Annotated in this window: 47 protein-coding genes and 1 pseudogene (1 of these 48 running past the window's edge); 25 read left to right on the top strand and 23 right to left on the bottom strand. The window is 42.1% G+C overall.

Annotation, left to right across the window (positions count from 1 at the left end):
- Positions 1-67 carry the beginning of an aromatic amino acid transport family protein gene (locus EYW48_RS09445; RefSeq protein ID WP_171980287.1) on the bottom strand. It extends 1,187 nt beyond the left edge of the window, so 67 of the gene's 1,254 nt are visible here — the first part of the coding sequence; it begins with the start codon at positions 65-67; its stop codon lies off the left edge, out of view.
- Positions 68-354: 287 nt separating this feature from the next.
- Positions 355-960 carry a CoA pyrophosphatase gene (locus EYW48_RS09440; RefSeq protein ID WP_171375430.1) on the bottom strand — a complete coding sequence of 202 codons (606 nt, stop codon included), beginning with the start codon at positions 958-960 and terminating at the stop codon, positions 355-357.
- 171 nt (positions 961-1,131) lie between these two features.
- Between EYW48_RS09440 and EYW48_RS09435 the strand changes: the two genes are divergently transcribed.
- Both EYW48_RS09435 and EYW48_RS09430 read left to right on the top strand, forming a co-directional pair.
- Positions 1,132-1,671, top strand: a complete 540-nt coding sequence (locus tag EYW48_RS09435; RefSeq protein ID WP_277432315.1) for a heme NO-binding domain-containing protein — start codon at positions 1,132-1,134, stop codon at positions 1,669-1,671.
- Positions 1,672-1,678: 7 nt separating this feature from the next.
- Positions 1,679-3,379: an ATP-binding protein gene (locus EYW48_RS09430; protein WP_277432314.1), complete on the top strand. Its 1,701-nt coding sequence runs from the start codon at positions 1,679-1,681 to the stop codon at positions 3,377-3,379.
- Between the two features lie 14 nt (positions 3,380-3,393).
- Here EYW48_RS09430 and pabB read toward each other — a convergent pair whose 3' ends face one another.
- Positions 3,394-4,776, bottom strand: a complete 1,383-nt coding sequence (gene pabB / locus EYW48_RS09425) for an aminodeoxychorismate synthase component 1 (protein WP_053312299.1) — start codon at positions 4,774-4,776, stop codon at positions 3,394-3,396.
- Between the two features lie 175 nt (positions 4,777-4,951).
- On the opposite strand from pabB, the gene EYW48_RS09420 reads away from it, so the two are divergent.
- The 8 genes from EYW48_RS09420 to EYW48_RS09385 all read left to right on the top strand — a co-directional run bounded on the left by EYW48_RS09420 (position 4,952) and on the right by EYW48_RS09385 (position 12,670).
- Complete coding sequence (locus tag EYW48_RS09420) at positions 4,952-6,472, top strand: fumarate hydratase (protein WP_053312298.1); 1,521 nt, start codon at positions 4,952-4,954, stop codon at positions 6,470-6,472.
- Positions 6,473-6,573: 101 nt separating this feature from the next.
- Positions 6,574-6,759, top strand: coding sequence for a hypothetical protein (locus EYW48_RS09415; RefSeq protein ID WP_168522055.1), 186 nt, complete (start codon positions 6,574-6,576; stop codon positions 6,757-6,759).
- Positions 6,760-6,950: 191 nt separating this feature from the next.
- Positions 6,951-8,330, top strand: coding sequence for a YcjX family protein (locus tag EYW48_RS09410; RefSeq protein ID WP_053312296.1), 1,380 nt, complete (start codon positions 6,951-6,953; stop codon positions 8,328-8,330).
- A complete protein-coding gene (locus tag EYW48_RS09405; protein WP_176313498.1) occupies positions 8,327-9,352 on the top strand; it encodes a TIGR01620 family protein in 1,026 nt (341 codons plus the stop codon). The genes EYW48_RS09410 and EYW48_RS09405 overlap by 4 nt, the downstream gene beginning before the upstream one ends.
- A 122-nt stretch (positions 9,353-9,474) precedes the next feature.
- Entirely contained in the window at positions 9,475-11,019 is a 1,545-nt protein-coding gene (tyrR, locus tag EYW48_RS09400) for a transcriptional regulator TyrR (RefSeq protein WP_261917715.1), read from the top strand.
- On the top strand, positions 11,019-11,597 hold the full coding sequence (gene rimJ, locus EYW48_RS09395) for a ribosomal protein S5-alanine N-acetyltransferase (RefSeq protein ID WP_274681722.1): 579 nt from the start codon (positions 11,019-11,021) through the stop codon (positions 11,595-11,597). Before tyrR ends, rimJ begins: the two co-directional genes overlap by 1 nt.
- Positions 11,597-12,187, top strand: a complete 591-nt coding sequence (locus EYW48_RS09390; RefSeq protein WP_277432313.1) for an HD domain-containing protein — start codon at positions 11,597-11,599, stop codon at positions 12,185-12,187. The genes rimJ and EYW48_RS09390 overlap by 1 nt, the downstream gene beginning before the upstream one ends.
- A 9-nt stretch (positions 12,188-12,196) precedes the next feature.
- Entirely contained in the window at positions 12,197-12,670 is a 474-nt protein-coding gene (locus EYW48_RS09385) for a DUF2947 domain-containing protein (protein WP_274695261.1), read from the top strand.
- Positions 12,671-12,716: 46 nt separating this feature from the next.
- Here the strand turns inward: EYW48_RS09385 and EYW48_RS09380 are convergent, their stop codons facing one another.
- The 3 genes from EYW48_RS09380 to EYW48_RS09370 form a co-directional block, all read right to left on the bottom strand.
- Positions 12,717-13,568 (bottom strand): DMT family transporter, encoded by an 852-nt coding sequence (locus EYW48_RS09380; protein WP_274681723.1) that lies wholly within the window; start codon positions 13,566-13,568, stop codon positions 12,717-12,719.
- Between the two features lie 145 nt (positions 13,569-13,713).
- On the bottom strand, positions 13,714-14,937 hold the full coding sequence (gene alr, locus EYW48_RS09375; RefSeq protein ID WP_277432312.1) for an alanine racemase: 1,224 nt from the start codon (positions 14,935-14,937) through the stop codon (positions 13,714-13,716).
- 67 nt (positions 14,938-15,004) lie between these two features.
- Positions 15,005-16,636 (bottom strand): methyl-accepting chemotaxis protein, encoded by a 1,632-nt coding sequence (locus EYW48_RS09370; RefSeq protein ID WP_261917719.1) that lies wholly within the window; start codon positions 16,634-16,636, stop codon positions 15,005-15,007.
- Positions 16,637-17,048: 412 nt separating this feature from the next.
- Here EYW48_RS09370 and EYW48_RS09365 point away from each other — a divergent pair, with 412 nt between their 5' ends.
- The 3 genes from EYW48_RS09365 to EYW48_RS09355 are packed head-to-tail and all read left to right on the top strand — an operon-like array spanning position 17,049 to position 20,275.
- Positions 17,049-18,470: an SLC13 family permease gene (locus tag EYW48_RS09365; RefSeq protein ID WP_053312289.1), complete on the top strand. Its 1,422-nt coding sequence runs from the start codon at positions 17,049-17,051 to the stop codon at positions 18,468-18,470.
- Positions 18,471-18,477: 7 nt separating this feature from the next.
- A complete protein-coding gene (locus tag EYW48_RS09360; RefSeq protein WP_274699399.1) occupies positions 18,478-19,815 on the top strand; it encodes an ATP-binding protein in 1,338 nt (445 codons plus the stop codon).
- Positions 19,802-20,275: a response regulator gene (locus tag EYW48_RS09355; protein WP_176313493.1), complete on the top strand. Its 474-nt coding sequence runs from the start codon at positions 19,802-19,804 to the stop codon at positions 20,273-20,275. The genes EYW48_RS09360 and EYW48_RS09355 overlap by 14 nt, the downstream gene beginning before the upstream one ends.
- 536 nt (positions 20,276-20,811) lie before the next feature.
- Here the strand turns inward: EYW48_RS09355 and EYW48_RS09350 are convergent.
- On the bottom strand, positions 20,812-21,024 hold the full coding sequence (locus tag EYW48_RS09350; RefSeq protein WP_010317961.1) for a cold-shock protein: 213 nt from the start codon (positions 21,022-21,024) through the stop codon (positions 20,812-20,814).
- Positions 21,025-21,538: 514 nt separating this feature from the next.
- Between EYW48_RS09350 and EYW48_RS09345 the strand changes: the two genes are divergently transcribed.
- Positions 21,539-22,633 carry a NapC/NirT family cytochrome c gene (locus EYW48_RS09345; protein ID WP_053312286.1) on the top strand — a complete coding sequence of 365 codons (1,095 nt, stop codon included), beginning with the start codon at positions 21,539-21,541 and terminating at the stop codon, positions 22,631-22,633.
- 22 nt (positions 22,634-22,655) lie between these two features.
- Positions 22,656-25,103: a trimethylamine-N-oxide reductase 2 gene (locus EYW48_RS09340; RefSeq protein ID WP_277432311.1), complete on the top strand. Its 2,448-nt coding sequence runs from the start codon at positions 22,656-22,658 to the stop codon at positions 25,101-25,103.
- 128 nt (positions 25,104-25,231) lie between these two features.
- Here EYW48_RS09340 and EYW48_RS09335 read toward each other — a convergent pair whose 3' ends face one another.
- Complete coding sequence (locus EYW48_RS09335) at positions 25,232-26,608, bottom strand: DEAD/DEAH box helicase (RefSeq protein ID WP_261927752.1); 1,377 nt, start codon at positions 26,606-26,608, stop codon at positions 25,232-25,234.
- Positions 26,609-26,890: 282 nt separating this feature from the next.
- On the opposite strand from EYW48_RS09335, the gene EYW48_RS09330 reads away from it, so the two are divergent.
- From EYW48_RS09330 to EYW48_RS09315, 4 genes are all read left to right on the top strand, one after another.
- Complete coding sequence (locus EYW48_RS09330; RefSeq protein ID WP_277432310.1) at positions 26,891-28,327, top strand: 6-phospho-beta-glucosidase; 1,437 nt, start codon at positions 26,891-26,893, stop codon at positions 28,325-28,327.
- A gap of 36 nt (positions 28,328-28,363) precedes the next feature.
- A complete protein-coding gene (locus EYW48_RS09325; protein ID WP_176246578.1) occupies positions 28,364-29,374 on the top strand; it encodes a LacI family DNA-binding transcriptional regulator in 1,011 nt (336 codons plus the stop codon).
- A 108-nt stretch (positions 29,375-29,482) separates the two neighbouring features.
- Positions 29,483-29,704, top strand: a complete 222-nt coding sequence (locus EYW48_RS09320; RefSeq protein WP_053312281.1) for a hypothetical protein — start codon at positions 29,483-29,485, stop codon at positions 29,702-29,704.
- Between the two features lie 257 nt (positions 29,705-29,961).
- Entirely contained in the window at positions 29,962-30,300 is a 339-nt protein-coding gene (locus EYW48_RS09315; RefSeq protein WP_053312373.1) for a 50S ribosome-binding protein YggL, read from the top strand.
- 74 nt (positions 30,301-30,374) lie between these two features.
- Here the strand turns inward: EYW48_RS09315 and EYW48_RS09310 are convergent, their stop codons facing one another.
- The 4 genes from EYW48_RS09310 to EYW48_RS09295 form a co-directional block, all read right to left on the bottom strand.
- Complete coding sequence (locus EYW48_RS09310) at positions 30,375-30,923, bottom strand: hypothetical protein (protein ID WP_168522078.1); 549 nt, start codon at positions 30,921-30,923, stop codon at positions 30,375-30,377.
- A 407-nt stretch (positions 30,924-31,330) separates the two neighbouring features.
- A complete protein-coding gene (locus EYW48_RS09305; protein ID WP_277432309.1) occupies positions 31,331-34,141 on the bottom strand; it encodes an Hsp70 family protein in 2,811 nt (936 codons plus the stop codon).
- Positions 34,142-34,192: 51 nt separating this feature from the next.
- On the bottom strand, positions 34,193-36,076 hold the full coding sequence (locus EYW48_RS09300; protein WP_277432308.1) for an Hsp70 family protein: 1,884 nt from the start codon (positions 36,074-36,076) through the stop codon (positions 34,193-34,195).
- The gene (locus tag EYW48_RS09295) at positions 36,076-36,708 is read right to left on the bottom strand and encodes a DUF2760 domain-containing protein (RefSeq protein WP_274682917.1); all 633 of its coding nucleotides are present in this window, start codon (positions 36,706-36,708) and stop codon (positions 36,076-36,078) included. The genes EYW48_RS09300 and EYW48_RS09295 overlap by 1 nt, the downstream gene beginning before the upstream one ends.
- 290 nt (positions 36,709-36,998) lie before the next feature.
- Here EYW48_RS09295 and EYW48_RS09290 point away from each other — a divergent pair, with 290 nt between their 5' ends.
- Positions 36,999-37,529 (top strand): 3'-5' exonuclease, encoded by a 531-nt coding sequence (locus EYW48_RS09290; protein WP_171980972.1) that lies wholly within the window; start codon positions 36,999-37,001, stop codon positions 37,527-37,529.
- A 17-nt stretch (positions 37,530-37,546) separates the two neighbouring features.
- Here the strand turns inward: EYW48_RS09290 and EYW48_RS09285 are convergent, their stop codons facing one another.
- The 6 genes from EYW48_RS09285 to EYW48_RS09260 all read right to left on the bottom strand — a co-directional run bounded on the left by EYW48_RS09285 (position 37,547) and on the right by EYW48_RS09260 (position 42,935).
- Positions 37,547-38,152: a CDP-alcohol phosphatidyltransferase family protein gene (locus tag EYW48_RS09285; protein WP_176313489.1), complete on the bottom strand. Its 606-nt coding sequence runs from the start codon at positions 38,150-38,152 to the stop codon at positions 37,547-37,549.
- Positions 38,145-38,792 carry an ATP-binding cassette domain-containing protein gene (locus EYW48_RS09280; protein WP_261917727.1) on the bottom strand — a complete coding sequence of 216 codons (648 nt, stop codon included), beginning with the start codon at positions 38,790-38,792 and terminating at the stop codon, positions 38,145-38,147. The genes EYW48_RS09285 and EYW48_RS09280 overlap by 8 nt, the downstream gene beginning before the upstream one ends.
- A complete protein-coding gene (locus EYW48_RS09275; RefSeq protein ID WP_261927755.1) occupies positions 38,758-40,467 on the bottom strand; it encodes a thiamine ABC transporter permease in 1,710 nt (569 codons plus the stop codon). Before EYW48_RS09275 ends, EYW48_RS09280 begins: the two co-directional genes overlap by 35 nt.
- 5 nt (positions 40,468-40,472) lie before the next feature.
- Positions 40,473-41,618, bottom strand: coding sequence for an ABC transporter substrate-binding protein (locus EYW48_RS09270; RefSeq protein WP_274671753.1), 1,146 nt, complete (start codon positions 41,616-41,618; stop codon positions 40,473-40,475).
- Between the two features lie 368 nt (positions 41,619-41,986).
- Entirely contained in the window at positions 41,987-42,439 is a 453-nt protein-coding gene (locus tag EYW48_RS09265; protein WP_261927757.1) for a TerB family tellurite resistance protein, read from the bottom strand.
- Positions 42,440-42,563: 124 nt separating this feature from the next.
- Positions 42,564-42,935: a hypothetical protein gene (locus EYW48_RS09260; protein ID WP_261927758.1), complete on the bottom strand. Its 372-nt coding sequence runs from the start codon at positions 42,933-42,935 to the stop codon at positions 42,564-42,566.
- A gap of 124 nt (positions 42,936-43,059) precedes the next feature.
- Between EYW48_RS09260 and EYW48_RS09255 the strand changes: the two genes are divergently transcribed.
- Positions 43,060-44,370, top strand: a complete 1,311-nt coding sequence (locus EYW48_RS09255) for a MipA/OmpV family protein (protein WP_277432328.1) — start codon at positions 43,060-43,062, stop codon at positions 44,368-44,370.
- A gap of 97 nt (positions 44,371-44,467) precedes the next feature.
- Here the strand turns inward: EYW48_RS09255 and EYW48_RS09250 are convergent, their stop codons facing one another.
- The gene (locus tag EYW48_RS09250; RefSeq protein ID WP_168522103.1) at positions 44,468-45,055 is read right to left on the bottom strand and encodes an FMN-dependent NADH-azoreductase; all 588 of its coding nucleotides are present in this window, start codon (positions 45,053-45,055) and stop codon (positions 44,468-44,470) included.
- A 183-nt stretch (positions 45,056-45,238) separates the two neighbouring features.
- On the opposite strand from EYW48_RS09250, the gene hrpA reads away from it, so the two are divergent.
- Positions 45,239-49,174 carry an ATP-dependent RNA helicase HrpA gene (gene hrpA / locus EYW48_RS09245; protein ID WP_274671755.1) on the top strand — a complete coding sequence of 1,312 codons (3,936 nt, stop codon included), beginning with the start codon at positions 45,239-45,241 and terminating at the stop codon, positions 49,172-49,174.
- Between the two features lie 103 nt (positions 49,175-49,277).
- Complete coding sequence (locus EYW48_RS09240; RefSeq protein ID WP_053312264.1) at positions 49,278-49,763, top strand: outer membrane beta-barrel protein; 486 nt, start codon at positions 49,278-49,280, stop codon at positions 49,761-49,763.
- A 173-nt stretch (positions 49,764-49,936) separates the two neighbouring features.
- Here the strand turns inward: EYW48_RS09240 and EYW48_RS09235 are convergent, their stop codons facing one another.
- The 3 genes and pseudogenes from EYW48_RS09235 to EYW48_RS09225 all read right to left on the bottom strand — a co-directional run.
- Complete coding sequence (locus EYW48_RS09235; protein WP_141652932.1) at positions 49,937-50,131, bottom strand: hypothetical protein; 195 nt, start codon at positions 50,129-50,131, stop codon at positions 49,937-49,939.
- A 132-nt stretch (positions 50,132-50,263) separates the two neighbouring features.
- The gene (locus EYW48_RS09230; RefSeq protein ID WP_277432307.1) at positions 50,264-51,787 is read right to left on the bottom strand and encodes a diguanylate cyclase; all 1,524 of its coding nucleotides are present in this window, start codon (positions 51,785-51,787) and stop codon (positions 50,264-50,266) included.
- Between the two features lie 408 nt (positions 51,788-52,195).
- A pseudogene (locus tag EYW48_RS09225) lies at positions 52,196-52,453 on the bottom strand (carboxypeptidase M32); the annotation flags it as partial.
- A gap of 161 nt (positions 52,454-52,614) precedes the next feature.
- Between EYW48_RS09225 and EYW48_RS09220 the strand changes: the two are divergent.
- Positions 52,615-54,960, top strand: coding sequence for a DEAD/DEAH box helicase (locus EYW48_RS09220; protein ID WP_277432306.1), 2,346 nt, complete (start codon positions 52,615-52,617; stop codon positions 54,958-54,960).
- Positions 54,957-55,568: a Fic family protein gene (locus EYW48_RS09215; RefSeq protein ID WP_277432305.1), complete on the top strand. Its 612-nt coding sequence runs from the start codon at positions 54,957-54,959 to the stop codon at positions 55,566-55,568. The genes EYW48_RS09220 and EYW48_RS09215 overlap by 4 nt, the downstream gene beginning before the upstream one ends.
- A gap of 309 nt (positions 55,569-55,877) precedes the next feature.
- Here EYW48_RS09215 and EYW48_RS09210 read toward each other — a convergent pair whose 3' ends face one another.
- Positions 55,878-57,359, bottom strand: a complete 1,482-nt coding sequence (locus EYW48_RS09210; protein ID WP_277432304.1) for a carboxypeptidase M32 — start codon at positions 57,357-57,359, stop codon at positions 55,878-55,880.
- Between the last annotated feature and the right edge of the window lie 312 nt (positions 57,360-57,671).

Raw genomic sequence — 57,671 nt, 5'->3', positions numbered from 1 at the left:
TGAAATCTTTGTAAGTCCACTTGCTAGACGATTGTGCGGCAGAAGTTGCCGTAGTTGTGTTATTCATTTTGTGTTACTCATTTTTGGGAACAGGAAATAAGTCGCGGGCATTTTGCATAATTTTCTCATAAGAAAAATAGATCTAAATCATGTAACGCTCGAGCTTATTGAATGATATATCAAAAACCAATTTTTGATCACGAAAATGGCGTGCTACATGTGAGGATTGTTAATGGAATGGATTAGTAAAAGTTATCGGAAATGATGTTTGATTAACATTTTTCACGCTAGAAGATTACTAGTATGCTAATCGGTAAAGACAATGTGATTGTTTGGGTAAACTAATGAGTGAGATTAAGTGGGTGAAATGATATGAGTTTGTAACGCTTGGATAATTTGCGCGGTCATACCCCATATGAAATGTTGTTGGTATGGGATGGCAAACACACGGTGTGCTTGGTTTTTCACTTGAAACAGTCCACTGTATAATTTTGTGCGATCGAATAAATAATTAGCTGGCACTTCAAACAACTCTTCGACCTCGTTATCGTCTAATTTGGCTTGATAATCTGGTTGGATAAACGCCACGACAGGTGTGACAGAAAATTTGCTGACGGTAACCAGTTCTGGCAAATGCCCCAAAATTTCGATCTGACTGGCTTTTATACCCGTTTCTTCTTCTGCTTCTCGTATCGCGGTTTGGTATAACGAGTGATCCCATTCTTCATATTTGCCTCCTGGGAAACTGATTTGGCCAGGATGATGTTTTAAATGAGCTGCGCGTTTTGTTAACACCACATATAACCCTGCTTCACGCTCAACAAAACCAACCAGTACGGATGCGCGTCGTAGAGATGATGAGGAGAGGTGAGCCACTCTTTGTAGTGATTCAGCATGGTATCCCACAGGTCGATTAAGTTGAAAGCTTTGAATGAAATCGATTTTAGTTAGCTTGAACACAATTTCTCCCTTGCAAGCGATAGTAGATGACATGCACCTAAGCATAGTTATTAACACTACAATTAATCATAGGATAAAAGAGTTAGCCTGTTGATAATTTAGAATATCTGTTATTTGAAATTACGTATTTTATAGCTCATGCTTTAATTAGATTAACCCAAGGATATCGCAATGAAAGGAATTATTTTTACTGAATTTATGGAATTAGTGGAAACGAAATTTGGCCTCGAAGTATTAGATGAAGTGCTGGAACGTTCTGATGATTCGGGGATATATACATCAGTGGGTAGCTATGATCACCGTGCGTTAGTCAAATTAATTATTGAGCTGAGTAAAATGACAGGTGTATCTGCAGAAGAGTTACAACGCGTCTTTGGCGAGTATGTTTTCAAAAATTTATATGCTTCACTTCCATCGAATGCAAGCTTGTTTCAATGTGATACTTGCTTTCAGTTCATTCGTCATGTTGAAGATTATATCCATATTGAGGTAAAAAAACTCTATCCTGAAGCAAAACCACCTAAATTTGAATTTATGAATGAAAGCCAAACAGAGCTGATTTTCGACTATAAAAGTGCTCGTTGTATGGCGCATGTGTGCTTAGGGCTAATTGAAGGGTGTGCAGATTACTTTAATCAAAGCGTTGTAATCGAAATGCAATCGCAAAATACTGATAGCAGTCATGTTCGTTTTACTGTGATGTTGAGTTGATGGCATTATGAGCACCGATGGCCCATTAGAACGTAAATTATTGAGAGAAATTGCTGCTCGCAAAGAAGCTGAAAAGCTGCTTGAGCAGAAAAGTTACGACTTGTATCAATTGAACCAACGGCTTGATTTGGCGCTTAAACAACTCGAGATTAAATCATTGCGTGATTTGCGGAAATTTGAATTTGAGGAGCAGATCGACGAAACCTTGATTTATTTTGGGCGAGCCTTCTTAAGTCGAACGTTGGATGACACGCTGCTAGCCATGTTCATCAAGCGACTTAGTGAAAGCTCAGTGATTGAATCGACCTATTTGCAATTTTCACATTCAATCTTACCTACTTTAAGTTGTCTTGAACTTGGCAACGATCAGTTAAAAACCATTGATTCTGAGCAGCACGACATTAGCTGGCAACAAGATAATCTTTATGTGCCAATTATTGTTGAGCGACAGTATGTCGGTCGATTAATTTTCGAAGTGAAATTCGACAGTGTGGAAAGAGACTTCATTATTAACCAAATGGCGTTAGTGGGTGAATTACTGTGCAGTGCAATCAGTCGGCAACTGATCATGACGCGCCATATAGAATCTCGTAAGCGTGCCGAAGAATCAGAAAAATCGACCAAAGAATTTGTAGCAATGATAAACCATGAATTGCGTACCCCACTTAATGGTTTACTAGGTAGTGCAGAGTTATTAGCCGATACACCATTGAACCGAGAGCAGTGTGATTACTTAGCCAATTTAAAGCATTCAGGCGATATGCTGCGGATCATTATCAATGACTTACTTGATTTTAGTAAAATGAATGCTGGTATGATGCAACTGATCCCAACGCAGTTTCATTGGAATGTTTTTGAGCAAGCGCTGGTGGGTATATTAATGCCTAAAGCGCAAGAAAAACGACTCTCTTTTGTAATCGAAAAGCAAAGTGATTTTCCACAGTGGTGGGTTGGTGATGTGGAAAGACTTAAACAGGTTCTGGTCAATTTAATTGGTAATGCAATCAAGTTTACCCACCAAGGTGAGGTACGATTAACGCTTAAATGGGTTAATAAGCAATTAAATATCATAGTCAGTGACACGGGAGTTGGTATTCCAAAGTCGGCTCATGCCAATTTATTTGATCCTTTTATGCAAGCAGATCGTTCAAGTAAACGTAATTTCGAAGGTACTGGGCTAGGACTTGCTATTTGCAAAAGCTTGGTTGAACTGATGGAAGGGGAACTTTGGTTCGAAAGTGAACAAGGTGAAGGAAGCCAGTTTTTTATTACATTACCTTTGCAAACCTGCAGTGGCCAAATGTTACTTGAGTCTGTGACGCAAGCGAGTGAGCATGCAATACCGCTAAGTTCTCGATCTATTTTAGTGGTGGATGATATCCGAATGAATCAAATCATCATCAATCAAATGTTAAAAATGCTGAACATTCAACCTGATATTACTACCAATGGGGTTGAGGCTGTAGACGCGGCACAGCGTAATACCTATGACCTGATTTTTATGGATTGTCGAATGCCAGAAATGGATGGATTTGAAGCCACTCAATTGTTACGAGAAAAGGGATATTCTATACCGATTATTGCATTGACGGCAGGAACGACGTTAGAAGAGCGCGAGCGTTGTTTACAATGCGGAATGGACGATATTCTGACTAAACCATACACAGCCAACGATCTTGAACGAATGCTGATCAAATGGCTGTGCTAATGGACGAGCAAACTTTAAGTAAGGATGGGTAAGATGCGACTGAGTTTATCCAATGTTTCTTGATATTCCGCTTCCCATTGGCTATCTGCAACAATGCCACCGCCAGCCCAGACATATAGCTGGTTATTTTCTGCCACAAGAGTACGAATGGTGATGCTTGTATCCATTTGCCCATGGCGACTGATATAACCAATACTACCGCAATAAGCGCTACGGCGATGAGGCTCTAACTCTTCAATAATCTCCATTGCGCGCACTTTAGGTGCGCCAGTGATAGAACCACCGGGGAAACTGGCCCTTAATAAATCAGCCGCTGAATATTGGTTTGCGAGCTCTGCTCTAATGGTGCTAACTAAATGATGAACCGCAGGAAAGCTCTCTATATCAAATAATTTTGGCACATGCACACTTCCAGGCTTTGCGACTCGCCCGACATCATTGCGCAGCAAGTCAACGATCATCAGATTCTCTGCCTGATCTTTCTCTGCACAAGCCAGTTCGCTGGCATTTTCTGCATCTATTTTAGGGTCATGATTGCGGGGACGTGTGCCTTTAATTGGCTTGGTCTCGATGACGCCTTGTTTGACTTGCATAAATCGTTCTGGGGAAACACTAATAATGGCACATTCGGCAAGACGGATGAATGCCGAAAAAGGTGCTGAATTAACCGCCTCCAGTTTTTGGTAAGCATGCCATTCATTGCCTTGGTAAGTTGCTTGAAAACGTTGCGCGAGATTAATTTGATAGCAGTCGCCATCTAATAAATAGCGTTGAATTTGCTCAAACTTACCTTGGTATTGTTGCTTGTTCATATTTGAGCACCATGGTGAGGTTAGCTCAAAATGGTCGGTATTTAGTGAAGGTTGGTGGTTTAACCAATGCCAAGCGTTTTCAACATCAACACCAACAACGTAAGCACTTTGCTTTTGATGATCAACAATGACCGCCCATTGATACAGTCCAACCGCCATATCCGGTGCCGATAAATCATGTTCTGCAATGGTTGGAAGTTGTTCAACTCGTCTGCCCAAGTCATAAGCAAAATAGCCTAATACACCACCAACAAAGGGCAAGTCTTCAGTAATTTCAATATCGGGTAAGTACTGATTCTGCAATTGGCTGAGTAGCTTAAAGGGATCAAGTTGCGAATGATACTGGTATTCTGGCTCACATATCGTAGTGCGATGACCATGAGTTGTCAGCGTAACAATCGGTTGCGCTACTAGAATATCAAAGCGGCTATCGATGTGAGATGTTGAACCGGAGCGTAATAGCATTGCCCATGGGAGTTGTTCGATCTTAGAAAACAATTGATGAGCGAGATCGACATGGTAAGTCAGTGATTTGACATTAATCTTATTTATTTCGTTGTTATTCATTTGTGTAATTTGTGACAAAGAGACCGATCACTACATGGCGTGTTGAGGAAAGCAAGAGTATCATAAAAAGCGAATTAAAAGCTGCTACTTGATTGAATCACCTCAATAAGTCGAATTGCGCCACTAGGCTTACTGCTTATTGACTGAGGATCAGGCAACAGTCAAAGGAAGCATAACAATAACGAGGCATGCAATGACGGTAATTCGCAAGCAGGACGTGATCAGCAGTGTCGCTGATGCACTTCAATATATCTCTTACTACCACCCCCTAGATTTTGTTCAAGCCCTAGAAAAAGCTTACCACCGAGAAGAAAGCCAAGCCGCAAAAGATGCGATTGCGCAAATACTGATTAACTCTCGCATGTCGGCTGAGGGGCATCGCCCAATTTGCCAAGATACTGGCATTGTTACCTGTTTTGTTAATATCGGTATGAATGTTCAGTGGGACTCTGACCTTACTGTGCAAGAAATGGTTGATGAAGGTGTGCGTCAGGCTTATACGAACCCGGATAATCCATTGCGTGCTTCTGTTTTGATGGATCCTGCTGGTAAACGTATTAATACAAAAGACAATACGCCAGCGGTTGTTCATATCAATATGGTGCCTGGTGATAAAGTAGATATTCAAATCGCAGCCAAAGGTGGCGGTAGTGAAAATAAAACCAAAATGGTCATGCTCAACCCGTCAGACGACATTGCTGAGTGGGTAGAGAAAACCTTACCGCTGATGGGCGCTGGCTGGTGTCCACCGGGTATGCTTGGGATTGGCATTGGCGGAACCGCAGAAAAAGCGGCTGTATTAGCCAAAGAGTCATTGATGGAACACATCGACATTCAAGAACTGATTGATCGTGGTCCACAAAATGCTGAAGAAGAGTTACGTCTTGATATCTTTAATCGCGTCAACAAATTGGGGATTGGTGCGCAAGGCCTTGGCGGTCTAACCACTGTGGTAGACGTCAAAATTAAAACGGCGCCAACGCATGCCGCTTCAAAACCGGTGTGCATGATCCCGAACTGTGCGGCTACGCGCCATGTTCATTTCACGTTAGATGGCTCCGGCCCTGCTGAACTTACACCACCGAAGCTAGAAGATTGGCCACAGATCACTTGGGATGCTGGAGCCAGTGCCCGTCGTGTTAATCTTGATAGCGTTACTAAAGAAGATGTTCAAGATTGGAAAACAGGTGAAACATTACTGTTGTCCGGCAAAATCTTAACCGGTCGTGATGCAGCGCATAAGCGCATTCAAACCATGCTGCAAAATGGTGAAGGTTTGCCAAAAGGTGTCGACCTCAAAGGTAAATTCATTTACTACGTAGGGCCAGTTGATGCGGTTGGTAGCGAAGTCGTTGGCCCTGCAGGCCCAACAACATCGACACGGATGGATAAATTCACCGACATGATGCTTGATGAAACAGGCATTATGGGCATGATTGGTAAAGCAGAGCGTGGTCCTGCTACCGTTGAGTCAATCAAAAATCATAAAGCGGTTTATCTCATGGCCGTTGGCGGCGCTGCATACTTAGTCGCGAAAGCCATTAAGAAAGCACGCGTTGTGGCGTTTGAAGATTTGGGCATGGAAGCGATTTATGAGTTCGATGTTGAGGACATGCCGGTCACGGTTGCTGTCGATTCGCGCGGGGCAAATGCTCACCAAATCGGCCCTGACACATGGAAAGTGAAGATTGCCGAAGCGGAAAGCAAAGCTTAGTCTAAGCGAATAATGATCAGATATAACTGCAGCTTCGGCTGCAGCTATTGTCTTCAACTTAATGAAAATCCGCTAATTATTAGAAACGTCGGGAGGGCACGATGCCTCGATTTATTCAGATTTTACAAATTGCGATAGCCGTTGTCGTCGGTGCCTTTATTGGTTACGACCTGATTTTACACGGCATCAGCATTTTTAATGAGAAGTACGTAACGATAACTTGCGTACTATGGTTTATTTTAGAAATTGCTTTGTTTGTGATCTACAAACTGATTGAAGAAGACTGAGTTCTGCGCTTTCCAAGAGTGGGCCTTTCGAGGTTATATCTTGAACAAGATATAAGTCCAAAGATAAGTATTGTCTTTATGTAGCAGCAACTCTGGTTAAGCCTCTGATTTTATTCGGAGGCTTTTTTGTTCATCTCGTATTAAGATAGATGAATGCACAATAGCGCCAGTGAATAAATTGGAGTGGGTGAATGAAGCGAATTCGTCGAGAAGTGTCAGACTTAATCAATCGTGGGCTAGATTCTCATGTCAGAATTGCCGTTACGGGGTTATCACGAGCAGGGAAAACGGCTTTCATTACCTCGTTGGTTAATCAGTTATTGCATACCTCAACTCATGCGAATTTGCCGCTTTTGTCTGCGGCTCGCGACCGGCGCATTGTCGGTGCAAAGCGTGTCCCGCAAACGAATATGATGGTTCCTCGCTTTGCTTATGATGAAGCAATGCAGCAACTGCATAATGATCCACCTCAATGGCCTACGCCAACGCGTGATGTGAGTGAAATTCGCCTTGCAATCAAATACAAGCCTCAAAAACGCAGCAAAAAATTATTAGGTCATACTTCTACGCTTTATCTCGATATTATCGATTATCCTGGTGAGTGGTTGCTTGATTTACCACTGCTTGAAATGACGTTTGAACAATGGTCTGAAAAGCAGTTTTCAGCATTAAAAGATATGCGTTCTTCCTTAGCGCAACCTTGGTTAGATGCTTTGTCCGATCTCGATCTCACTCATGAGTCGAATGAACAAAAGCTCGCGATGATAGCGAAGCTTTACACTGATTATTTGCATGAGTGCAAAAATGCGGGACTGCATTGGGTACAACCGGGGCGTTTTGTTTTACCGGGCGAACTTGAAGGAGCACCTGTCCTGCAGTTTTTTCCGTGTCAAAATCCCTACGGTGAAAGAAAGGTAGACAAGCATAGTTATTATTCGATGCTGAAAACACGCTATGAGGAGTATCAAACTAAGGTAGTGAATGCATTTTATAAACACCATTTTTCAACCTTTGATCGACAAATCGTACTCGTTGATTGTTTGACTCCATTGAATGAAGGTTACGAGTCGTTTCTAGATATGCGCAGCGCGTTAGAGCAGATAATGAATAGCTTTCGCTATGGAAGAAATGGGCTGCTTAAGCGACTTTTCGCTCCAAAAATAGACAAAGTTCTGTTTGCTGCAACCAAATCAGACCACGTAACACCAGAGCAGCACCCACATTTAGTGTCACTGTTACAGCAAATGGTTCATCCTGCTTGGCAAAGTGCCGCATTCGAAAATATTGAAATGAGCTGTATCAGCATGGCATCGGTGCAAGCAACTCAAACTGGTTTTATCAATAGCGGTGATACAAATATGCCCGCACTGCAAGGGGTTACTTTAAATGGTGAACCGCTTACCGTATTCCCTGGTGATGTGCCGAAAAAGCTACCGAGTAAAGAGTATTGGCAACAACAAGGATTCGAATTTACTCATTTTAGACCTAAGACTTTTAGTAGCGATGATCCGTGTCCTCATATTCGTTTAGATAAAGCATTGGAATATCTAATTGGAGATAAGCTGAAATGAGTGATTTAAAAACCAAGCAAGTATTCGATCAGCCACTCAGCGCTGAACCTTTAGCATCTGAAGAGCTGACGGTGCAGCAGCAATTTACGAGCAGTGAGGTTTTTGTTCCAGTCGAAGCCAAAGAGTCACAAGAAGAGGCTGAGGCTCAGCTAGAACAAGTGATCAGGCCAAGTAAAGGACGAAAGTGGTTGGCTAGCGGTTTGCTAGTCAGCTTTTCTGGATTAGTCGGATGGCAAGCGATTGATTCGGTGATTACTGCCGTTCAATCGGCAGATTGGTTAGCTTTAGGTTGGTCTGGTTTTATTACTGCCTTGGCATCGATAGGTATCGGTTCTATAGTCAAAGAACTTTGGAAATTACGCTCGTTACGTCATCACTTTAGTGTGCAAGAGCAGAGTGAGCAGCTTATTTTGTCAGATAGCGTTGGTCATGGTAAGGCATTTTGCCAAGCAATCGCTAAGCAGGGGGGGATTAAAACAGAAAGCCCCGCTTATGATCGTTGGATTAATAGTGTCAACGCATCACACAGTGATGCCGAAGTACTCGATATGTATGACGCGATGGTGTTGGCAGAGCAAGATAAAAAGGCGACTCGAATCGTTTCTCAATATTCAACGGAAGCGGCAGCATTGGTGGCAATTAGCCCATTGGCTGTGGCCGACATGCTGCTTGTCGCATGGCGTAATTTTAAGATGATTGATCAACTGGCCGCATTGTATGGTGTTGAATTAGGTTATTGGTCGCGTCTTAAGTTATTTAAAGTTGTATTGATCAATATGGCCGCGGCAGGTGCGAGTGAATTGGCTATTGATGCCAGTATGGATTTAATGTCGATGGATTTGGCAGGCAAACTGTCAGCGAGAGCGGGACAAGGGCTTGGAGTTGGTATACTGACTGCACGTTTGGGGCTAAAAGCGATGAGCTTACTAAGACCAATGCCGTGGCATCAAGATAGAAAAGTAAAACTGAGCGCCATTCGCAAGCAGATTGTGGCTAAGGTAGCGACTTTAGTGGTGAAATAGTCAGCACTTATCAATAAAACTGTGTGAATGTGAACAGCAAAACATTAGATGACTTGACGCCTCACAAGGCTTGATAGAAACTACTGTCAACTTTTCCTGACACTTTCTATTAGGATTTTTAAGTGCGTCTTGAAGTCTTTTGTGAAGATAGACTCGGTTTAACCCGAGAACTGCTCGATATTCTCGCCTCAAGAAATATCGATTTACGTGGAATAGAAATTGATGTGAGTGGCATTATTTACCTCAACTGCCCTGATATTGATTTTGATACATTCAGTGAGTTGATGGCGGAAATTCGCCGAATTTCTGGCGTGAAGGATGTCCGTAAAATTCAGTTCATGCCGATGGAACGTCATAATACTGAATTACTATCGCTACTTAATAACGTTCCTGATGCTGTTTTTGCCATTGATCTAAAAGGGTTTGTCGATATGGCAAACTATTCTGCATTATCTCTATTTAATAAGGCAGAAAAGGAAGTGATTGGCCACCCCATATCAGCACTGCTTCCTGCATTCAATTTTTCTCGATGGATAGAAGGCAATAAAGTTCGTCAGCGTGAAGACATTGTTTTGGATGGTCTGGATTACATGATGGAAATGATGCCCGTCTACATTACGGGTGATTCCAAAGAGTCCACTTTAGCCAGTACCATGATGATGATCCGCTCCAAAAGTGCCTCGACTATTACGGATGATCACTTGCCATTGCATAACAATCTAGGCTTTGAACATTTTGTGGGTATTTCAAACCGTCACAAAGCACTTATTAGCCAAGCGAAAAAACTATCAATGCTCGAACAGCCTTTATTAATTGAAGGTGAGACTGGCACTGGTAAAGAAATGTTGGCGAAAGCGTGCCATAACCGTTCCCATCGTGCGGCATTCCCATTTCTGGTATTAAGCTGTGCTTCAATGCCTGATGATGTGGCTGAAACAGAATTGTTTGGTCATGCACCTGGCTCATTTAACCATCAGCAGGGCCATAAAGGGATATTTGAACAAGCAAATGGCGGTACCGTTTTCCTTGACGAAATTGGTGAAATGAGTCCCCATTTACAGATTAAACTACTGCGTTTTTTACAAGATGGCACTTTTCGCCGCGTAGGGGAAGAACATGAAGTGCATGTTGATGTGCGCGTTATTGCTTCTACACGTTATAAATTGGCTGACTTAGCTGAATCTGGTGCGTTTCGCGAAGATTTGTTCTACCGTCTTAATGTGTTAACGCTACGAATTCCTGCGTTACGAGAACGTTCAAACGATGTCCAACCACTGCTTGAACTGTTCATAGCTAAGCATATCAATAAGATGGGAATGAAGAAGCCGGAACTGGCTGAAGATCTTGTAGACCAGTTAGCGCTTTATCAATGGCCTGGTAATATGCGTCAATTAGACAACATGGTATTACGCGCTTTAACGGAAATGCCTGACAATGTCCTTAGCATTGATCTTTTCCATCTTCCACAGCTCGAAACGGTGACGGCAAGTAGTACTAATATCAATATCGACGGTTCACTAGATGACATCATGAAAGAATATGAAGCGCAGATTTTAGAGCGTTTGTATCAGTCGTTTCCCTCAAGCCGAAAATTGGCAAAACGCTTGAATGTCTCTCATACGTCGATTGCCAATAAGTTGCGTGATTACGGAATTCGGAAAAATTAATGCACTCTCATAGTACGGTTGCACAAGTGTATGAAGTGGACGAGGACATTGTGCTAAGAACTGCTCAACCCGGCGATGCTGACATGATTGCGAGTTATTTCAATGCGAACAGAGCACATCTTCGTCCTTGGGAGCCGAAAAGGGAAGCGGCATTCTTTGACGTGAATGGTTGGCGTCAAAAGCTGATCAAACTGCATGAGCTGCACAAAATGCAACTTGGCTATTACTTGCTGATTATCGATAAAGTCAATAACGAGATGATTGGCACCATTTCGTTTAGTAACATGTCGCGTTTCCCATTTCACGCTTGCAATTTAGGGTATTCACTGGCTGAACATGCCCAAGGTAAAGGTATTATGGGGCGTTCACTGCGTATGGCATGTAACTATATGTTTAACGTACAGAATATGCATCGAATCATGGCTGGGTATATGCCATCGAATAAACGCAGTGAAGCGGTTTTAATGAAAATGGGCTTCCAAAAAGAAGGCTATGCAAAAAACTATTTGCTGATAAATGGCAAATGGGAAGACCATAATCTCACCGCTTTGATTAATCCAGATTGGAGAGCAGATTAATGGATCCACGCTTAGGGCAACAACTTGAGCTCGTGATGGAGCTAGATCGATTAAAATCGGTTTTAAGACGTACTCGAGTAAAAAGTGCTGATGGTCGATTAGAAAATAGCGCTGAACACAGCTGGCATGTTGCTCTAATGGCTGTTTTGATGGAAGAACATTCTAACCAACCCGTTGATATAGCAAAAGTCATTAAAATGTTATTGCTGCACGATATTGTTGAAATTGATGCAGGCGATACCTTTGTTTATGATGTGGTGGCCTCGGCAGAGCAAGAAGAAAATGAGTTAAAAGCCGCGCAGCGATTATTTGCTTTGTTACCCAAGGAACAAGGTGATGAGCTACTAGCTGTTTGGTTTGAGTTTGAAGCCGCACAATCGGCAGAAGCTCTATTTGCCAAAGCATTAGATCGCATCATCCCTATGTTGCTCAATTTTCATAATCAAGGCCAAAGTTGGCTTGAACATGGCGTAACACGTCAACAAGCATTAACCGTGAATCGTCGTATTGATGACGGTTCACATGCGCTGTGGCAACATGCACAGCAAATGATAGAACAAGCAACCTTAAATGGTTGGTTAAAACCTTAAGGAAATTCAATGTCTTATTTGCCTTTGGACCAATACCAAAGAAAATGGATTTTCACACACAACTCAATGCCAGTTTCAGAGCAAGATTTGGTTCAAATAAAGCCAATGTCTCAGGCTAGATCTGCTCAATTTTGGATTGATAATATTAGTGCACAAAGCCCTGATTCTGAGCGACTCAGCTCTCAAGATTGGCCTCGTAAAAAAGATAGCTGGATAAGCAATACCAGTTGGATGAGTGAATGGGAAAGTGATGATGAAAGTATGCCGCAGCTCATTTTAGACCATATTGATTGGCAAGATGATGTAACAGTGTACTTTTGTTATGAAAAATACAATGTGATTGAAACCAAGTGGGTCACATTTAAGAAACATTGGAAGAACTTTTTATTCTACGACGATGGCCCTATCTTACTAGGTCGACGACGTTCACAAGCATTGTGGTTTAATTCAAACGGCCAAGTTAAACTTGGTAATAGAAAATAGTTAAAAAAGCAGCCTCGGCTGCTTTTTTGGTGATAGGCATTGTGAGCTATTTCTTCGCTGACAAGGTGCTCCCCATCGAAGCGGTAATGATCATGGCTATTGCTAGCCATTGATTCACATTGAGCTGTTCATGCAAAATCAACAAACCAGCCAGAGCGGCGATTGCAGGCTCTAAACTCATCATGACACTAAAGTGCTGAGTAGACAGCCGATTCAAGGCAACCATTTCAAGACAATAGGGTAAGGCACTGGATAGTATGGCGACTAACAATGCCATGGGTAATATCGACCAGTTCCAAATAGAGGCCTCGGCTAATGACACGCCAATGGGAAAAGCAAATAAGGCAGCAATACTCATGCCTATTGCAACCGTTGCACCACCCGAGCCGACACTGCCTGCTCGTTGCCCGAACCAAATATACAAAGCCCAGCAACCTCCGGCTGCAAGCGCTAACATAACACCAATCGGGTCAAGAGCATCAACACCGGTTAAGTCTGGTAATAAGAAGATGATCCCTAAAATAGCCAATGTGACCCAAATAAAATCGCGTTTCCGTTTTGACGAGAGTAGTGCAATTAGCAGTGGTCCTGAAAACTCAAGTGCAACACCAATGCCTAAAGGAATGCGCTCAATTGCGAAATAGAACATCAGTTGCATTCCACCTAAGCTGGCCCCATAAATAAACATCGATCGCCATTGGGTAAGAGAAAGCGTTAAGCGCCACGGACGAAAAATTAACACTAATATCAAAGCAGATAAACCAACCCTCAATGCTATAGTGCCACCAGGGCCTACTATCGGAAAAAGTTGTTTTGCGAGAGATGCACCAGACTGAATCGTCGTCATCGCTAAAAATAATGACAGTATGGCGAGTAGTATAGGAGATTTGATTGGCAAGATGTGCGCTCAACTCAGTATGGGAATGCGGCGATTATGCCCGAAAAATATGTTGGTTTATATATTCGGTAATAGAGAAAATTGGAGGAAGTTATTTTGTTATACAGTCACCGTGAGAGCTTAGAGTCTCACGGTGAACTTAATATTATTTTACGTAAAAACGTGGGTTAGCCGTTCCCCAAATGGTATACAGTTCAGGGAAAATTAGTTCGGCATTTTCTTCCATTTCAGTAACGGTAATTCGCTCTTGCTTCTGCTTGCCAAACAGAGTGACGTCTTGATTTGGTAGTATCCCTTTTATATTCGTAACATCAACTAACGTGGTGTTCATCGAGGTTACCCCAATAACTGGAGCTCGCTGTCCGTTAACCAATACATCACTGCGATTCCCCATTTTTCGTGGATAACCATCAGAGTAACCTACGGGTAAATTAGCTAAGACACTATCTCTCGTCACTCGGTAAGTACTGTCGTATCCTACAGTGCTGCCTTGTGGTAAATGATGAAGTGAGGCAATGCGCGTTTTAAATGAAACAATTGATGGATATTCAGGATTAGTAGGCAGATCACCATAAAACACACCGCCAGGACGAACCATATCGAGTTGGGCTTCAGGAACATTTAGAGCGGTGTATGAATTAGCAACGTGTAAAATTAGTTCACTACGTTTTAGCTTAGCTTGCTCAATTAACCAAGCTGAATGGGTATTAAAGCTGGCTAATTTGCTACGTATTTCGTCAGCATTGTAGTTTGGAAAGTGGGTCATTATCCCAACAATTTTAATACCGTCTTGGGTGGCGATTTCGACGGCTTCTTGTTTTCCGGCTTCGGTTGACATATCTATGCCATTACGTCCCATGCCACCATCATTTAATGCCAAATGTACTTTCAGAATTTTACCTTTCTGTTGACTCAACTGAGCCAGTTGCGCAGCTTGAACTTGGCTACCAATAAGCTCTTCAATATCTAATTCTATGCTCTGTGCGATTTCATCTAGGCTAGCAGAACGAACTCGGAGCAACTGGCCTTTAAAACCACTTTCTCGGACAGCTCTTGCTTCTCCATTACTTGTAATCGCAATACATGGAATTTCTTGAGCAAGAATGGTTGGCATTAAACCTCGTATACCATTCCCATAAGCATCAGCCTTCATTACGGCGCATATTTTAGTACCCGTATTGATGTGGCTTTTAAATTGTTCAATATTTTGTTTAAACTGGCCGAGATCGATTTCAAGCCAAGAGTTGGACTGCTGAATGTCTTGAACCGATGGCTGTTGTGAACTTAGGCTTAAAGGTGCAGATGAAGCAGTAAAAGAAGGTAAAGCCATAGTAACAGAAAGTGTGAGAAAAGAAGCTTTTAAGTTCATTGAATCTCCCATTATATAGAAACTAGAAAGCCCCAACCTGGGGCTTTCTGTATTGGTAAGGTTGTAATTAGTGAAGCTTGAAACGCCCCATTGCATCTTGAAGTGTCACAGATAGTTGGCTGAGTTCCTTACACGCTTGTGCGGTTTGCTCAGAACCTTCCGCTACTTCTTGCGAAGCCACGTGGATATTTTCAATATTTCGACTCAATTCGTCGGCAACAGAATCCTGTTCACTGCACGCACTTGCGATTTGGGTTCCCATATCAGCAATCTGGGCAATCGATTTTTCGATGGAGAGCATTAACTGTTGCGAATGGCTACCTTGAGTCACACAAGTCTCGATACTGGCGCGAGAGTTCTCCGTTGCTTCTTTGGCTTGTTTGGCCATCGATTGTAATTTCTCGATGATGGTCGTAATTTCTCCTGTAGAAGCTTGAGTTCTACCTGCAAGGGTGCGAACTTCATCAGCAACTACCGCAAACCCTCGGCCGGATTCTCCTGCTCGAGCCGCTTCAATGGCAGCATTGAGAGCTAATAAGTTGGTTTGTTCTGCAATATTGCGGATTACATCAAGCACGACATTAATCTGTGTAGACTGCTTCTCAAGATCTGACACTGTTTCGCCCGTTTGAGTAATAATTGTAGCTACTTGCTGAATAGATTGAACCATATCTGCATTATCTTGAGCACCTTCTTGAGCTTTAGCGTTTGCATCCATGGCTTGTGATGCTGAATCTTCAGTATTACGCGCAACATCACCAACAGCAGCTTTCATTTGTGTCATCGCGGTAGCAACTTGTGTAACTTGATACTGCTGTTCTTTCATGCCTTTCGCTGATAAATCCGATATTTGAGTCATTTCTTCGACGGCACTGCTCAATTGAGTTACTGCTGCGATAATTTCTTCAATTAATTGACGTAGGTTGTTCTGCATTTTTTCGGAAGCGTCGGCAAGATCACCCAACTCGTCGTTTCCAATAGCATCGCGATCTATCTGATTAGCTAAGTTACCCTCTGCGATAGCATTAGCTTGGTCTACAACAATTTTCAGAGGACCACAAATTAGACGAGTCAAAATCAGAGTCATTAAAAACATAAACGCAAAAATCGCAATATTACTGATGATGGAGGTGGTGTTTAAATTCGTTACGGACGCTAAAATAGTATCGCGGTTTTTATCCATCGCTTTTTGTAAAATAGCGATGACAGAGTCCATATCTGATTCAATACCTTGAAAACGAGTCAACGAGTTGGCTAATAGTGGGTATGCCGTATCACTATCTGCTGCCATCATTGCGGTATTGAATTTTTCCATCGTCGACGTATAGTCATCCCAACCAGACATCAAGCGTCTAAAGGCTTGTTCTTCTTCACCCGGCCAAACGGTTTTGCCATACGCTTCTAAACTCGATTCGATCTCTTTACGAACCTGTTCATTGCGATTAAGAGTTTGTCTTACTTCTGCTGGATCTTTTAGAAGTAAAACGGAAAATTGGGTACGACGCCAATAAGACATTTTGTCTTTGATGCTATCAACATTCTGCAGCGCAGGAAGGGTATCGTCTGTATAGTTAAGTAATTCATTCTTAACTTTTCCTAGTTCGTTGATAAGGAATAATCCGAAACCTAAGTTGATAATAGCGATGATGCTAAAAGCCAGCGCAATTTTTTTGCCAATAGAAAAATTTCGTAAGAACATGAATGAGTTACCTTTGATTCGTATTGCCTAAAACCGCCAAAGCGAGCAACATCCATTTAACGACAATGTGATCTAAATCCTGAAAGTCGCGCATGATATCATGCCATTAATAAATAAACGACGTTTATGCTATTAGATTAGTAGATGTTTTCTATGTTAAAAATAATTATTATTAATTTGTTGTTAATTTATTGTGGCTAAATACTCAGTAATTGATTGTAAACCTGTGCTGAGGATGAATGTGTAATTTGCAACCTAGCACACATTATTCACAATTGTTTCGCGCGTAATCTTTATTCATTGATCTAAAGCCAAACTTTGCATTGTTCGAATACCACATAATGGGACGCAGTTCGAAATTGGGCCTCGCTACAATTTTCGTATATAAATCAATACTCAGGAAGAGTTTTATATGGTACGTCCTTACTTAAAATTTATTCTCCCAATCCTTATTCCATTGGTCATTTTAATGCTGCCGGTATCGGCGTTTCCATTTGATGGGTTGACGATCATTCAGCAACGAGTGATTGCTATATTTTTACTTGCCGCACTTTGTTGGGTATTTGAACCTATTCCTATTTATGCCACTTCTGTTGTGGTGATCGTGTTAGAGTTGCTGATGCTATCTGATAAAGGCATATGGTTTTTCCGTCTAGAGGAAGGGCAGCCCCATTTCGGAGGTTTGTTGAAATACAATGAAATAATGGCGACCTTTGCCAGCCCTATCATCATGCTGTTTTTAGGCGGCTTTTTTCTGGCTATGGCAGCAACAAAATATCGCTTGGATGTAAACCTTGCCCGCGTGCTGCTTAAACCCTTTGGTCATAATCCTAAGTATGTGATGTTAGGTCTGATGCTGATCACCGGAATTTTTTCGATGTTTATGTCCAATACCGCGACCACCGCTATGATGTTATCGATACTAACACCGGTGATAGCTGTATTTGGTCCCAAAGATCCGGGTCGAATTGCTTTTGCTTTATGTATTCCTGTCGCGGCTAATATAGGTGGGATCGGAACCCCGATAGGCACACCGCCTAACGCTATTGCGCTTAAATATCTTGTTGGCGAAAATCTAATCACGTTCGGTGAGTGGATGGCATTTGGTGTGCCGTTTGTCATTATTATGATGGCATTAGCGTGGTTTCTAATTGGATCAATGTTCAAGGCTGAGCAGCAACATATTGAATTGACGATTAAAGGAAAATTTCTAAAAACGCCGAAAGCGATTATGGTTTACATCACCTTTGCATTAACCATTGTGCTTTGGCTTATGGGGTCAACTCATGGCATGAATTCTTATACTGTAGCCTTGATACCTGTCGCTATCTTTTCGCTAACGGGCATTATCAATAAAGAAGATTTAAAACGGATTTCCTGGGATGTTTTGTGGTTAGTTTCCGGTGGTATCGCTTTAGGCTTGGCGCTTGATAAAACGGGTTTAGCGCAACTGATGGTTAACAGCATACCATTTGATCAGTTTTCACCTTACGTTGTTTTATTTGGTGCTGCATTCTTGTGTCTGACTATGGCCAACTTCATGTCTCATACTGCAACAGCAAACCTGCTGATGCCGATTATGGCAGCATTAGGGGCTTCTATGGCATCACTGACACCACTTGGTGGAGAGATCACCTTGATTCTTGTTGTTACATTCGCCGCTTCATTGGGAATGTCACTTCCCATTAGCACCCCTCCTAATGCACTAGCTCATGCAACCGGCCATGTACAAAGCAACCAAATGGCCAAAGTCGGCGTTATTCTTGGCATCGTTGGTGTATTGCTTAGTTTCTTGATGGTGTGGATTTTACATACCGTTGGTCATATTGGATAAACCTGTTATGGCGGATCAGAAATTTACGGCATTAATTGAGCGCTACTTTCACCACCCGCAGCGAATGGTCAAGCTTCCTGCGGGCAGCATTGTGATTGAACAAGAAGGTTATAACGATCGACTTTACTATGTATGGTCTGGTGAACTTTCAGGCCACTACTCAGAAAAGGATGAGAGAAAAACCAAAGTGTTTACCGCAAGTGTGGGAGCTTTTATTGGTGTACACAGTTTTTTTTCTGGGACGTGGACAGCATCGTCAACTGTGATGGCCGAAACCGACGTCGAACTTGCGTGGATTGATCGCTCAACAACCGTGCTAGATGAAAAAGAATTTGGTCCTCTTACCGCGCAATTTACGCCTGTTATTGTTAATGAGCTTTCACGCAGACAGCGTCGTGCAACACAGGAGTCTCTAGCTAAAGAAAGAGCGTTAGAAAGACTTCATTCAGCTGAACAAATGACAACTTTAGGGCAGTTAGCCGCGGGTATTGCTCATGAACTTAATAATGCCATTGGTGTAGTAAGTAGTAAGTCTGAACGCTTGGAAATCTTGTTCATGGAGTTACTTGAAGAAGTGCATCCTGAAGCCAGCCAGTTTTTTGATTTTGGTTTGCTATATGGCCAAAAAGTATCGTCTAGCGAAGCAAGAAAAAGAGGGGCTCTGTTTGAAAAAAAATATGCTTTGCCCAAAGCCATTGCTCGTGATTTAGCAAAAGCGGTTGCTGACGATTATTTGTCGGCACACTGGCTAAAGAATCCCCATCTCGCTATTCGTTATTGGCAAATGGGGAGAGACTTACATGATTTACGTTTAGCTTCTAAACATACAGTCGGAATCGTTAAGTCTGTTAAACAATTGGGGCGGACAGAAATAACCCAACAAGAAGAGTTCGATATTAACGATACCATTAACAGAGCTCTCGCTTTATTACAAAGTGATTTGCGTCGGGTTAGTGTGCGTATCAGGCCTGCATCTCTTCCTATATTTAAAGGTTCACAAACCGAATTAGTACAGATTTGGGTGAACCTTATAAAAAACGCTTGTGATGCAATGCTTGAAACAGATAAGCCAGAAATAGAAATACAGACTAGGTTAAGTAAGCAACGTATATTAATAACGATTGCAAACAATGGGCCAGAAATAGATGAAACAACCAGACGTAAAATATTTCAACCTAGCTTTACAACAAAAAAAGGTGGGTTGTCGTTTGGTTTAGGACTCGGGCTATCAATAGTAAAACGTATTGTTTCCGGTTATGGTGGAAACGTAGCGCTGAAAAGTGATAGCGAGCGAACAATATTTAGAATCAAGTTACCAATTGAGGGCGATTATGGAGAAGCTTAATATTATTTGTGTCGACGATCAAAGGGAAGTGCTTAGCGCTATTTTGCAAGATCTTCAGCCATTGGCAGTCTGGTTAAATATTGAGGACTGCGAGTCAGCACATGAAGTGCTCGACCTTATGGATGAGTTTGATGCACAAGGAGAGTATATCGCTGTATTGATCTCTGACCATGTGATGCCGGGTAAAACTGGCGTAGAACTGCTGACAGAAATTGCTGCAGATTCAAGATTTTTTAAAACTAAAAAAGTATTACTAACAGGGCAGGCAACCCACACGGATACTATTAATGCGATTAATACCGCAGGAATACAGCGCTATTTCGAAAAACCTTGGAATGCTAAAGAGCTTGTTCAAGCTGTTCGTACTTTAGTTACGGAGTTTATTTTTGATCAAGGTTTAGATTATAGAGAATATCAGAGTGAGCTTGACCAAAATATTGTTTTTGAAAGGTTAAGATAGAAAAATAATGCCCAAATAACTTTAATGGCGGCAATTAAAGTTTTTGGGTGTTAATTTGTCAGGTTAAAATAACCGATGTGTTCTTTATCAGAATTTAAAACGTCACCTTGCTGAGTCGCTTCATCATATAAAAAATAGAGATGAAGAGTATCTAAAATACATTTTTCTTGACTTAATATATGTCTTGTTAAAATATCGCTATTAAGTTGGTGTATTGATGCATTCCAGGTGTGATTTTGAATGTTAAAGTTAATGTTCATATTGTTGGCGTAATTTTGGTGTTGCTTTAGATTTAGCAAACCAGAAACGCTTTCTTCCAGTTGTACGAGAAATAATAAATATCCTTCAGATATAAAAATTTATTGTTTAGATGATAATTGTCAAAACGATTGTTTCAAAAATGGCTGAGTGTTCGAACGAGTAAAACAGAGAGAAACTAAGCGGAAGTTTGATAGAGAAGTTTGGAAAATGTAATCTAATTTGCGGGTTTTATAAGAGCGTTGGCTAGTCACCAACGCTCATACGCTTATGCGAAATTATTCAGCACGAACGTTAGCAGCTTGAGGACCTTTAGCACCTTGTTCTACAACAAAAGATACTTTTTGGCCTTCAGCTAAAGTTTTGAAACCTTCAGAAGCGATTGCACGGAAGTGTACGAATACATCTGGACCGCCATTGCTTTGAGAAATAAAACCAAAACCTTTAGTTTCGTTGAACCATTTTACTGTGCCAGTAGTTGTGTTAGACATGTTATGTCCCTTATAAAAAATTTAAAATACAGGTGTTGCTTTGAGACGAATTATTATAATGAGACTATGAAACTAGAGGACACTTAGAATTGAATCTGAAAGGGAACTTTGGCTTACTTGTTACATTAATAACCCTGTTCAACAGAGCGGATGCAGTTTCACATGGTGCAAGCTAAAAGTAAAGCATTTATTTAATATTTTTTATAAATAAAAAAACAAATCAGTTTCATACAGTTCGTTTGTTCTCTGAGCTGAACGACAGCGTGATCTATTTCTCACGTTGTATGTGCTTGCTGCAATGAACAGCTAACTTTAAGAGCCCACTTACTTTTTCTTCTTCCGTTTTTCCTAAACCGCTCAAAGTGTGCGCAGTGTCACTCCTGATATAGCACTGTGTTGTCTATTGTCAAACTAAGATACTTCTTTAGGGGTACGTTCTTTATGGGGCACTGGGTAGGCATATTAGGCGTTCAGTGAACTGTCGTTCAACCATCACCAGCATTTGTGAGGAATAATGAATATTAAAAAGAGAACAATAGTAGGACTTCTTGCTATTGGTGTAGTGATTGGCTGGCTAAGTCTTGGTGGTACTCATGCCATTTTAGAAAAGACTTCAAGTACTGAATTTTGCTTGTCATGCCACACCATGGATACACCATTTAAAGAGTACCAGGGCTCCGTGCATTTTAGTAATGCCAAAGGGATTCGCGCTGAATGTGCAGATTGTCATATTCCGACCGATACCATGGATTATTTGATCACTAAAATCAGAGCGTCGAAAGATATTTATCATGAGTTCATCACTAAGAAAATTAGTACGGATGAAAAGTATGAAACACATCGAGCGGAAATGGCAGAAACCGTATGGGCGCAATTGAAAGCAAATGATTCAGTTACCTGTCGTTCTTGCCATAACGAAGACGCGATGGAAACTTTTGACCAAACGGCAGAAGCGCAAAAAATGCACCAATATGGCATTGATAATAATCAAACATGTATTGATTGCCATAAAGGTGTGGCACACATACTGCCTGAAGTGAAAATGGATAGCCAAGCCTTGGCACACTTAGTAGATGAAGCGAGTCTAACGCCGCTAGATTCGTCCGTGGTATACGCTATGCAGGCTACATCTATGGGCGATTTGGGCACGATTAATCCAGCAACCCCACTAAAAGTGTTAAAAGGAGCAGACGGTGTTCGTACTATTGAACTGACGGGTTATCAAATGCAAGGCGCGGAACAAGTCTTGTATATGGGAGAAGGTAAACGTGCTGTTATTGCTATGTTGACTGAAGCTGGGCAACAAAAGCTGAGTGTAGGGACATACAATGAAGATGATTATGGAAATAGCTGGCGTCAGGTGACATTGGAAGCACAAATAGATACGCCTGTACTCGGTAAGATTGATTCTCTTTGGGCATATGCAGAGCAGTTAGACAATGTTTATTGTTCAACTTGTCACGCTAAGATTCCAAGCAATCACTTTACTGTCAACGCATGGCCTTCTGTAGCGAAAAGTATGGGTGATCGTACATCTATCACTAAAGAGGATTTAGAAATCCTGACCAAATACTTCCAATACAATGCGAAAGACGTTGTTGCCCAATAAGACATGATATAAGGATTCAGTGATGACTACTCTCACACGTCGAAGTTTTCTAAAAGGCGCGGGCGCAACCGCCAGTGCTATCGTGATTTCTTCTGTTGCCCCTATGCCTGTATTTGCTGAGCAGCGAAGTGGTTCTGCAGTATTAACAGCAGGTCGTTGGGGGGCAATGTTGGTTGAAGTTAAAGGTGGAAAAATTGTTTCCTCGACCAATGCATTGCCACAAAGTGTTCCAAATAGCTTACAAACTTCCGCTCCAGATCAAGCGCATACCAAAGCGCGGGTGAAATACCCAATGGTTCGTAAAGGCTTTCTTGCGAACCCGCAAAAACCAGATGGAAAACGTGGTGACGATGAATTTGTACGCGTTAGCTGGGATAAAGCATTGAAGCTAATCCATGAACAACATTTACGGATTCGAAATAGCTATGGGGCTGAAAGTATTTTTGCAGGCTCTTACGGCTGGCGCTCCAGTGGTATTTTGCACAAAGCGCAAACATTATTACAACGCTATATGAGTATGGCTGGCGGATACTCTGGTCATTTAGGTGATTATTCGACTGGAGCGGCGCAAGTAATCATGCCGCATGTGGTAGGTTCGATAGAGGTGTACGAACAGCAAACCACTTACCCAGTGGTTCTCGAGACGAGTGATGTTGTTGTGCTTTGGGGGTTAAACCCGCTCAATACCCTAAAAATTGCATGGAGCAGTACTGATGGGGCTGGTATTGAATTTTTCCATCAACTTAAACAGTCTAAAAAAACCATTATTGCAATAGACCCAATGCGTTCAGAAACCATTGAGTTTTTTGGTGAAAATGCCCAGTGGATTGCGCCGCACCCAGGAACCGATGTAGCAATGATGCTGGGTATTGCTCATTCTTTGGTTTCAAAGCAGCAACATGATATTGAATTTATAAATAAATATACAGCGGGCTATGACAAGTTTGAGGCGTATTTACTAGGCAAGACGGATGGCACCCCTAAAACTCCCCAATGGGCTGAGGAAATTTGTGGTGTTTCGGCAAAGCAGCTTGAATTACTTGGTGATATCTTTAGCCAAAACCGAACCATGCTGATGGCCGGTTGGGGAATTCAACGTCAGCAATATGGCGAGCAGAAACACTGGATGCTGGTTACATTGGCATCAATGCTCGGGCAAATTGGCTTGCCGGGAGGTGGGTTCGGGTTCTCGTACCACTATTCTAATGGTGGTAACCCAACGAGAACGGCGGGGGTGTTACCAGCAATATCAGCAGCAATCGATGGAGCGTCGTCGGCTGGGAATGATTGGGCAGTTTCAGGTGCGGTCAACAGTTTCCCAGTAGCTCGCATTGTCGAAGCGCTCGAAAACCCAGGGGGCAGTTACCAACACAATGGGCATCAAAAAAGCTTTCCGGATGTTAAAATGATTTGGTGGGCTGGTGGTGGTAACTTTACACATCACCAAGACACAAATCGTTTGATTCGAGCTTGGCAAAAGCCTGAGTTAATTGTAATTTCCGAACCTTACTGGACAGCGGCGGCAAAGCATGCGGACATTGTGTTGCCAATTACAACCTCGTTTGAACGTAATGATTTAACCATGACCGGGGATTACAGTAATCAGCATTTAGTGCCAATGAAACAAGTGATTGAACCACAATACGAAGCCCGCAATGATTTCGATGTGTTTGCGGATATGGCTGAGCTGCTTAAAGCTGGAGGTCGAGCGGTTTATACCGAGAATAAATCGGAAATGGAGTGGTTGGCTGGTTTTTATAAAGAAGCACAAAAGATTGGTCGCCAAAACCGTGTTGCGATGCCTAACTTTAGTTATTTTTGGAAACAAAACCAACTCATTGAGATGAAGTGGAATGAATCAAACGCTAAGTTTGTTCGCTATGCCGCCTATCGAGATGATCCAATTTTGAATCCGTTGGGAACGCCGAGCGGTAAAATTGAAATTTACTCTAGGACCATTGAAAGCTTCAATTATGCAGATTGTCCACCACACCCAACTTGGTTACCACCAACTGAATGGGTGGGAAATGCAAAAGATGGAGAATTGCAATTAATGACGTCGCATGCGGCGCACCGGCTGCATAGTCAATTGAATTATGCCAAGTTACGTGAGCTGTATGCGGTTGCTAACCGAGAGCCAATTTGGATTCATCCTGAGGATGCTAAGTCTCGTGGAATTCAAGATGGTGATTTGGTGCGAGCATTTAACCAACGCGGTCAGGTATTGGTTGGGGCTTTCATTACGGATGGTATTAAACAAGGCTCGGTATGTATCCATGAAGGAGCATGGCCAGATTTTGATAAGCCGCATGGCATCTGTAAAAATGGTGGGTGTAATGTATTAACGGCAGACATTCCTACATCTCGCCTCGCTAATGGTTGTGCTGGTAACTCCTCGATTGTGAAAATTGAAAAATATAGCGGAGAAGCTTTACCACTAACGGCATTTACGCCACCACAAGGCGTCTAGGGCAGCATACCGCAGTTATCCATAGATAAGCCGCCTTGTGCGGCTTTTTTTCATTCAAGTTTATGGTTCAGTGAAAGCAAGAAAAGAGGCTTAGACGCCTCTTTTCTCGTTAAAGATAATTGATGGTCTTACGCCTGAGCGCTTTTGGGAGCACGTCGAGGTCGATTTTGTCCACTACTACGAGTTGGTTTCGTACCTTGGGTAGTCACTGCATTGCTTGGGTTGCGTTTGGGCTTGTTCGACGTATTGGCGCTGCGACCGTTGGCCACATTACCTGAGCGTTGACCATCGTTATGCTCTGGCTTATCTTTTTTAGGTTTCTTTGGCTTTTTCGCTTTTATAGGCAAGAGTGATGGCGAATTTGGCAGTTTATTAACCGGAGAAAAACCTTCAATTTCAATACGCTCTAGCACATTTTGCGTCAGGCGTTCAATAGCAAACATATCTTTCGCTTCATCAGCGCACACTAAAGAAATTGCATTACCTTCAGCGCCAGCACGGCCAGTACGACCAATGCGGTGTACATAATCTTCAGGGACGTTCGGCAGTTCAAAATTGACTACTTGTGGTAACTGGTCAATATCGATTCCACGTGCAGCGATATCCGTTGCAACAAGAATACGGATTTCACCATTTTTAAAGTTGGCTAAAGCCTTGGTACGAGCACCTTGACTCTTGTTTCCGTGAATAGCCGCAGCAGTGATGCCGCTTTTCTCTAACTGGGCAGTTAAACGGTTTGCACCATGTTTAGTGCGCGTGAAAACCAGTGCCTGTTTCCAGTTATTGTCGTTGATCAATTTGATCAGCAACGACGGTTTTTTAGACTTATCAACGGGGTGAACCCACTGTTTAACCGTTTTAGCGGTACTGTTGCGTGGCGTAACTGAAATCTCGACTGGATTATTGACCAACCCTTTCGCTAGTTGTCTTATCTCATCAGAAAATGTCGCTGAAAATAAAAGGTTTTGACGTTTAGGCGGCAGTAACGCAAGAATCTTTTTGATGTCTCGAATAAAACCCATATCCAGCATGCGGTCAGCTTCATCAAGAACCAATATTTCTAACTGATTAAATTTAATCGCTTTTTGATTGTAGAGATCAAGCAGGCGGCCTGGTGTGGCAACCAAAATGTCCACTCCACGACGCATTTTCATCATTTGTGGATTCACTTTGACCCCACCAAAAACCACTTCAGATTTAAGCGGTAAATTCTGTCCATAAGTGGTGACGTTATCGGCAACTTGGGCTGCTAACTCACGGGTTGGAGTGAGAATTAAAGCACGAACTTGGTTCGGTCCTGCTTTCGGCCCTTTCACGAGTAAATCTAAAATAGGAAGGGTGAATCCTGCGGTTTTACCTGTGCCTGTCTGAGCAGCTGCCATCACATCTTTGCCTTCAAGTACGGCTGGTATGGCTTGCGCCTGAATTGGCGATGGTGTTTCGTAACCCTGAGAAGCGACAGCTTTCAGGATGGCATTAGATAAACCCAGAGAGGCAAAACTCATTAAAATGTCTCGATATGTAAAAGAATAGTGATCCGCATCATGTTGCGGAAAGGCGCAAGCATACAGCAGTCACGCTGAAAGTGCTATGGAATGTATGTCTGCGATTACTTCAAAACGAAGCGTTACGTTGTTTAGCTTAAATAATTACTTAATGGGTGAGGTAAAATACTCAATTGTAACCGGTTACAGAAACCGGTTACAATTTGGGTTGGATCGTTTATTATGTAGTTAACATGCTTTGGCTATGTTTTCTGAATGAAAGTGAAATGAAAGGTGGATTCGATGCAAAATAATGGGTTTCCAAAAAATTTTTTATGGGGTGGTGCGGTTGCAGCACACCAAGTTGAAGGTGGTTGGGATAAAGCAGGTAAAGGCATCAGCATTGTTGATGTTTTATCGAAAGGGGCTCATGAAGTACCTCGAGTGATTACTGATAGCGTTGGTGATAATTATTTTTACCCAAACCACCAAGCGGTTGATTTTTTTGGTCACTACAAAGGAGACATTGCGTTATTTGCTGAAATGGGCTTCAAATGTTTTCGAACGTCGATAGCTTGGACTCGTATCTTTCCTAACGGAGACGAAGAAACGCCTAATGAAGCTGGGCTACAATTTTATGACGATCTTTTTGATGAATTATTCAAGTATGGTATTGAGCCTGTTATCACGCTATCGCATTTTGAAATGCCTTTGCATTTGGTTAAGCAATACGGTAGCTGGAAAAATCGTAAGGTCATTGATTTCTTTGTTAAATTTAGCCAAGTCGTGATGGAGCGTTACAAAGAAAAGGTAAAATATTGGATTACATTCAATGAGATAAACAACCAACGTAACTGGGAATTGCCATTATTTGGTTATTGTAATTCAGGCGTTATTTACTCAGAACATGAACACCCAGAGCAAGTGATGTACCAAGTGCTTCATCATCAGTTTATTGCCAGTGCTTTGGTGGTTTCATTAGGTCACCAGATTAATCCTGAGTTCCAAATTGGCAGTATGATCCACATGATGCCGCTATACCCAGCCTCATGCCGACCTGAAGATATGATTCGTTCTCAAGAACTGATGAGAGAGAAGTATTTCTTTAGTGACGTACAAATTAGAGGTTATTACCCTAGTTACATTTTACGTGAGTGGGAACGTAAACAGATTCACATTGATACCCAGCCGGAAGATGAGACCATTCTACGCAATGGCTGCGCCGATTATCTGGCAATCAGCTACTACATGACGAATATTGTTTCAGCTGAAGTAAACCCAGATGGAGAAACGACAAGTCTATTTACACAAAGTCGATTAAATCCACATCTGAAAGCTTCAGAATGGGGGTGGCAAATTGATCCTGTAGGACTACGCTATGCGTTGTCTGAGCTATATGAACGCTATCAAAAGTCGATTTTTATCGTTGAAAATGGTTTTGGAGCGATTGATCAATTAGATGATACAGGTGTGGTTCAAGATGATTACCGCATCGATTACCTCCGTGCTCATATCGAAGAAGTGAAAAAAGCAATTACGTTAGATGGTGTTGATGTGATGGGTTATACCCCTTTGGGGTGTATAGATTGTGTCTCTTTCACCACTGGTGAATACAAAAAACGTTATGGTTTTATTTATGTTGATAAACATGATGATGGAAGTGGCTCAATGGCACGTAGCAAAAAGAAAAGTTTTCATTGGTATCAATCAGTGATTGAATCTAATGGTGAGCAGTTATAAGTCTTTTCAACTATCCCCAAACCACTTGGAGTTACAATGGCCACTATCAACGATGTTTGTAAAGCGGCAGGGGTTTCAAAAGCCACTGTTTCACGGGTGATTAACCAAAATGGTCAAGTGAAAGAAAGTACCCGTAATGCTGTTTTACAAGCAATGAAAGCGTTAGGCTATCAACCGAATGTGCTAGCTCAAGCACTTGCAACTAACAGTGCAAACGCTATTGGTTTAATACTGCCTCAATTTCAAGGAAGCTACTTTGGCACGTTGCTTCACCAAGCGGCTCAGGGAGCACAAAAGGCTCGAAAAACGCTGCTAGTGATGGATAGTCATAATAGTGCAGAAGGTGAGCAAAGCGCAGTGCAATTACTGCAAAGTCAACGTTGTGATGCAATCATGCTTTATAGTCGGCATCTCACCAATCAAGCATTAAAAGAGCTACAAGCGACTTTGACTGTCCCTTTGGTTATCTTAAATCGAACCATTGAAGAGGTAGGACTTCACAGTTTTGGTTTTGAACAACAGCAATCTAGTGCTTTGGCGATGAAGCACTTGTTGGCGCTTGGTCATAACAAGATCGCATGTATTGCATCCCCACTAGATAGTGATACTGGCCGATTACGATTTGCGGCTTACCAAGCTCAACTTGAACAAGCTGGTATTGCTTTTGACGTCGCTTTAACGTTTGAAGGCGATAATATGATGCAGTCAGGGTATGCTGCAGTTGTGAAGTTCTTAGAACAAAAAGCTATCTTTAGTGCTATTTTAGCCTGTAACGATGATATGGCGTTAGGAGCGATGAGAGCCTTGCACGAATATGGTCTTTCGATCCCCTCTGATGTGTCGGTGATTGGTATTGATGATGAACCGGCAGCGGCTTATTCAGTCCCTAGCTTATCAACGGTCTCTTTACCGATTGAGCAGTTAACGAAAGACGCGGTGGAATTAGCTCTACAGCTAGCTGAAAGGAAAAATATTCAGCTAGTTACGGCTCATCGCTATTTAGGTCAGCTTATTCAACGCGAGTCAACGGCATCAGCTACTTGCTGATATCTATTTATTTTTTCAAAAAAACTGTATAAATAAACAGTAAAAAGCTTGACATCATAATAGCTTCTACTAATCTGTATGTATACACAGTAAAGTTGGAGGTGAAATATGTTGTGGGAAACGTTAGAACGAGTTAACCGCCTTCGCCAAGAGGCGTTAGCCAATCCAGACTTTGTCCAATCTGCTCAAGAACATGAAGAAACGCTAAAACAAGTCGAGCAGTACTTTGAACCAACAAAACGTCGCAAGGTTGCTAAACGTGCAAAGAGCTTGGCTGATATCTATGAGCAGGCAGAGTTTGGTGAAAATCCATCTGGTGTTCAGCATTAACCATTGATCAAATTAATCATCAATCTAATAAAGAGAGAGGAGCCGTTGAAGTGACTCTTCTCTTTTGCTATTGGTTTAACTGTTTTATATATTCGCCACAGTAGAGTTAACACAGTGTTTTCAGTGAGAGAAGTGCCCAGTCAAAGATGCGGACTGCTTTGAAATTGGCCACTTGAGATGGTTTTGTTTAGGAATCATTTGGGAAATGAAGTCGAAAGGTGTATAAAAGCGCCATTCAAACCGAAAGAGAGAAGATGATGAAAATTGAGAAGCTAGAAAACAAAAACCGCCGTATCCGTAAAAAACTATTTTTAGGTGAATTTGCGATTTTAGGTTTTGAAGTTAGCTGCGCGACATCTATCAAAGATTTCGAGCAATATGATCTCTTCGTTGATGAGTTTATTGATTACATCGACAGCATTGGTCTGTGCTTCGGCGGCGGTGGTCTAGAGCTATTCGAAGGATTCTTGTGTGCAACGGAGCGTTACCGTTCAGTGACAGAAGAAGAAAAAGCGCAAGTCGTGAAATGGCTAGAAAGCCGTGCGGAAGTAAACAAAGTTGACGTTAGTGAATTAGTTGACGCGAATTACGCATAATCACGATAACTTGATAAAGTCTCATTAAGTCGATGACAAAAAGCCAGAGTGTGTTTACTCTGGCTTTTTACTAACTAAAAATCAGCCTGCTTAACGAAATAAGGGTTGCTGTATTTCTGAGCAGGACCTAATTTGGAAACTACCAACTTATTCCATAGCGCTTTGTCAAAACCTTCTTTAGGAATTGATGGGTAAAGTGTCTCTGCTTCTTCTCTGGCAAAATTTAAGAACTGCTTTTTCTTAATCTGATTATACTCTTTTGCTATTCGATTAAAGTTACGAATCCATTCTTGCTTATATTTGCGCAAGGCTGGCTCCGCCTGCTCGAGAGGAACACGTGATAGATAGACTCGCTTATACGATACTTTGCGATCGATCATCGTTCTCATGCTCGTTTGGATATAACGGCCATGATGAGTAATCGAAATATCATTTTCATCAAATAGGTTTACGCACCAGCCTTTTGGGAAAAAGTTGGGTTTCCTAAATTGCTTGTTTCTTGCGACCAATACTTGGTGTAGCACCAAATCTGACGTGCCTTTAAAGGTTCTTTGCCATTTGGAAATTCGAATTTGTAATGAGCCTGGTAGGCGGTAGACATTAGTAAATTTATCTTCGTTCATGACTTCTACAGTAATTAGTTAAATACACCACTTGAAACAAATATTGAGATTATTTGCCCGATGAAAACGGCACCATAATTTATGAAATGCCAACAATGACAGCCAACGACGTAAAGTTGAATTATTGTAATTACGTATAGATCTCACGCTATCCATCACTATTTCGATGTGCTGTGAGTATGAGAGATTCTACAAGGTTTATACAAAAATGCGAGCTTAGCATGGCGTTAAATATGTGCAGAGTACGAAATATTTGATTTTTTGTTGAAAAATTTAGAGATAATTCGTTGTATTACCGAATCAAGTTAATAGAAATAAACTCATCTAGAGATAAAGCACCATACCTCATCGCTTTCCCCACAGGGGGATTGTAATAAGGCTAAATAGAAAATATGGTGCATTTGATGTTATTGGTTAAGTAAAATTAGTCCATTTGGCAGGGCATCACCGAATACACGCTTTGATTCACTTTCTGAGAGTGTATTCACTTCCTCGACAAGCGCGACCCAAGACTCCGCGACTCTACTCTGTTTTAACTTACTCAAAACTTGTAAGCGGTATTGATCTGAAATATCAAGCTGTCTATCGCCTGTTTTTCTGCATATCATCACTGCAGCAAAGGCTATCATCGGCTCTTTTTGCCAGTTTTGTTCCAGTATTTTAGGAAGCCATTGCTCTGCTTGTTCACGGGGGATAACCGAATGGTGGCTGCCATATAATGGAGTGCGAGATGCTAGTCGGCCAACCGCCCACCAATGTGCTTGTTCAAATTGAGTATGGTTGATGGCTTTATTTAAAAACCAGCTTGCCAATAACACTTTATCTTCCACTTCTAGATTTTCTAGCGAAGCCGCAAGTCGTACCATCGATTCATAACCTTTATCTTGCGCTTCTTGTGCCGATTTAGGGTTTTTCATTGCTCCAGGATGAAGGTATCTGGCAATATCGGACAAAATGGTTTCCTGCTGTTCTTGATTTAATCCACCAGCAATACGTCGCCAAAATACCCACCAATCGCTCCAACCTTGATGATTCTGAAACTGAATACCTTGTTGGTATAAACTCCAAATTTGTTCAATACGCCATGCATCGGTTGGGTCACCAAACCCAGGTCGAAGAGCAAAACCCGCTAAACGTAGCCAGTTTTTCTCATGCTGCTCAGAACGACGTCGACGCTTTCTCCCTTGTGTAAACGAATCAAACAAGTGACGTAGCGTAGTAAAATCCCACTCATCTCGTTTTCCTAGCCATTTTTCTAAGTCTTTGCTGAGTGTTTTTATTGCCTGACTATCGGCACTATTTTTATTGCCGCTGTAAAGGCGGGTGATCAGATCTTTCGAGTCTTGCAAGCGAGGACGAAGTTTAACTTGTTCATCATCACTGGCTTGTTGGTTACGTACTTCAAATTCAAGTTGCCAGCGTTTACTCTCATCTTCCACACTGACACACTCAATTTTTAGTGTGCCAACCTCGGTCAGCTGGCAAGCCAGTTGCACTTCCACTCTCTGCTTTTGATTGGCATGCATGGTTGGTTCATCTGTACCATCCAAGCTCGTAATGTAAGGCGGGAGAGGGCTAAACATATCATGATCAACGGGCACCAAAATGCCATTTTGTAGAGCGGTATTGTTGGATAATGTGTCATGAGTGGACGTCAGTAGGTTAAAACGAACCGGTTCACCTAACGTGAGTGAAAAACGTCGGCTGGTGAGTCGAATCTCTTGTCCTTCTTCTGTGCCTTTGGCAAGAAGACACAATGCTTTACCTAGTTTATTTCTTTCTGGTAGATGCAAGAAATAAGATCGGGCAGATCCCCCGCCAATTTTAAGTTGTGCACCCCGGCGAGCTTTACTAAAGGCAACTGCACCCAATGCAACAGACCAGTCGGGGTGAGGGTTATCAAGAACGGTGATATCAGAACCGCGCCAATGTGTTAGTAATTGGATAATGCGTGAAGTAATTAATTCACTATTAAACACGCCGCCATTAAGTAAAAGCCCAACCGGAATGGCGGGGGTGTTTTGCTCATGCTTTAGAGCGCTGCGTGACACGTGTTGATGTTGGGTCAAAAACTCGGCGACATGCTTACTGACCGCAGGGTCCGCCACATAAGGCAAGCCAAATTCAACAACGGCACTGCGGCGTCTGTTTGGAACGTCATCAAAGGAAGATATTGGGAAAAAACCATCTAGGGCGATTTGATGCACTTCTTGTTTGGTCAGGGAAATACTTTTTGTTCCCCCCAGCAGTTTTGAGCCGCTGCCGAGCATCGTGATTTTCATTTCATCGGGTGCTTGGTTTGAAAGCAGCTGCTCTTTGGCTTGTCGAGTTTGTTGAATCAGTTTGGTTAAACTTGCTGCTGTGAGTTTTTTCGATTGATTGAAACGTTGCTCAGCCAAATGCGCGAGGGCTAAGTCGAGGTTATCACCCCCCAGCATTAAATGTTCACCTACGCCGATTCGGTCGAGGGATAGTTCACCTTGATCTGAGTGTTTTGCTTCAATCAAACTCAAATCTGTCGTTCCGCCGCCAACATCACACACTAAAATTAAAGGCAATTGTTGTAATTCATCTGCGGCAGTATGGCGGTGGCGTGCGTACCAGTCATAGCATACCGCTTGTGGTTCTTCGAGTAAGACAATGCGATTCAAGCCTGCAAGTGAAGCCGCTTCAACGGTGAGTTTACGCGCGGTTTCATCAAAAGAAGCCGGTACCGTGACGACGACCTCTTGATCTTCCAATAGGTTACTTGGGTGTCGGTAATTCCAAGCTTGTCTAATGTGGTTTAAGTAACTGGCACTTGCCACAACAGGCGACACTTTATCGACATCCGCAGCTCCGGCCCAAGGCAAGATATCTTGTCGACGATCAACCGCTTGGTGTGAAAGCCAGCTTTTGGCACTAGAGACTTGGCGTCCTTCCACTTTTGCTCCGAGATCGCGAGCCCATTGGCCGATGATGACATTGGCCGTGTCACCAGTAACTGGTTGGATATTCCACGGCAGGGTTAAGTCATTGGCTGAAATTTGTCCATCAGCAGGGTGATAGCGAAATGATGGTAATAGCGGTTTACGAACCACTTCACCGGGGCCGATGAGTTGGTCAATATCAAAAAGGCTAACGGGGGAACTTTCTAATTGATCGGTTATTTCACAAAATGCGACCACAGTATTAGTGGTTCCTAAATCAATACCGACAAGAAAACGAGGAGAGATCATGGTGGCACCTATATTTCAAAAACGGCATCCATAAGGATGCCGCTTCAAAGTTTACTGAGTGGATTGCGAATCTTCTCGCACATCGAATTCTACGTGCCATTTTTGGCCATTATCAGAAGCAATTGCCTCAAGATATAAAGTGCCTAATTCCGTGACACGTGAAGCTAACGTCACTGGCACGACATCACCTTGAAGACGTCCTTCAGATATTGGTAGCGTTACTTGAATTTCTGGAAGCTCTTCTAATTCATTGGGTGCCCAGTAATCAAGGTGAGTCCCAGCTTGATCTTCACGTCGTACGGTTGACCCAAAGAATTGGAAATGTACTGGCTCTCCAATCACTAAACCAAATTCTTGGCTAGGCACTGGTGTGCTCGAACCTTCCTCCATACCAAATGGAGCTACACATAGTGCTTCCATAGGAGGAGCCATTCCTGGGATTGCAGGCATCACACTTTCAATACCTACATAATAGCTAGAGGCAATACCACCTCGAATACGAACCCCCTGACCACGACGAACCGCGCCATAATAGGCAGCGCCACTGGCAACGGCAAGATCAAGATCTAAACCGGTTAAACGTTTAGCGTGTGCTGCATTAACCGAGCTTAGCCATGCGTTAATGATCTCAAATAAGCGATCGGCCAACAAATTCGACTTCAACACACCACCGTTAAATAAAACAGCCGTGGGTTTGATGAAATCGGCTTGTGGGGCGTCTCCCATACCGGGCATACCCACAAATGGGTTATAGTCATTGTGCATGGCAGTGTCAGCAGTGGCGTTAGCTTGCTTTGATAAGAAAGCCGCAATATGACGAGTGATGCCCGCATCTTGAGCGTAAGGCAAACCCATTTGAGTCAGTGCGCCGCGCGTTTTTTGCACGGGATGCTCACTAATGCTGACACTTGGGAAAAAGCCATCCACTAACATTTGCTGAACTTCTTGTTGAGTCAGTTCTGTTTTTAATGTGCTACCGAGTAGCTTTGAACCTCGACTAGGCACAACAATTGGTACGGAGGCGAGTTCACGGTCGTTAAGTAAGGCTTCTTTAGCATCACGACAAGCGTGTGTCATCGCTTGTATTTGCCACGGAGCTAGCTCTTTACCTTCTTGCGCCAGTTTCATTTTAAGGCGATAGGCAAGGGCGAGATCCATGTTGTCGCCACCCAGCAAGATATGCTCACCGACGGCAATACGATTCAAGGTTAGGTTGCCTTCCTCTTCGGTTACTTCAACTAAAGAGAGGTCTGTGGTACCACCACCAATGTCGACGACTAATACAATATCACCAACATTAACTTCATCACGCCACGCCTCATTGCTGTTATCGATCCAGCTATAGAGTGCAGCTTGCGGTTCTTCAAGCAGTGTTAGGTGATCAAAACCAACGTTACGTGCGGCTTCTGCGGTTAAATCACGGGCGGCTGGGTCAAAAGAAGCGGGTACGGTAATCGTCACATCTTGCTCAGAGAGTGGCTGCTCTGGATGAGCATGATCCCATGCTGCTTTTAAATGCTCTAAATAATATTCCGTTGCTTTCAGTGGAGAGACTTTTTCAACATCATCACTGCTTCCGGCGGGAAGGAAAGATTCTCTGCGATTGACACCACCATGGCACAGCCATGATTTTGCACTAGCGACAAGACGAATCGGGGTTTTACTGCCAAGGTTACGCGCAATTGCGCCAACTAAAGCGGTTGGTTCTGCTGACCAAGGTAAAACACGTGAAGCTGCATTCATTTCATGTTCGTGAGGTTGGTATAAAAACGAAGCTAATTGAGTTCGATTTTCAACAGTACCTGGAGCGGTGAGTTGAGGTATGCTCATTACAGAAACACGTGCATCTTCATCTTGAATATCAACAAAAGAGAGTACGCAGTGGGTGGTACCTAAATCGATACCAACACTGAATTTAGGAGTTTGCGGTTCCATTACAGTTCAACCTCGGCAGGGGCGATAATACTCGCGTCGTAGTTTTCTGCTAATTTTGGCAGTGTCATTGACGTTGCTTTCCAGCCTTTGTGTACTAATGTGCCATTAAATGGTGCATTGCCAGTGACATTACCAGTGAGGCGAACTTGTTGTGGGTTAAAACCAGCTTCAATGGTAATGCGAGTTTCTTCGTCTTCTGAGCGGATTGGGCTTAGCTCGACATAATCTTTCAAAACTTTTTGACCGCCAGCATGAATGACGCGCGCGGCTGCACCCACTTCTTCGTCAGAAAAAGCAGAGACATCCTCGTTGAGAAAGTCAATCAAACGCGCTTCTTGCTGCATAAGCGATAGCAGTTGCATTGCGGAATCTGTTGAGGCTGTTGCTAATTTTGATTCGACTTCAACTACGCGCTCAACCACTTTTTCAACTTCAATAATTTTCTCAACTTCAATGATTTTTTCGATCGGTTTTTCGACTTCGACAATTTTCTCAACCGGTTTTTCAATGACTTTCTCAACGACTTTTGATTTGCGAGAAACGGCAATAATGAGCAGCAAAACACTGGATGCAGCAAGACCTGCGTGCAGCATATCAAATGTGGTAGGGATCATATTTAAATCGAAGTTCATACGGAATTCTCTGTAGACAAGGGTGCAGAGGTTATTAGAGTGGCAACGTCTGCGCTGAATAGACTTAAAAATAGGGATAAAGTTTACCATATTCAAGCCTGAAGGCTTCATGAAAGTGGGATTAATCAAGATTAAGACGATTTAATCGCTCACTCTTTGAACAATAAAAGTCTAAATGGACAGTGAACGATGATTAACTGCGCGAACGGCTTTTTACAGAGTCGAGTTTTGACAACGAGTCAGGTAAAATTCATCACTCTGAAAATTAAATTAAAGGATGCGCCTGAGTAATGAACTATAACCGAGTTGTCTGTTTCGACTTAGAGATGTGTTGTTGGAATGAAAATGGCGTTGGGACAACCGGCGAAATCATTGAAATTGGTTTGGCTGAGATTGATGTTCAATCAGGTGAAATCGTCAAGCGTGCACAATATTATGTCAAACCAGAACAAGATGAAGTGTCTCTGTTCTGTAGTGAGCTGACTGGAATTACGCCACGCAAAATTGAAAAGCAAGGTCGTCCTTTGGTTGACGTGTTGAAATCGATGGTAAAAAACTTCGGCGGCCCAAATAAAATATACGCCTCATGGGGGCGAGATGACCTAATTCTTGCTAATGAGTGTCAACAAAAAGGCATTGATATGCCATTTAAAGAGTTTTTAAACCTGTCGACCTTGTACCGCATTCAACACCGACTCAAAGAAAAGCGCATAGGCCATCGCGCCGCGCAAGAATCTCAGGGTATTGAGTGGGAAGGCCGTCAGCATTCCGGTTATGTGGACGCTTACAACCTCGCCAAGCTTGCTCTAACCATGTTGTGAAAGCTTAAGCACATGGCTTATTTTAAGGTGTGAAAGCCAGAATAGATTCGGGTAGCGGTGGTAAACCAACACGCAGCACCAAATAGATAAGCGAGCATGGAGAAGTGGCTTGGTAGCAGGCAAAATGCAATGAAACAGGCGATGGTCTCCGTGCCTTCTGTCAAACCACTCATATAATAGAGCGACTTGTGTTTATACATCGGGTTTTCGATGCCGCGTTTGCCCGCCATAACAGCAAAAGCAAGAAAACTGCTGCCAGTACCGATAAATGAAAAAATCAGAAAGGCGCCAGCCACGGCATTTTGTTCTGGATTTGCCAATACAAAACCAAATGGAATCAGTGAGTAGAATAAAAAGTCTAAGCTGATATCAAGAAACCCTCCGGAATCGGTGATTCCCTGCATTCTGGCCAGAGCGCCATCCAAGCCATCGCATATTCGGTTTAATACAATAAATAGCAGCGCCCATAAGTACTGTTCAGTTACCAATGCTGGCAGTGCAAAGCAGCCCACGATAAAACCAAACACGGTGGTTTGATTGGCGGTTATGCCGCATTTATTTAATAGGCGAGCGCCGAGAGTTAAAGGTGCGCGAATGACTTTGATACTTAAGCGATCAAGCATGGCTTGTCTCCCATGGCCAGGTTAATACAGCGCTGCCTGCGGGTACATCTTGCTTATCGTGTGTCACCATCAAAGCAGGGATGTTGGCTTGTTTCAGTTGTTCAAACACCCAATCCCTAAACTGTATACGTAGATCTTTGTCCAATTTGCTAAACGGTTCATCAAGCAGGGCAACTTTAGGTTTGGCTAACAGCATTCGTATTAATGAGATTCTCGCTCGTTGGCCGCCAGAGATTTGGTCTGGGAAAGAGTTGGCTAAATTGGCTAATGAAATATGAGTGAGTGCCTGTATCGCCTGCTCTTTTCGGTGGTGGCCTTTTATTGAATTGGGCAGGGCAAAAGCGAGGTTTTCCCATACAGATAGGTGAGGGAAAAGCAAATCATCTTGGAATAATATCCCCACTTCTCGTTGATGAGCTGGGAGTGAATTTAAGGTTACTCCCTCTAAAGTTAACGTGCCTGAATAGTCAAACTCATTGGACAAATGACCGGCTATTACATCGAGTAAGGTTGATTTTCCACAGCCGCTTGGTCCCATTAAGGTCAGAATTTCTCCCTTGCCTATTTGCATATTAAGCGAAGAAAAGAGTAACTCACCTTGGGATTTACGGATGGTGAGGTTTTCGAGACAGAGACTCATTCGGTAATAAACCTTTTAGTGTGATTCGGCGATACTTTATTTGTAATCGACTGATAAATATTGATAAAGAAAAGAATAGTAGCGGCAAAATAGCTTGCCAAATGGCATAGATAGCCGTCACTCTGCGGTCGAATCCACTCGACAATGCAACTGCTTCGGTAGTCACAGTACTGATGCGCCCTGCACCTAGCATCAAGGTGGGTAAATATTGCGCAAGACTTACGCTAATACCAACAGCCCAAGCAAAAACAATAGCAGGTAGTAGTATCGGTATTTTTATTCTCATCCAAGTTTGTAGCGGTGTTTTACCTAGACTTAATGCGACCTTGGTGAGCCCGTTGTCAAAGCTTCTCCAAGGGCCGTCAAGCGATAGATAGACAAAAGGAAAAGCAAAAAAAACATGAGCCCAAATGACCCAAAAGAAATAAGCATCACTTTTCAAATAAAGCGCTACAACTTGTAGCCCGAATAAAACTGACAATTGTGGTATTAGCATCGGGATTGCAATGATATAACCTGGGATCTGCCACTGGTATTTGCATCGATATTCATGAGCAATGAGGGCAAAAATCAGTGCAGTTGAGGAGGCGATAATCGCAATGACCACACTTTGGTTTACCGTGCTTAAGATACTGTGCCACTCTAATTGCCAGAATCGGTCGCTGTAATGGCTTGGCAGTAAATCAGGGAAACGCCAACGTTGAGCAAAGCTCCAAATGACCATCAGTGGCACCATCAAAAGGGTCAGAGAAATAATACCAATGAACAATGTTTTACCGGGTAACATTACCCCATAACGGCCTGAATATTGCCAATGTCTCCACAATTTGGTGACCGTCCACTCAACTCCACGAGCAAAGACAATCAATGCTGAAGCAATGGCAAATAGCACCATCGCTCCGGCGGCAGCGCGTGGTAATAGTGTTAGGTCGGGGTCACTAAACCATTGCCACACTAATACGGCAAATGTGGGGGGATTGGTGGGGCCAAGAATTAAAGCAACGTCGACTACTGACAGACTATAAGCGATTACTGCGAGCATCGGAAAACGGAGTTTTACCAGCCACTGGGGGAAAATACATTTCCACCACATTTGCGCTTGGCTATAGCCTAAAGATGCACTCACTTTTTCAATGTGATCGATCTTGAGTTGGGAAAGAATTGAAATGCTCATTAGCAGTAGAAAAGGGACTTCCTTTAGCGCAAGCATCACTATCAAGCCCACTGCATATGGATCTTTTATAAACAGTGCAAGGTCATCTACATTGTACGAGTTTGGCTCAAAGCCGAACAGACCGTGTAAGGCACGAACCCCCATACCCGTCGGTGCAAACAGGAATGCAAAACCAATCGCGAAAGCGACATGCGGCGTTGCAAGTAGTGGCGAAAGAGAGAGTTCTACTTTACGCCAGAATTTACTTCCCCAGCTCGCCTGTAAAATGGCAAAACTGATTAAGCAGGCGATATAGCTGCTAGCAATTGCTGAGTAAACAGTGAGCCCAATAGAGCGCCATACCCCTTGCCAATCAAAGACCATGGCAAATCCACCGAGTGATAAGTGATGCAGGCCAATCGGTGGTATATAACCGAATGAAGAGGCCACGACACCCAGTAAACCGGGGATCGTGGGGATGATACAAACAAAAATGATGACTAGATAGAGGGCTCTTAACATCTACTTTAGCTTCCGTAGCGTTTAAGCCACTCTTTTTCTAGCGCTGATTGCCAACTAGGATGTGGCTCTCCCACGGACTTGAACTGTTTGGTGTTTTTCGCACTGCCGGTTAAATACTGGCTACTTAATACCGACGGGTCGCCCCATACCTCGAGATCTCCTTTGCGAGATTGTGCTTCAGGGCTTAGCAGAAAGTTAATCGCCACTTGTGCGCCTGCATTAGCGGTCGCATTCCAAGGTATGGCTAAGAAGTGAATGTTGGAAAGTGCACCATACTCCATCGCATAAACTTTGGTTGTATCCGCTAATGTGCCATTGGCTTGAGCTGAGAAAACCGCATTTGGATTGAAAGTAATCGCAAGGTCAAGTTGGCCGTCATCCAGTAATTGAACGGTTTCAGAAGTACCAGCTGGAAATTGCTGACCGCCACGCCATGCGACTTTATGGAATTGATCAAGGTAATTCCACAGTGGTTGAGTGATAACGTCAAAGTCACTTTGTGTAACTGGTTTGGCTAATGCCGCGTCATTATCTGTCAGTTCAATAAGCAGCGATTTTAAAAAACTAGTACCGTGAAATTCTGGTGGACGAGGGTAGCTTAAGCGATTGGGGAACGCTTGGGCGTAACTGAGCATTTCGGCAAAAGAATGCGGAGGATTATTAAGCGTGGCGGAGTCATGAATAAACACCAGTTGTCCTACACCCCAAGGAGCTTCTAGCCCTTCTGTTGGCTCAGAAAAATCGTTGTCTATGGGCAGTGTTTTATCAACATATTTCCAGTTAGGGAGCTTTTGTACGAAAGGACCAAATAATAGGTTGTTATCCTTCATGGATTTGAAGTTTTCACCGTTAATCCAAACCATGTCGACACTGCCATCGTTATCTTTCTTTGTTGCTTTTTCGGCAATCAGTCGTGTTGTCGTTTCGGCGATATCAGTCACTTTTACGTGCTTGAGAGTTACTCCATATTGTTGTTGAAGTTCTTTATCAGCCCATTGTAAATAACGATTGATTTCTTGACTGCCACCCCAAGCATGAAAATAAACGGTCTGTCCCTTTGCTTGCTGTTCAATTTGTTTCCATTCTTCGGCATGCGCCTTGACGCTAAAAGCTAATACGGTAATTCCTATTGTGCTGAGTAGCTTGTTCATAAAGTCATCCATCTATCGTTATCAATAAGTTAAGGTGCTAAACATAGTAAAAGCATAGCCTTTAACTCACGTCCATTATCGAGTTTTTTTGATAATAGTTTCAATTAATTACTATTATTGTGACACAAAATATTTGTTCTTTTCGTACAGACCGGATTATGACGAGAAAACTTTCTTAAGAGTGTGATTTTTCTGAGTAGTGTTTTTAACCGCTAAAAAATTGTCGAGTATAAAGTTGAACGCATTATATTTTGTCGTGATTTGGTAATGGCAATAATTGTAAGAAGTAGGGAGCAGTGGTTTTAATGCTGAGGTAGGGGAATTCATTTTCACGCCATTAGTATCATGAACTATGCATATTGATCTATTTAGTTATTTGCTGTTCGTATCGACAATTTTGCGCGAATAAATTCACTATGGTCAACATACAGTAGCTCTGCGGTTTTGCGGATTACTGCATCTTCTAATGGATCAATTTCACCGTCAGCATTAGCAACTTCCCACATGGCTTTTATTAACTCATAGCGAGTTTCTTGGGTGAGTTCACGTAGCTGCGAGGTGAAGTCATAAAGGGAAGCGGATTGTTTGACGGTTTCTTTAGCCTGTTGGAGTAGAGCCGTTGTTTGCTCATCATCTAAATTTAATAGCCGCTTGGTAAGCTTGAAAGTCGCTTCACTTTCTTTTGGATCGATTTGGTGATCAGCGCCAGCGACTTCTTTCAGTAAGCAAGTGATGGCAAGGTTAGGATTTGTAGTCGTTCTTTTTCCTAAATCTTGTCCATCTAGAAGTTGTTTAAAAAGCGACGTAATGGCATTGAACATAGTAAAGCCCTTGATTAAATCTTTTCTTTACAACATTAAATAGTGGCGTTGAAACAATAATGCAAGGTTAAAGTAGTAATACAAGTAAGAAGCCTAAACGTTTTTGCTTTGAAATATTGTTTGGTCAATACCTGTCATTGGGATCTGGTGGGACACTTGGGTCTTCAAGTATTTCGATAACTTCTGAACTAGAATACTCATGGCCCATGAGAAAAAGCGCTAACATGGCGTCGGCTTTTGACTTGTTATCCGCTTTTTCAGCGAGGATTTGCTCAAAACGTTGACGAATCATTGTAATTTCATGCTCAACAAAACCTCGAGCCTCATTTTCTCCTTCTCCCTCTTCGGGGGCGTTATCGAACTCTAAAAATAACAAGTTGTTATCCAACTGAGTATCGATTAACCGTTCGGGCAGCCACACTTCGCCCATCACCAATTCTGGGTCTACGTTTTCAGGTAGAGAGTCTAAAATTTTTCTTAGTTCAGATGCTTTCACAATTCAGTCATTTAAGAGATCATAGCCACTATTGTAACGGCCATCTTAATATAAACATAAGGGATCCTGAGTTGATTGCTTAATATTTAAGTCATTAATGCAGAATTTCGTGAGAAAAGTAGTGATGAGAATTTATTTTACCCCAAAAAAATGGTCGGTTTTACTGGCTATGCTGATGTCATTTCATGTTAAAGCAGAAGCAGAACAAGAATGGGGTATTGCTGCAATGTACCGCTCGGCATCTATTCCGTTTCATACCATTACAGGTGACTCGTCTGTAAGTACGTTTGTTCCTATGATGTATTTTAAAAACGACTATGTGTATATCGATGGCTTGGAAGGTGGAGCGTATTTATACAGTAATGACCAATCACCTTACAAAATAAGTGCTTTAACTCGATTACGCTTTGTTGATGTACCACAGTCGGCACAAAATGCGCTAGAAGGTGATTCTGCGGATTTTGGCTTCCAACTCCGGTATCAATTTGATGAGACATGGCATGTAGATGTTGAGTTAATGAGTGATGATCAGTTTCGTTTTCATTCAAACTTACGAGCTACCGCTGAATTTGATTTCGGTGATTGGGAGCTAACACCGAGTGCAAATCTTCGATATAAAGCTGCAGATTTCAATAGTTCTTACTATTCATTTGGCCAGTTAGGCGGTGAAAATATTGGCGCTGGCGTTGATCTGAAAGTGGGCGTAGATGTTCGTTACCATGTCATTTCAAATTTATATCTATTAGGGTCAACCAGCGTCACTAGGTTAGATGATAATGCCTACAATAGTTCAGCGGTTGGTGACAGATACCAAGGTGAGTTCTTTGTAGGATTTGGGTTTTTCAATGATAAATCGAAAGCACCAAAAAGTGATCTAACAAATCACCGCTATTTACGCGTCGCTCATGGGTGGGGAACACCATCAAATATTGGCGAAATTTTTAAATTTCAAACAGAAAAAGATCCGTACAATAACCAGATGACGTCGATTTTTTACGGTCATCCACTCACCGATGAACTGTTTGGTTTACCAATAGATATTTATTTTACTCCAGGTGTCGCTCATCACTGGTCATCACAAGTTCAATCGTCAAGTTCTGAATTTATTGCAGCAATCAAGGCTTACTATACATTCAATTGGCCAACTCAGTGGCGATTTGGTTTTGCAGAAGGTATGTCTTATATCGACAACATCACCTACATTGAGCAATCAGAGATGGAAAAGAAAGGGTATACGCCGAGTCATTTGCTCAACTATCTCGATTTTTCTTTTGATGTGAATATGGGGGATTTATTTGACAGCAGTGACTTCAAGCACGTCTGGTTTGGTTATTCTTTACATCACCGTTCTGCGATTTTTGAGAAATCTTCTCAATTTGGGCGCATAAAAGGTGGCAGTAACTACAACACCATTTATATACAGGTTGATTTCTAATGATAAAAGACGGCCACCAATTGGAGGCCATCTTTTTTAAACCAAACTTGTTTAACCAAATCCAGATTATAGCAATGCATAGCGCTCTATAAAATTATTACAGAGTAATTGCTTCCAGTTGCGATGTAGCACTTTTAATGCCATTCGCTGCATTCTCTTCGCCCATGTTCATGCCCTCAGCGAAGACAAATTCAACATCTGTAATACCGATAAAGCCAAGGATAGTTTTTAAGTATGGGGTCACATTGTCTGTGGCTGAATCTTTATGGATACCACCACGAGAGGTGATCACAATTGCTTTTTTACCTTGAATTAAGCCTTGAACGCCTGACTCAGTGTATCGGAATGTGACACCCGCGCGAGCAATCAAATCGAACCAGTTTTTTAGTTGTGTTGGAATCGTGAAGTTATACATAGGTGCAGCAATCACTAACGTATCCGTAGCTTTAAGTTCATCAATCAGTTGGTTAGATATGGATACGACTTTTTGCTGTTCATCAGACCGATCTTCTGTTGAACGTAGTGCCGTTGCTACAGCGAAATCCAATACAGGGAGAGGATTTGCTGCTAAATCACGAAGTGTGACTTGTTGTGGCTCAAATTTCGCTAAATAGGTGTCAAGCAGTTTGCTTGACTGAGAGTGATCACCAAGAATGCTAGATTTAAGAGCAAGAACGCGAGACATAATGTATTTCCTATAGGGTATCAATAACTGGATGAATACATCGTAGTCGATTTGAATTGTTAGATAAGTTGTCTGAATTGGTCAAGTCATTCTAAAAAATTGAATAAGGATAATATCATCGCACTGGCAAGGATTATGGTACAATCCGCGCAGTTTTGTGTAATGAAAAGAATAGGAAACGCTTTGACCTCGTCACAGCCAAATCAAGAAAAACAGACCGCCGTCAAAACCAATAGTGCGGCGTCACTGCGCAATGCATTAAGCGAATGCATGATGCGAGATAGGTTTCGTTTTAGCAAACGTATTACTGGTGCAAGTAAAATCAAAAATGAAAAAGCCAGAAACGCCGTCTTTGATGAAATCGCTTTAGATATCGCTCAATCAATGATGGTTGCTCAGCAGCGCATTCAACATCGTGTGAAAATTGACTATCCAGATTTGCTTCCAGTGAGTCAAAAGCGTGATGATATCGCGCAGGCGATCGCTGAAAACCAGGTAGTCATTGTTGCCGGTGAAACTGGGTCGGGGAAAACGACGCAGTTACCTAAGATATGCGCTGAACTTGGGCGTGGTAAATATGGTTTGATTGGTCATACACAGCCACGTCGTCTTGCGGCTCGTTCTGTTGCAAATCGTATTGCTGAAGAGATGGAAACCGAGTTAGGCGATTTTGTCGGCTATAAAGTTCGTTTTAACGATCAAATCTCCGACAACACTCAGATCAAGTTGATGACGGACGGTATCTTACTGGCTGAAATTCAACATGACCGCTTTTTGAATCAATATGACACCATCATTATCGATGAAGCGCATGAACGTAGCCTCAATATCGATTTTATTTTGGGTTATCTCAAAGAGTTGCTGCCACGTCGACCAGACCTAAAAGTGGTGATCACTTCTGCGACGATTGATCCTCAACGTTTTTCAAACCACTTTAGTGGCGCGCCGATTATCGAAGTCTCTGGGCGCACTTACCCTGTTGATACGCGCTACCGACCTCTATTTGGTGAGGATGATGCCGATCGCGATCAACTCGAAGGTATTTTTGAAGCGGTAGATGAACTTTGTGCAGAAGGTCTTGGCGATATACTGATCTTCATGAATGGTGAGCGTGAAATTCGTGATACCGCTGAAGCCTTGGGTAAGCGTAACTTACGTGATACCGAGATCGTGCCGCTTTACGCTCGTTTGTCAGCTGGCGAGCAAAATAAAATTTTCCAACCTCATGCAGGTCGACGCATTGTACTCGCCACGAACGTAGCAGAAACGTCCTTGACCGTACCGGGTATCAAGTATGTGATTGACCCAGGTACTGCACGTATTAGCCGATACAGTTATCGCACCAAAGTGCAACGTTTACCTATCGAGCCGATTTCACAAGCGAGTGCAAATCAGCGTAAGGGGCGTTGTGGACGTGTCGAAGAAGGTATTTGTATTCGTTTGTATTCGGAAGAGGATTTCCTGTCTCGTCCAGAATTTACCGATCCAGAAATTCTTCGCACTAACTTAGCATCTGTTATTTTGCAAATGACAGCACTAGGACTTGGGGATATTGAAGCGTTTCCCTTTGTTGAAGCACCAGATAAGCGAAATATTTTAGATGGTGTGCGACTACTGGAAGAATTAGGGGCCATTGTTCCTGATTCAAAGAAAAAAGATCAAGATGCTAAAAAACGCTTAACCGATATGGGGCGAAAATTGGCGCGTTTACCTATCGACCCGCGTTTGGCTCGTATGGTTCTGGAGTCGACGCGTTTTGGTTGTGTAAAAGAGTTAATGGTGATTGCCTCTGCACTGTCGATTCAAGATCCGCGGGAAAGACCATCCGATAAGCAGCAATCTTCTGATGATAAACATCGCCGCTTCTTTCATGAAGAGTCCGATTTTCTCACCTTGGTCAACTTGTGGGATTACATTCAAAAACAGCAGAAAGCGCTCACTGGGAATCAATTCCGCAAACAGTGTAAACAAGACTACCTAAACTATTTACGTGTACGTGAATGGCAAGATGTCTATTTCCAAATCCATCAGTCAATGCGCGAAATGGATTACAAACTCAACGCTGAACCGGCTAATTACCAATGTGTTCATAGTGCGATTTTGGTAGGTTTGCTGTCCCATATCGGTATTAAAGATCAAGAAAAACACGAATATCAAGGTGCACGTAACGCACGTTTTAATATCTTTCCTGCATCGGGTTTATTTAAAAAACAACCCAAGTGGATCATGGTGGCTGAGCTAGTAGAAACCTCCAAGCTATGGGGGCGTATCGCCGCTAAAATCCAGCCAGAATGGATTGAGCCCCTAGCCAAGCACTTGATTAAACGTACTTACAGCGAACCGCATTGGTCGAAAAAGCAAGCTGCTGTCATGGCTTACGAAAAAGTGATGCTCTACGGTGTACCGATTGTTCCGAAGCGTTTAGTCAATTACAGCTCGATAGATGAACCTCTATGCCGTGAAATATTTATTCGCAGTGCGTTGGTCGAAGGTGATTGGGAAACAAAACACGCATTCTTCAAGCAAAATCGCAAGTTGCTGCTTGAAGTAGAAGAGCTAGAACACAAGTCACGTCGCCGCGATATTTTGGTCGATGACGAAGAACTGTTTGAGTTTTACGATCAACGGGTTGGAACTGATGTCGTCTCTGGTCGTCATTTTGATGCATGGTGGAAAAAGGCGAGTAAAGAGACTCCGGAGTTGCTCAACTTTGAAAAAGAGATGCTATTCAAAGGTGATGCCAGCCATGTTACAGATTTAGATTATCCAAACTTTTGGCATCAGAATGGGATAAAGCTAAAAATAAGTTACCAGTTTGAACCTGGTATTGATAGTGACGGTGTCACTATTCACTTGCCATTACCAATATTAAACCAGATTGAACCGGCAGGGTTTGATTGGCAGATCCCGGGTTTACGCCATGAGCTGGTGGTGAGTTTGATCAAATCACTACCAAAAACGGTTCGTAAAAACTTTGTGCCAGCGCCTAATTATGCCGATGCCTTTTTAGCCCGTGTAACCCCTATGGAATTGCCGTTGTTGGATGCAATGGAAAAAGAGCTACGCCGCATGACTGGTGTTGAAGTCAAGCGTGAAGATTGGAATTTAGACCAAGTGCCTGATCATTTGAAGGTCACTTTCCGAGCTGTCGATCATCGAAACCGTAAGCTCAAAGAACATAAAGACTTACACGAATTGAAAGAAAGTTTGAAAGAAAAGGTTCAAGAGACACTTTCTCAAGTTGCCGATGATGATATTGAACAGCAAGGTTTGCATACTTGGAGCTTCGGTGAGTTGCCAAAAGTGTATCAACAAAAACGAGGTGGGTTTGAAGTCAAAGCCTACCCAGCCTTAGTTGATGCAAAAGATAGTGTGGAAATTAAGCTCTTTGAAACGGAACAAGAGCAAATCAGTGCAATGAAAGCAGGACAAAGACGTTTGATCTTGCTTAACGTCCCATCACCGATTAAATATTTACACGCGAATTTGCCCAATAAATCTAAACTGGGCCTATATTTTAATCCTTATGGCAAAGTTTTAGATTTGATTGATGACTGCATTGCATGTGGTATTGATAAATTATTAGAAGAGCGGGGCGGTTTAGTCTGGCAACCCGAAGAATTTGAAGCGCTAAAAGAGTATGTGCGTGCGGAATTGGGCGATACTGTAGTGAATATTGCTCAACAAGTTGAAACGATTCTGACAACGGCCTTCAACATTAACAAAAAGTTAAAAGGCAAAATCGATTTTACAATGGCGTTTGCTTTGTCTGACATAAAAGCACAAATCGAAGGGCTTCTTTTCAAAGGATTTGCCACTGAATGTGGTTGGAAACGTTTGCCTGATATTTTGCGATATTTACGTGCTGTAGAGCGACGGATGGAAAAATTGCCAGTTGATCCGAATAAAGATCGTCTGCACATGCTGAAAATTGAGTCAGTGCTCAATGATTACAAAGAACTACTCAACAAGATCCCACGTGGCATAGCAGTACCAGAAAACGTTAAAGAGATCCGTTGGATGATAGAAGAATTACGCGTCAGTTTGTTTGCTCAACAACTCGGAACACCTTATCCAGTTTCTGATAAGCGAATTAAGAACGCGATTGATGCCTGTTAGGTATAAAATTTGCATCAGATAAATGTATCCACTGTAATTTGACGCTATGTGGCAATGGAGTGCCGGTTTGACTCCGTTGCCAAACAATATAAAAAGGTTAATTATGAAAAAGACTTTACTAGCTCTTGCTCTGATTGGGGCATCTTCAACGGCTTTTGCTGATTCTTGGATCTACGGTGGCGCTTCTGTTGGCCAATCGGATTTAGACAGCGAAACTTCAACCTCATATAACATTCATGTAGGGACTGGTATTTTACCTTTCATTGGTATTGAAGGCGGCTACACTGATCACGGTAAATTTGAATATACGGGCGGTGACCTGAAAGCATCTTCAGTTTATTTTGCTGTTAAACCAAGCATAAACTTTGGTCCTCTGCAAATTTACGCAAAAGGTGGTATTCACTCTTGGGATCTTACTGACAGTCGTGCAGCGTTCTCTGATGATGATGGCTTTGATTTTATGTACGGTGTGGGTGCGGACTACGCAGCATTTGGCCCAATCTCTCTTGGTGCTAACTACATCAACTATGTAATGGATAAAAGAGACGTAGGCACTTTGTCTTTCACAGTATCGTTCAATTTCCTTTAAGTGTCGTTAACCTAAGCTATTAGGTGATAGTCAAAACGCCAGTACTCAACGACTGGCGTTTTTGCTTTTCTAAACTAAGCGAATAAGCGAGCTTTGGGGAAATGGTGGCAGCTTTTTCTATATCTGGCGCTTTATCAATAATCTCAAGGGATTTAATGAACTCTTAAACTTATTTAGTCAAGGTTTTCAAAAAAATCGCTCTCTAAGTTTTCACCTTTATCATTTACCAGCGGAACGATAATATCTTCTTGCCCACTACGTAAAAAAATTAGTGATTGGTATGACTCATAGGTCATATTAACTTCGACAGCATTATCTACTGAGGCATCGGTAATTGAGAATGAAACTTCCATTTGTAGCGTATTCACAGTAGTCCTACTTTAGTCGTATTTTTTGTGCGCATAGTTATGAAAGTGCTAGAAGTGGCTCTGATTGGTTTGTATTTGATCAAATTTGCCTAATCAAATTGAACCTTACTATTTGTTAACAGACCTTAATGACTATTTGCGGGTCTCAGACCATGCAGTGGCCTTGTTGCGCCCTGCGTCTTTTGACTCATATAAAGCTTTATCCGCTCTTGCTATGACATCATCAATACTTTTATCGCTGTCATTGACTTCAGCAACACCCAAGCTGATGGTGATTCTCTGAGGTGACGAAAATTGATGTGACTCGACTTGTTTGCGAAGCAATTCGGCGACCTTAAGTGCGCTGCTTTCGGGAGTGCTAGGGAGTAACACAATAAACTCTTCTCCACCCCAACGAGCAAACGTGTCGGAATGCCTGACTTTTGAAGCGATAAGTTCGCTGAGCTCTTTTAGATACGCATCACCGATGTTATGGCCCAGACTATCGTTGATTCGCTTAAAATGGTCAATATCGAACAGAACCACACTAAAGGTGCCACTAGACTCCCTATATTTGACGAACTCAAACGTTAAGTTCTCGGTAAACTTGTTGCGATTAAACAGCTTAGTCAAAAAATCAGTGTTGGAAAGATACATCAACTTTTTCTTGTACACGTGCTCTGAGTATATATTCCACGCATAAATCATGGATACAAGTATAACCAAAAGTGCGTACATCAGAAATGTGTTACGCAGCCCCCCTACCGCAGTATCTTCAGAGCTGGTAATCAAGTAAGCCACATGTTGATTTTTGAAGTTCTGGAATGAGATAAAACTCATTGCATAATCTCTGTTAGACACCGTTATCACCTGAGAGAAGGTCTTTTCAAGTTCAATCAGTGGGCTCAACTCTGCGCCAAGGCTCTCAACATTTTTGAGTAAATCCCTATACTTAATATTGGCAAGATTCTGTTCAAATACCGCTTTGTCATAGTAGTAATCTTCAGATAGTAAGGTCGGAATATAGTTGCCTTTCATGTCCTCGAATAGCTTGGCATCCACTGTAGATTTATTGATCACAAAGTAAAAATCGTCATGTGGATAAAGTTCGAACAGAAGCTCAAGGATGCTTCCCATAGACAAAGAGGCTTCAACACTTCCCAAAGGCTGTTGTTCAAAAGTAAGCGGGTAGACAAATCGATAACCGTTGAACACTTTACCTTCTTCAAAACCTTCAATGATTTGCTGTTGTGTATTGGCAAGTCTCACTGATTCACGAACAGAAAATAAGTTATCACCATACTTTTCAGGTTTGTGTACTCTTAAGAAACTATCACCATTGGCAAAATGAAAGTGCAATTGACGAAAGTTATGGCCCTTCAATAGATCGTAATTTGGTTTCAGAAGTTGATATATTTTTTGTCGACTCGCATCCCTGATTGGGCCTGGGGATTCTACCGCCTGTTTAAAAAGCGTCATCACCTGTGTATCCTGCGATATTTGCTGGTATACGTAATGAGAAAATTTCTTAAAAACACCCAAACTGGCTTCGATTTTCGATTGCATAACGGCCGAGTAATTGTCCAGTATGCGAACTTTTTGTACATGGTATTCGCGAGTTAGCATCATGAACGAAATGATGTTCAAAATAATCAACAATACGATATGAATTGACAATTTAGATCCAATGACGTTTTTCAAATTACTTGTCGATATCAAAGCATTGCCTGTTTTCATAAGGTGGTGGTATCAATAAGGTTAGTTGAAAATCGATCTTATAACTACAAGATTATCAATTAAAAATATCGGAAGTAACACCTACCTTTCTAGCTAAAAAAATTACTTGTTATCGCGAAAATAGGACTTCAGTTACTCGTTATATTGTGACTTACTACAGCCAGCTAAGACCCCAGCCATCAATACTATGGTGGAGGGGTTATCAATAAGTGGCTTTAAAATGGTATTGATTAATTTTACTTCAAAGGGCTACTGATGGTTTGCACTTTGTCAAAGTACTAGTCATGTAGGGTAGCCCTCAGTGTGAAGCGACGCAATATTACCTGTGTTGGAGCCTCTATAGCTATATCACAAATAACGGCTTCGAAGGTGGTTTTGGAAATGTAGAGGGTTTAGAGTTTCCCTTGTTGCCTGAGTGACTAGCTCATCGGTAGTTAGCAAGCTTCCTTTACTCCAAATGTTATCTGATAACCAAGTGAAGATTGGGGTTAAGTCACCACTTTGAATCGCGCTATCCACATCGACGGTCTGTCTTATTGCTGCCATAAATTGAGCGGCATACATAGCGCCTAATGTATAGCTGGGGAAGTACCCAAAGCTCCCATCTGGTTAATGAACACTGATATCTATTTTTTAGTTAAAAATCGAGGTTGAAATTGGTCGGATAATAAGAAAACCGTTACATAATCCTTTGAAATATTTGTGTTATCCTATAGTTAAATTTTGCTTGATAGTGTATTTAGGCAAATAAGTTGAGGCAGAAATGCATGGATGAACTCAGAGCTATAGATAACAAAATCGCAGCGCTTAAAGCAGAGTTAGCGCAACTTGAGGCTAAGCGGTTGAATTTAATTGTTTCAGAAGAATCTGTGTCTACCGCATTTAGCAATACAATGTCTCCAGAACAAAAAGTCGAGCTATTTCGACGTTACTTCCGAGGGAACACTAGTTGTTATGCAGTGCGCTGGCAAAACAAACAAGGGCGTTCAGGATACTCGATAGCATGTAACAATGAATGGCAACAGGGGCTATGCAATAAACCGAAAGTCAAATGTTTGGAATGCCCCAACCAATCGTTCAAACCACTGGATGAAAAAGCTCTGTATGATCACTTGTCGGGGAAATCTATTGTTGGCATCTACCCAATGGACAGTGATAGTAACTGCTGGTTTCTTGCTATTGATTTCGATAAAAAGGACTGGAAGAAAGCCTCTCTGGCTTACGCAGAAGCATGTAGACGTAATGGAATAGATTTTTTGCTTGAACGTTCTCGTTCAGGGAATGGTGCGCATGTATGGATTTTCTTTGAAACTAAAGTTGATGCAGCTAGTGCGCGAAAACTAGGATTTATGCTGCTTGATCAGGCTATGCAAATCCACGGAGCGCTGTCATTTGAATCATATGACCGATTGTTTCCTAATCAGGATTTTTTACCTGTAGCAGGAATAGGTAACTTGATTGCTTTACCATTACAAAAAGGTTCAAGAGCGGAGGGAAACTCTGAATTTGTTGATGGAAATTTTTTGTCTTATCAGGATCAATGGCAGATCCTAGCCTCAACAAAAAAATTGACAGTTGATGCTTTGGCTAAGTTGGTATTGTCTCATGAGTCTATTGATCATGATAAGACAGGGTTCACGTTGCCACCTTGGGAGCGAAACTTACCTGCTACTTCTTCTACAATTCTAGGATGCCCAGACAGTATTGAAATCACTCTAGCGAATAGAATTTATTTTCCCATAGAAACATTACCAAATGCTTTGCTTGCCAGATTAAAAAGGTTGGCATCATTTTCAAATCCTAAATTTTTCAAGGCTCAGGGATTACGACTATCAACGAATGGAATATCTAGATACATATCACTGGCAGAAATCGATAGTGGATATCTTGTACTACCGCGAGGCTGTATTGATGATGCTTGTGAAGTATTGGAACAGTCGAATATCAAATTGTTCTTTAACGACAAAAGAAGACCAGGAGGTCGACTCAAAAGTATCCAGTTCAATGGCATATTAAGGAAAGAACAAAAGGTAGCGGTGGATGCCGTTTCTAAATTTGATATCGGTGTTTTACACGCGCCGACAGCGTTTGGGAAGACTGTAACGGCAATAGGACTGCTATGCAAAAGAAAGGTCAACACATTAATTCTCGTTCACAATAAACAACTTGTGGAGCAATGGCAGGAACGACTGAAAACGTTCACTACAGGTGTAGATATTGGTGTACTGACAGGCTTAAAGAAAAAGCCAACGAAGGCAGTTGATGTTGCAACGTATCAAAGTTTACTGAACCGTAGCGATAATACCGTTAACCCTGTTGTGCATGAATATGGACAGGTCATCATAGATGAGTGTCATCATTTGTCAGCACCGCAGTATGAAAAATTATTGGGAGAGATTCACGCAAAATACATACTCGGCATTAGTGCTACTTTGGAACGTAGAGATGGTCACCAACCAATCATTTTCATGCAGGCGGGTAGGATAAGACATACCATTACTCCTAACAGTTCTGTGAAATTTGTCCAATCCCTTCAAAAGAAGGAGGTTCTCTTTGAACCTCCACTTCAATTGGTAACTCAAGAACCTCGACCACATATCGCTGATGTATATCGATGGCTGATTGAGAACGAAATGAGAAATCAGTTAATCATCAATGATATCGAAGACGAAGTGAAGCAAGAACGTGTTCCTATTGTTCTGACAGAGCGTAGAGAGCATGCAAAAATTCTTAGTGACATGTTGACTCTAAGATCAATCCAAAATGAGGTGCTCATTGGTGCAATGAAAAAGAAAGACCGAGAAGAGGTCAATGAAAAGCTGGCGACCACACAGGTATTGGTAGCGACTGGACGTTTTATTGGGGAAGGATTTGATTTGCCACGACTTGATACGTTAGTCCTTGCTCTACCTGTTTCCTGGAAAGGAGCACTTGTTCAGTATGTTGGAAGGATACAGAGGGAGTATGATGGAAAGGCGGAAACCCGTGTTATTGATTATGTTGATATGAAAATTCCAATGTTGTCGCGTATGTATTCGAGGCGGAGTCGAGGATACAAAGCATTAGGCTTTTCAGAATCTGAGTCACATAAGCCGGAGAACCTTCTTTTATGAATAGATATGAATTTTATTCATCGGAAACACGGTACGAGGTTGGCTCAAAGGGTAAGGTGTTGGCAAATAAGCTCGCTATAACAAATTCTGAAGAAATGGATGATGTTGAAGCAATTTTGTTAGCTAAATTGTATGAAAAGATTTTTGTGGGAAACAATGTTGAGCTAACGCTGACTTTTACTGGTATTGCAGATTGGCATAGGCAGTGGTTGGGTAACGTCTATGAATGGGCAGGGATGGTCAGAAACGTGGATATGGGTAAAGGAGGATTCCAATTTACATCTCCACTCCAGATCGGAAGATGTATTGATCTGTTTGAACAGGATTATTTGTCAAAATTCTCAAGTATCCCAGATATGGACAAGGAAGAGTTTGTGTCTTACCTGGCTAGGAGTCATATTGAACTTATCTTGATCCATCCATTTAGAGAAGGAAATGGTAGAATAAGCCGACTACTTATTGACGTGATGTGCAACAAGGCTGGGTTAGGGCTATTAGATTACAGTTTGTGGGACAAACACAAAGAATTCTACATCGCTTCTATTCAAGCTGGTGTGGCGCATGAATTTCAGCATATGGAAAGACTGGTTAGAGACACCATTAGCTAGCTAATGATAAGGAGCTATACTTTCGTTTGTTTGCTTTTAGACGCCGTTCAATATTTTGAACAGAAGATCCTGTCTCAATTGCAGTCGAGCTTGCAACTGCACGAAAAATCATCTTTTGAGTGATTTTCTTTTTTTCTATCTTCATAATTCTTCTGCTAGAAGTAATACCATATAGTATTGATGTTACATTACGTACTACTATTTTTCAATCGACAAAATCTTGAAAGGGCACCGTATTATTCTCATCTAAAAGGCCTTGAATAGAAAGATATGAGCTACTTCAGAGTAGCCCGTATATAAATAACCGAACTAGAGGTAACGATTTTTTAAGTGGGTCTGAAAATGAACTGGATTCAGTGTTTCCCCTGTTGCCGCCTTAACCAGTTCATCAGTTGTGAGCAAACTACCTTTACTCCAGATATTCTCAGATAACCAACTGAAAATAGGTGTTAAATCGCCACTGCGAATAACCGTATCCACATCCACCGTTTTCTTCATTGCTGCCATAAATTGAGCTGCATACATGGCGCCCAATGTGTAGCTAGGGAAATAGCCGTAGCTCCCATCAGTCCAGTGAATGTCCTGCATACAGCCGTTTTTATAATTATCTTTAGTCGATAGCCCTAGATACGCCTGCATTTTTTGATCCCATAGATCAGGAATATCAGTATGTTGAATTTTACCATTCATCAAATCACGTTCAATTTCATAGCGTAGAATGACATGAGCAGGGTAGGTAAGTTCATCAGCATCAACGCGAATAAAGTCTTTCTCTACACGAGTGTAAATTTTTTGGAAATTATTAAGTTCAAATACATTTGCTTCATTATCAGCGATATGTTTGGCTGAAAGTTTTGCAAGGTGTTCAATAAATGCGTTGCTACGACCAATTTGCATTTCAAAAAACAAAGATTGAGATTCATGTATCCCCATTGAGCGAGCTTCGCCTGCCGGAATCCCAGCAAGGTTTTTAGGCAATCCTTGTTCATAACGAGCGTGGCCAGTTTCATGGACGATACCCATCAAAGATTGTATAAATTCGGCTTCATTATAACGAGTGGTGATGCGAACATCGCTCGGAACACCACCGCAGAAAGGGTGAACACTTTCATCGAGTCGGCCATGTTCAAAGTCAAATTGCAGTAGTTTCATTACTTCCAAACCGAGTGCTTTTTGTTTCTCAGCAGGGTAATGTCCGCTAGGCAAAATGATATGCTCAGACTTTTGCTTATCAATAACTTGATCAATGAGATCAGGTAACCAAGTCTTCACATTAGAGAAAACACGGTCAAGAGATTCGGTATTAATGCCAGGCTCATATATGTCGAGCATAGCATCGTAAGGTGTAAACCCAGTTGCATCCGCGCGAATTTGTGCTTCTTCTTGAGATAGCTTAACCACCTCCGCCCAATTTTTTTCGAAACCGACCCAATCGTTGTTACCACGTTGAGTACGCCATGCATGCTCACATTTAGAACCAGCCAAAGACTTGGCTTGAACTAATGCTTCTGGAAGTACATTTGCTTGTAACCATTGGCGTTTTAGCTCGCGTAATATCGATTTTTGTTCATTATTCAATGCTTCTGTTTCTGCCTGAGCAAACCAATCAGACAACTGGGGTTGAGTTAACAAGCTATGAATATGTACCGATAGCTGTGCCATTGCTTCTGAACGAGCTTGCGCACCTCCTGAAGGCATAACTGCTGCCTGGTCCCAGCCACAAATGGCAGCTAAATGGCTAAAGTGAGATATTTTTTTAGAATGTTGTACTAACTTATCGAATGTATACATGATATTTGCCTTCCGTGACTTAAAAATAAGAGATGAGTGTAGCAATCAATATCACTTCAACCAAGCGTTCAACTTTGTGCTTTCATCGCAATTTTCTACCCCACAAAGCAAAAAGTTGCTTATGCTAGGCAGGTTATTGCTCGATATGTTTTATTTGTCAGTATAACTCATTGAAATTAAACAAACTTAAGGTTGGCATCGACCTTGCTCTATAGGTGATGAATTTGCGCAAAATACATTCATCATTTAAGTAAAGTAAGGAATTTGCAATGCCAACTCCATGTTATATCTCTATCGACGGCGAAACTCAGG

This window comes from Vibrio sp. 1180_3 (assembly GCF_029478545.1).
GTDB lineage: Bacteria > Pseudomonadota > Gammaproteobacteria > Enterobacterales > Vibrionaceae > Vibrio > Vibrio aestuarianus.
This window is presented reverse-complemented; position numbering and strand designations above follow the sequence as displayed.

Coding starts and splice junctions, on each gene's coding strand:
- EYW48_RS09435 (WP_277432315.1), top strand. CDS start 1,132: ATGAAAGGAATTATTTTTACTGAATTTATGGAATTAGTGGAAACGAAA.
- EYW48_RS09430 (WP_277432314.1), top strand. CDS start 1,679: ATGAGCACCGATGGCCCATTAGAACGTAAATTATTGAGAGAAATTGCT.
- EYW48_RS09420 (WP_053312298.1), top strand. CDS start 4,952: ATGACGGTAATTCGCAAGCAGGACGTGATCAGCAGTGTCGCTGATGCA.
- EYW48_RS09415 (WP_168522055.1), top strand. CDS start 6,574: ATGCCTCGATTTATTCAGATTTTACAAATTGCGATAGCCGTTGTCGTC.
- EYW48_RS09410 (WP_053312296.1), top strand. CDS start 6,951: ATGAAGCGAATTCGTCGAGAAGTGTCAGACTTAATCAATCGTGGGCTA.
- EYW48_RS09405 (WP_176313498.1), top strand. CDS start 8,327: ATGAGTGATTTAAAAACCAAGCAAGTATTCGATCAGCCACTCAGCGCT.
- rimJ (WP_274681722.1), top strand. CDS start 11,019: ATGCACTCTCATAGTACGGTTGCACAAGTGTATGAAGTGGACGAGGAC.
- EYW48_RS09390 (WP_277432313.1), top strand. CDS start 11,597: ATGGATCCACGCTTAGGGCAACAACTTGAGCTCGTGATGGAGCTAGAT.
- EYW48_RS09385 (WP_274695261.1), top strand. CDS start 12,197: ATGTCTTATTTGCCTTTGGACCAATACCAAAGAAAATGGATTTTCACA.
- alr (WP_277432312.1), bottom strand. CDS start 14,937: ATGAACTTAAAAGCTTCTTTTCTCACACTTTCTGTTACTATGGCTTTA.
- EYW48_RS09370 (WP_261917719.1), bottom strand. CDS start 16,636: ATGTTCTTACGAAATTTTTCTATTGGCAAAAAAATTGCGCTGGCTTTT.
- EYW48_RS09365 (WP_053312289.1), top strand. CDS start 17,049: ATGGTACGTCCTTACTTAAAATTTATTCTCCCAATCCTTATTCCATTG.
- EYW48_RS09360 (WP_274699399.1), top strand. CDS start 18,478: ATGGCGGATCAGAAATTTACGGCATTAATTGAGCGCTACTTTCACCAC.
- EYW48_RS09355 (WP_176313493.1), top strand. CDS start 19,802: ATGGAGAAGCTTAATATTATTTGTGTCGACGATCAAAGGGAAGTGCTT.
- EYW48_RS09350 (WP_010317961.1), bottom strand. CDS start 21,024: ATGTCTAACACAACTACTGGCACAGTAAAATGGTTCAACGAAACTAAA.
- EYW48_RS09345 (WP_053312286.1), top strand. CDS start 21,539: ATGAATATTAAAAAGAGAACAATAGTAGGACTTCTTGCTATTGGTGTA.
- EYW48_RS09340 (WP_277432311.1), top strand. CDS start 22,656: ATGACTACTCTCACACGTCGAAGTTTTCTAAAAGGCGCGGGCGCAACC.
- EYW48_RS09335 (WP_261927752.1), bottom strand. CDS start 26,608: ATGAGTTTTGCCTCTCTGGGTTTATCTAATGCCATCCTGAAAGCTGTC.
- EYW48_RS09330 (WP_277432310.1), top strand. CDS start 26,891: ATGCAAAATAATGGGTTTCCAAAAAATTTTTTATGGGGTGGTGCGGTT.
- EYW48_RS09325 (WP_176246578.1), top strand. CDS start 28,364: ATGGCCACTATCAACGATGTTTGTAAAGCGGCAGGGGTTTCAAAAGCC.
- EYW48_RS09320 (WP_053312281.1), top strand. CDS start 29,483: ATGTTGTGGGAAACGTTAGAACGAGTTAACCGCCTTCGCCAAGAGGCG.
- EYW48_RS09315 (WP_053312373.1), top strand. CDS start 29,962: ATGAAAATTGAGAAGCTAGAAAACAAAAACCGCCGTATCCGTAAAAAA.
- EYW48_RS09310 (WP_168522078.1), bottom strand. CDS start 30,923: ATGAACGAAGATAAATTTACTAATGTCTACCGCCTACCAGGCTCATTA.
- EYW48_RS09305 (WP_277432309.1), bottom strand. CDS start 34,141: ATGATCTCTCCTCGTTTTCTTGTCGGTATTGATTTAGGAACCACTAAT.
- EYW48_RS09300 (WP_277432308.1), bottom strand. CDS start 36,076: ATGGAACCGCAAACTCCTAAATTCAGTGTTGGTATCGATTTAGGTACC.
- EYW48_RS09295 (WP_274682917.1), bottom strand. CDS start 36,708: ATGAACTTCGATTTAAATATGATCCCTACCACATTTGATATGCTGCAC.
- EYW48_RS09290 (WP_171980972.1), top strand. CDS start 36,999: ATGAACTATAACCGAGTTGTCTGTTTCGACTTAGAGATGTGTTGTTGG.
- EYW48_RS09285 (WP_176313489.1), bottom strand. CDS start 38,152: ATGCTTGATCGCTTAAGTATCAAAGTCATTCGCGCACCTTTAACTCTC.
- EYW48_RS09280 (WP_261917727.1), bottom strand. CDS start 38,792: ATGAGTCTCTGTCTCGAAAACCTCACCATCCGTAAATCCCAAGGTGAG.
- EYW48_RS09275 (WP_261927755.1), bottom strand. CDS start 40,467: ATGTTAAGAGCCCTCTATCTAGTCATCATTTTTGTTTGTATCATCCCC.
- EYW48_RS09270 (WP_274671753.1), bottom strand. CDS start 41,618: ATGAACAAGCTACTCAGCACAATAGGAATTACCGTATTAGCTTTTAGC.
- EYW48_RS09265 (WP_261927757.1), bottom strand. CDS start 42,439: ATGTTCAATGCCATTACGTCGCTTTTTAAACAACTTCTAGATGGACAA.
- EYW48_RS09255 (WP_277432328.1), top strand. CDS start 43,060: ATGAGAATTTATTTTACCCCAAAAAAATGGTCGGTTTTACTGGCTATG.
- EYW48_RS09250 (WP_168522103.1), bottom strand. CDS start 45,055: ATGTCTCGCGTTCTTGCTCTTAAATCTAGCATTCTTGGTGATCACTCT.
- EYW48_RS09240 (WP_053312264.1), top strand. CDS start 49,278: ATGAAAAAGACTTTACTAGCTCTTGCTCTGATTGGGGCATCTTCAACG.
- EYW48_RS09220 (WP_277432306.1), top strand. CDS start 52,615: ATGGATGAACTCAGAGCTATAGATAACAAAATCGCAGCGCTTAAAGCA.
- EYW48_RS09215 (WP_277432305.1), top strand. CDS start 54,957: ATGAATAGATATGAATTTTATTCATCGGAAACACGGTACGAGGTTGGC.
- EYW48_RS09210 (WP_277432304.1), bottom strand. CDS start 57,359: ATGTATACATTCGATAAGTTAGTACAACATTCTAAAAAAATATCTCAC.